This is a genomic window from Streptomyces sp. NPDC107522 (assembly GCF_055657525.1).
The window spans coordinates 1-49,626 of the sequence record NZ_JBVKAU010000031.1 but is presented as its reverse complement, the minus strand read 5'-3'; the positions used below and the strand labels follow the sequence as shown (position 1 = coordinate 49,626).

At 70.5% G+C, this 49,626-nt stretch carries 42 protein-coding genes and 1 pseudogene; 30 read left to right on the top strand and 13 right to left on the bottom strand.

The annotated features are described in order from the left end of the window. Both ACZ7L6_RS42840 and ACZ7L6_RS42835 read left to right on the top strand, forming a co-directional pair. On the top strand, window positions 1-1,095 hold a 1,095-nt coding region (locus ACZ7L6_RS42840; protein WP_471933865.1), incomplete at its 5' end, for a penicillin-binding transpeptidase domain-containing protein. A gap of 179 nt (window positions 1,096-1,274) precedes the next feature. Continuing rightward, window positions 1,275-2,330: a LacI family DNA-binding transcriptional regulator gene (locus tag ACZ7L6_RS42835; protein WP_471933863.1), complete on the top strand. Its 1,056-nt coding sequence runs from the start codon at window positions 1,275-1,277 to the stop codon at window positions 2,328-2,330. A 156-nt stretch (window positions 2,331-2,486) separates the two neighbouring features. On the opposite strand, the gene ACZ7L6_RS42830 is transcribed toward ACZ7L6_RS42835, so the two are convergent. Then, on the bottom strand, window positions 2,487-3,542 hold the full coding sequence (locus ACZ7L6_RS42830) for a glycoside hydrolase family 5 protein (protein WP_471933861.1): 1,056 nt from the start codon (window positions 3,540-3,542) through the stop codon (window positions 2,487-2,489). 339 nt (window positions 3,543-3,881) lie between these two features. Between ACZ7L6_RS42830 and ACZ7L6_RS42825 the strand changes: the two genes are divergently transcribed. Further along, entirely contained in the window at window positions 3,882-4,871 is a 990-nt protein-coding gene (locus tag ACZ7L6_RS42825) for a LacI family DNA-binding transcriptional regulator (RefSeq protein ID WP_471933869.1), read from the top strand. Between the two features lie 87 nt (window positions 4,872-4,958). On the opposite strand, the gene ACZ7L6_RS42820 is transcribed toward ACZ7L6_RS42825, so the two are convergent. From ACZ7L6_RS42820 to ACZ7L6_RS42790, 7 genes are all read right to left on the bottom strand, one after another. Next, a complete protein-coding gene (locus ACZ7L6_RS42820) occupies window positions 4,959-6,539 on the bottom strand; it encodes a carboxylesterase/lipase family protein (protein WP_471933859.1) in 1,581 nt (526 codons plus the stop codon). 130 nt (window positions 6,540-6,669) lie between these two features. Next, on the bottom strand, window positions 6,670-7,920 hold the full coding sequence (locus ACZ7L6_RS42815) for an alginate lyase family protein (protein WP_471933857.1): 1,251 nt from the start codon (window positions 7,918-7,920) through the stop codon (window positions 6,670-6,672). A 28-nt stretch (window positions 7,921-7,948) separates the two neighbouring features. Next, a complete protein-coding gene (locus tag ACZ7L6_RS42810; RefSeq protein ID WP_471933855.1) occupies window positions 7,949-11,272 on the bottom strand; it encodes an alginate lyase family protein in 3,324 nt (1,107 codons plus the stop codon). Between the two features lie 29 nt (window positions 11,273-11,301). Beyond that, window positions 11,302-13,086, bottom strand: a complete 1,785-nt coding sequence (locus tag ACZ7L6_RS42805; RefSeq protein WP_471933853.1) for a glycosyl hydrolase family 28 protein — start codon at window positions 13,084-13,086, stop codon at window positions 11,302-11,304. A 43-nt stretch (window positions 13,087-13,129) separates the two neighbouring features. Beyond that, window positions 13,130-13,987, bottom strand: coding sequence for a carbohydrate ABC transporter permease (locus tag ACZ7L6_RS42800; RefSeq protein WP_471933867.1), 858 nt, complete (start codon window positions 13,985-13,987; stop codon window positions 13,130-13,132). 50 nt (window positions 13,988-14,037) lie between these two features. Beyond that, window positions 14,038-15,036 carry a carbohydrate ABC transporter permease gene (locus ACZ7L6_RS42795; protein WP_471933851.1) on the bottom strand — a complete coding sequence of 333 codons (999 nt, stop codon included), beginning with the start codon at window positions 15,034-15,036 and terminating at the stop codon, window positions 14,038-14,040. Beyond that, complete coding sequence (locus ACZ7L6_RS42790) at window positions 15,033-16,382, bottom strand: extracellular solute-binding protein (RefSeq protein ID WP_471933849.1); 1,350 nt, start codon at window positions 16,380-16,382, stop codon at window positions 15,033-15,035. Before ACZ7L6_RS42790 ends, ACZ7L6_RS42795 begins: the two co-directional genes overlap by 4 nt. A 663-nt stretch (window positions 16,383-17,045) precedes the next feature. Between ACZ7L6_RS42790 and ACZ7L6_RS42785 the strand changes: the two genes are divergently transcribed. From ACZ7L6_RS42785 to ACZ7L6_RS42750, 8 genes are all read left to right on the top strand, one after another. After that, window positions 17,046-18,059 (top strand): hydroxyacid dehydrogenase, encoded by a 1,014-nt coding sequence (locus ACZ7L6_RS42785; protein WP_471933847.1) that lies wholly within the window; start codon window positions 17,046-17,048, stop codon window positions 18,057-18,059. A 543-nt stretch (window positions 18,060-18,602) separates the two neighbouring features. Then, a complete protein-coding gene (locus ACZ7L6_RS42780; protein WP_471933845.1) occupies window positions 18,603-19,691 on the top strand; it encodes a LacI family DNA-binding transcriptional regulator in 1,089 nt (362 codons plus the stop codon). 443 nt (window positions 19,692-20,134) lie between these two features. Then, entirely contained in the window at window positions 20,135-21,478 is a 1,344-nt protein-coding gene (locus ACZ7L6_RS42775; protein ID WP_471933843.1) for an ABC transporter substrate-binding protein, read from the top strand. A gap of 10 nt (window positions 21,479-21,488) precedes the next feature. Next, window positions 21,489-22,373, top strand: a complete 885-nt coding sequence (locus tag ACZ7L6_RS42770; RefSeq protein WP_471933841.1) for a carbohydrate ABC transporter permease — start codon at window positions 21,489-21,491, stop codon at window positions 22,371-22,373. Next, entirely contained in the window at window positions 22,373-23,311 is a 939-nt protein-coding gene (locus tag ACZ7L6_RS42765; protein WP_471933839.1) for a carbohydrate ABC transporter permease, read from the top strand. Before ACZ7L6_RS42770 ends, ACZ7L6_RS42765 begins: the two co-directional genes overlap by 1 nt. Then, entirely contained in the window at window positions 23,308-24,897 is a 1,590-nt protein-coding gene (locus tag ACZ7L6_RS42760) for a glycoside hydrolase family 43 protein (protein ID WP_471933837.1), read from the top strand. The genes ACZ7L6_RS42765 and ACZ7L6_RS42760 overlap by 4 nt, the downstream gene beginning before the upstream one ends. Window positions 24,898-25,062: 165 nt before the next feature. Then, on the top strand, window positions 25,063-26,118 hold the full coding sequence (locus ACZ7L6_RS42755; RefSeq protein ID WP_471933835.1) for a LacI family DNA-binding transcriptional regulator: 1,056 nt from the start codon (window positions 25,063-25,065) through the stop codon (window positions 26,116-26,118). 195 nt (window positions 26,119-26,313) lie between these two features. Beyond that, window positions 26,314-27,465, top strand: a complete 1,152-nt coding sequence (locus tag ACZ7L6_RS42750) for a ferritin-like domain-containing protein (protein ID WP_471933833.1) — start codon at window positions 26,314-26,316, stop codon at window positions 27,463-27,465. A gap of 64 nt (window positions 27,466-27,529) precedes the next feature. Here the strand turns inward: ACZ7L6_RS42750 and ACZ7L6_RS42745 are convergent, their stop codons facing one another. Together ACZ7L6_RS42745 and ACZ7L6_RS42740 are read right to left on the bottom strand one after the other, a co-directional pair. Beyond that, window positions 27,530-28,225, bottom strand: coding sequence for a 2-phosphosulfolactate phosphatase (locus ACZ7L6_RS42745; protein WP_471933831.1), 696 nt, complete (start codon window positions 28,223-28,225; stop codon window positions 27,530-27,532). A gap of 17 nt (window positions 28,226-28,242) precedes the next feature. Further along, window positions 28,243-28,908 carry a ThuA domain-containing protein gene (locus ACZ7L6_RS42740; RefSeq protein WP_471933829.1) on the bottom strand — a complete coding sequence of 222 codons (666 nt, stop codon included), beginning with the start codon at window positions 28,906-28,908 and terminating at the stop codon, window positions 28,243-28,245. Window positions 28,909-29,024: 116 nt separating this feature from the next. Between ACZ7L6_RS42740 and ACZ7L6_RS42735 the strand changes: the two are divergent. From ACZ7L6_RS42735 to ACZ7L6_RS42725, 3 genes and pseudogenes are all read left to right on the top strand, one after another. After that, window positions 29,025-29,181 (top strand): annotated as a pseudogene (locus ACZ7L6_RS42735) (DUF5954 family protein); the annotation flags it as partial. 83 nt (window positions 29,182-29,264) lie between these two features. After that, a complete protein-coding gene (locus ACZ7L6_RS42730) occupies window positions 29,265-29,897 on the top strand; it encodes a VOC family protein (protein WP_471933827.1) in 633 nt (210 codons plus the stop codon). Between the two features lie 69 nt (window positions 29,898-29,966). Continuing rightward, complete coding sequence (locus ACZ7L6_RS42725) at window positions 29,967-30,374, top strand: VOC family protein (RefSeq protein ID WP_471933825.1); 408 nt, start codon at window positions 29,967-29,969, stop codon at window positions 30,372-30,374. Here the strand turns inward: ACZ7L6_RS42725 and ACZ7L6_RS42720 are convergent. Both ACZ7L6_RS42720 and ACZ7L6_RS42715 read right to left on the bottom strand, forming a co-directional pair. Then, the gene (locus tag ACZ7L6_RS42720; protein WP_471933823.1) at window positions 30,351-31,034 is read right to left on the bottom strand and encodes a helix-turn-helix domain-containing protein; all 684 of its coding nucleotides are present in this window, start codon (window positions 31,032-31,034) and stop codon (window positions 30,351-30,353) included. The two genes, ACZ7L6_RS42725 and ACZ7L6_RS42720, sit on opposite strands and share 24 nt — an antisense overlap. A gap of 90 nt (window positions 31,035-31,124) precedes the next feature. Further along, the gene (locus ACZ7L6_RS42715; protein WP_471933821.1) at window positions 31,125-32,063 is read right to left on the bottom strand and encodes an AraC family transcriptional regulator; all 939 of its coding nucleotides are present in this window, start codon (window positions 32,061-32,063) and stop codon (window positions 31,125-31,127) included. Between the two features lie 81 nt (window positions 32,064-32,144). Here ACZ7L6_RS42715 and ACZ7L6_RS42710 point away from each other — a divergent pair, with 81 nt between their 5' ends. Continuing rightward, window positions 32,145-32,984: an NmrA family NAD(P)-binding protein gene (locus ACZ7L6_RS42710; RefSeq protein WP_471933819.1), complete on the top strand. Its 840-nt coding sequence runs from the start codon at window positions 32,145-32,147 to the stop codon at window positions 32,982-32,984. Between the two features lie 150 nt (window positions 32,985-33,134). Here ACZ7L6_RS42710 and ACZ7L6_RS42705 read toward each other — a convergent pair whose 3' ends face one another. Beyond that, entirely contained in the window at window positions 33,135-34,274 is a 1,140-nt protein-coding gene (locus tag ACZ7L6_RS42705; RefSeq protein WP_471933817.1) for a YihY/virulence factor BrkB family protein, read from the bottom strand. Window positions 34,275-34,373: 99 nt separating this feature from the next. On the opposite strand from ACZ7L6_RS42705, the gene ACZ7L6_RS42700 reads away from it, so the two are divergent. From ACZ7L6_RS42700 to ACZ7L6_RS42630, 15 genes are all read left to right on the top strand, one after another. After that, window positions 34,374-36,008 carry an acyl-CoA dehydrogenase family protein gene (locus ACZ7L6_RS42700; RefSeq protein WP_471933815.1) on the top strand — a complete coding sequence of 545 codons (1,635 nt, stop codon included), beginning with the start codon at window positions 34,374-34,376 and terminating at the stop codon, window positions 36,006-36,008. 334 nt (window positions 36,009-36,342) lie between these two features. Beyond that, window positions 36,343-37,632 (top strand): GAF domain-containing protein, encoded by a 1,290-nt coding sequence (locus ACZ7L6_RS42695; protein WP_471933813.1) that lies wholly within the window; start codon window positions 36,343-36,345, stop codon window positions 37,630-37,632. Between the two features lie 266 nt (window positions 37,633-37,898). Continuing rightward, on the top strand, window positions 37,899-39,188 hold the full coding sequence (locus ACZ7L6_RS42690) for a hypothetical protein (RefSeq protein WP_471933811.1): 1,290 nt from the start codon (window positions 37,899-37,901) through the stop codon (window positions 39,186-39,188). A gap of 50 nt (window positions 39,189-39,238) precedes the next feature. Continuing rightward, window positions 39,239-39,811 carry a GNAT family N-acetyltransferase gene (locus ACZ7L6_RS42685; protein ID WP_471933809.1) on the top strand — a complete coding sequence of 191 codons (573 nt, stop codon included), beginning with the start codon at window positions 39,239-39,241 and terminating at the stop codon, window positions 39,809-39,811. A gap of 126 nt (window positions 39,812-39,937) precedes the next feature. Then, window positions 39,938-40,021 carry a putative leader peptide gene (locus tag ACZ7L6_RS42680; protein WP_310591794.1) on the top strand — a complete coding sequence of 28 codons (84 nt, stop codon included), beginning with the start codon at window positions 39,938-39,940 and terminating at the stop codon, window positions 40,019-40,021. A gap of 127 nt (window positions 40,022-40,148) precedes the next feature. Beyond that, entirely contained in the window at window positions 40,149-41,846 is a 1,698-nt protein-coding gene (locus ACZ7L6_RS42675) for a nitrite/sulfite reductase (RefSeq protein WP_471933807.1), read from the top strand. Continuing rightward, on the top strand, window positions 41,843-42,031 hold the full coding sequence (locus ACZ7L6_RS42670) for a hypothetical protein (RefSeq protein ID WP_471933805.1): 189 nt from the start codon (window positions 41,843-41,845) through the stop codon (window positions 42,029-42,031). The genes ACZ7L6_RS42675 and ACZ7L6_RS42670 overlap by 4 nt, the downstream gene beginning before the upstream one ends. Further along, window positions 42,028-42,738 (top strand): phosphoadenylyl-sulfate reductase, encoded by a 711-nt coding sequence (locus ACZ7L6_RS42665; RefSeq protein WP_471933803.1) that lies wholly within the window; start codon window positions 42,028-42,030, stop codon window positions 42,736-42,738. The genes ACZ7L6_RS42670 and ACZ7L6_RS42665 overlap by 4 nt, the downstream gene beginning before the upstream one ends. Further along, window positions 42,735-43,376, top strand: a complete 642-nt coding sequence (cysC, locus tag ACZ7L6_RS42660) for an adenylyl-sulfate kinase (RefSeq protein ID WP_471933801.1) — start codon at window positions 42,735-42,737, stop codon at window positions 43,374-43,376. Before ACZ7L6_RS42665 ends, cysC begins: the two co-directional genes overlap by 4 nt. Beyond that, on the top strand, window positions 43,373-44,311 hold the full coding sequence (gene cysD, locus ACZ7L6_RS42655) for a sulfate adenylyltransferase subunit CysD (RefSeq protein WP_471933799.1): 939 nt from the start codon (window positions 43,373-43,375) through the stop codon (window positions 44,309-44,311). Before cysC ends, cysD begins: the two co-directional genes overlap by 4 nt. Before the next feature lie 2 nt (window positions 44,312-44,313). Then, complete coding sequence (locus tag ACZ7L6_RS42650; RefSeq protein WP_471933797.1) at window positions 44,314-45,648, top strand: sulfate adenylyltransferase subunit 1; 1,335 nt, start codon at window positions 44,314-44,316, stop codon at window positions 45,646-45,648. 208 nt (window positions 45,649-45,856) lie between these two features. Further along, complete coding sequence (locus ACZ7L6_RS42645; RefSeq protein WP_471933795.1) at window positions 45,857-46,957, top strand: aliphatic sulfonate ABC transporter substrate-binding protein; 1,101 nt, start codon at window positions 45,857-45,859, stop codon at window positions 46,955-46,957. A 37-nt stretch (window positions 46,958-46,994) separates the two neighbouring features. Further along, window positions 46,995-47,783, top strand: coding sequence for an ABC transporter ATP-binding protein (locus ACZ7L6_RS42640; RefSeq protein ID WP_471933793.1), 789 nt, complete (start codon window positions 46,995-46,997; stop codon window positions 47,781-47,783). Then, window positions 47,770-48,666, top strand: a complete 897-nt coding sequence (locus ACZ7L6_RS42635; RefSeq protein WP_471933791.1) for an ABC transporter permease — start codon at window positions 47,770-47,772, stop codon at window positions 48,664-48,666. Before ACZ7L6_RS42640 ends, ACZ7L6_RS42635 begins: the two co-directional genes overlap by 14 nt. A 6-nt stretch (window positions 48,667-48,672) precedes the next feature. Further along, complete coding sequence (locus ACZ7L6_RS42630) at window positions 48,673-49,413, top strand: sirohydrochlorin chelatase (protein ID WP_471933789.1); 741 nt, start codon at window positions 48,673-48,675, stop codon at window positions 49,411-49,413. Window positions 49,414-49,626 lie beyond the last annotated feature (213 nt).

Below are 49,626 nucleotides of genomic sequence, written 5' to 3'. Positions count from 1 at the left end.
AAGAAGCTCACCGGCAAGAGCTCCAACTACCCGCTGCTCAACCGTGCGATCCAGGGCCAGTCAGCGCCCGGCTCCATCTTCAAGGTCGTCCCCACCGCCGCCGCGGTCAACGCCGGCTACTCCTTCGACGGCCCCTACGAATGCTCCAGCTCCTACTCGATCGGCGGCCAGGTCTTCACCAACTTCGAATCGGAGGACCACGGCCCGATCAGCCTCGGCCGGGCGCTTGAGGTCTCCTGCGACACGGTCTTCTACCGGCTGGCCCACGAGGAGTGGAAGCGCGACGGCGGCACCAAGCCGAAGAAGAACGCGCACGACTGGTTCTACAAGACGGCCCACCAGTTCGGCCTCGGCGCGGAGACCGGCATCGACCTGCCCAACGAGGTCACCGGCCGCATCCCGGACCGCCAGTGGAAGCAGGCCTACTGGAAGGCCAACAAGGACGCCTGGTGCAAGTACGGCAAGAGGAACGGCAGTTACCCCCAGCGCATCGCGTACGAGAACTGCCTCGAAGGCAACCGCCTGAGGGCCGGCGACGCGGTCAACTACTCCATCGGACAGGGCGACACCCTGGTCACCCCCATCCAGATGGCCACCATCTACGCGGCGATCTCCAACGGCGGCACCCTGTACGACCCCACCGTCGGCAAGGCCGTCGTCAGCGCCGACGGCAAGAACGTCCAGGAGATCAAGCCCAAGTCGCACGGCAAACTGCCGATGACGCGGCAGACCCGGGATGCGATCGACGAAGCCCTCGCAGGGGTCGTCACCCGCGGTTCGGCCGACTGGCGCTTCGTCGGCTGGCCGCAGGACAGGATCCCGCTGCACGCGAAGACGAGTACCGCCGAGGTCTACGGCAAGCAGACGACTTCGTGGTTCGCCACCTACACCGAGGACTACGCCGTCGTCATGACGATCTCCCAGGGCGGTACCGGTTCCGGCGCCTCCGCCCCGGCCGTCCGCAACATCTACAACGCGCTGTACGGCGTGCAGAAGGACGGCTCGATCGACGAGAGCAAGGCACTGCTGCCAAAGCCTCGGACGAGCCTGCCCGAGATCCGGCCGGACGGCACCATCGCCGCACCCAAGGACTGACCGACGGCGGCCTGCCCACCTGCCCGGCTCCTGGGCCCTCCGTGACGACGACCTGCGCACAGGACTCGTCCCCGCCCTTCACCCGCTGCTAGCCTCCCTCTCGGAAACCGGTTGCCATCATGTTGCCGCCGGTTCCCCAGGGGGAGGGCCAGGGTGCCCGGGAGAGGGACGAGGCAGGGATGACCAGGAAGAGCGAGGACGCGGGGCGCAGCACCATCCGGGACGTGGCGGCCCGCGCGGGGGTCTCCGCGTCGACCGTCTCGCGCGTGCTCGGCGGCGTGTACCCGGTGAGCTCGACGACGCGTACGCGCGTGATGCGGGCGGTGCGGGACCTCGACTACGTCGCCGACGCCCGCGCCAAGGCGATCGCGGGGGTCGGCACGCCCACGCTGGCGTTCGTGCTGGAGGACATCACGGGGCCGTCGTTCGCGCACATGGCGCACGGCGTGGAGCGGGAGGCCCGACGGCTCGGGCATCTGTGCCTGGTGTGCACGACGGAGGGCGACGTCCAGCACGAGGTGGAGTTCGTCGAGATGATGCGCGCCCAGCGCGCCGCCGCCGTGATCCTGGTCGGCGGCTCCGCCGACACCCCCGAGTACCGCGAGCGCACCCGCCGTATGGCCGACTCGCTGGCGTCGGCGGGCTCCCGGCTGGTGCTGTGCGGGCGGCCGCCGCTCGGCCCCGGGGCGCCGGTGACCGTCATCGAGTACGACAACGAGGGCGGGGCCTACGCCCTGGTCGCGCACGTCCTCTCCCAGGGTCACCAGCGGGTGCTGTTCCTCGGCGGCAAGCCCGACCACACCACCGCCCAGGGCCGTGAGCGCGGCTATCTCGCCGCCCATCGCGCCCGCGGCCTGGACCCCGACCCGGCGCTGCTCCTGCACGGCGACTTCACCCGCGACGCCGGGCACCGTCTGATGCGCGAGGCCCTGGAGCAGGGGCTGGATTTCACCGCCGTGGTGGCCGCCACCGACATGGTCGCCGCGGGCGCGCTCACCGCCCTGCACGAGGCCGGGCTTGACGTCCCCGGCGACGTCTCGCTGGCCGGCTACGACGACATCCCCTTCGCCCGTGACCTGCACCCGGCCCTGACGACGGTCCATGTCCCCTACGAGGAGCTGGGCCGCCTCGCCGTGCGCACCGCGCTCGGCCGCACCCCGGAGAACCCGGACGAGCATCTGCTGCTGGGCACGCACGTGGTGGTGCGGAACTCGGTCGGGGCACCGAAGAGCTGAAGGGCCGCGCACGTGTCGCGCACGTGGCCGCGCAGGTGGGCGTCGAAACGGCGCGGCCAATCGCGGCGCTCGTGGCACCGCGACCGGCCGCGAGATCGGACCGTCCGGATCCGATCGCCTCACAAGGCCTCGCCCTCGCCTCAGGAGGCCTCGCCGTCAGGGCTGCACGGGCTTGCCGCGCCCCCAGCCCCAGGCGAGCCGGTCGGCGCCGGACTGGTTGGTGGTGGCGAGCCACGGGCGGGCGGGGTCGCCGATCAGGGTCTGCATCGAGTAGGTGTCGTCGGTGCGCAGACCGGGCCAGTAGACGGAGCCCATCTTCAGCTCGCGGAAGGTGTCGGTGACGGCCTGGATGAAGTTGATGTAGTTGTTGGACGGCGCCGGGTGGTTGTAGTCGAGTCCGGTCGTCATCGGGGCGCCGAACTCGTCGGCGACGGTCCGGCTCGCGCAGTCACCGATGCGCTCCTTCAGGTCGGCCACCCACTGGTCGTAGGTGGCGTACTCCTTCCAGAACCCGTAGTGGTGCAGCGACAGGTAGGTGCCCTTCAGCCGCGGGTCGGCGCAGACCGAGGTGACGTGGTCGTTGTAGCCGGCGCCGCTGACGAAGACCCGGTCGCGAGGGACGGACGGGTAGGTGTCCAGCCACTTCGCGGCTATGTCGGCCCACTCGGTGTCGGTGTAGCCGTGCGGCTCGTTCATCGGCTCGAAGTAGACCCGCGAGTTGCCCTTGTAGGCCTTGACCACGGTGTCCCACATGGGCCAGTAGGTGGCGGTGTCGTCGATGAAGCCGTCCCGGCGCTCGCCGGTGCCCTCCCAGTAGGACACGATGACCTTGAAGCCCTTGGCCGTCGCCGCGTCGATCACGCCCCGGTACGACTTCCAGTAGGAGCCGTTCACGGTGTACGGGTTGATGGGCAGCCGGACGGTGTTGGCGCCGAGGTTCGCGCGGAACGCCGAGATGATCCGGCTCGACTTGGCGTAGGTCTGGGCGTAGGTGTCGGAGGTCGACAGGCCGGACAGCTGCAGGGTGTCGTCGGCGAAGTTGTCGCGGGGATCGGCCCAGTTCACGCCCTTGAACTGGGTGGTGTCGCCGCTCGGTGCGGCGGAGGCGGGACTGCCCGCGAGGGTGGTGCCGCTGATCGTGGCGATCGCGACCGCCACGAAGGCGGCACGCAGCCGGGGGGTGAAGCGGTTTCTCGAGGGGGTCTTGCGCATCAGCTGGCCTTTCGGAGATGACGGCACCCGGCATGATGTTTACGTAAACATGGTGGACACGAGGCCGCCTGCATGCCTTGGGCCGGGCAGGCTCGCTGGGGGGATGTTTACGTAAACTTCAGGGCGTCGGAATCGTGGCATCCGCCCCCACGACCGTCAAGGTTTCCCCCGCGTAACATCCCTGGGCGGGCGCGGTGACGCGCACCGGGAACGAGAGGGCGGGGTGAGGGAGCGGTGGAGCTGAGCGAGCACGAGCAGGCGGTCTCGGTGCCCGCGGGCGGGGGTGCCCAGCGAGGGGGCTCCGGTGTGCCCGGCGAGCGCCGCAAGCAGCGGGTCTCCATGGCCGATGTCGCCCGGCTCGCGGGCGTGTCGTCCCAGACGGTGTCGCGGGTGTCCAACGGCCATCCCGGCGTGATCGAGGCGACCCGGGAGCAGGTGCTCGCGGCGATGCGGGAGCTGGGCTACCGGCCCAACAGCGCCGCACGCGCCCTGCGCTACGGCCAGTTCAACACCATCGGCGTGATCCTGTTCAGCCTGTCGTCGACGGGCAACAGCCGCACCGTGGAGGCCATCGCCACGCACGCCGCGGCGGAGGGGTACGCGATCACCCTGATCCCGATCGACGTCCCGACCCAGGACAACGTCCTCGGGGCCTTCACCCGCATGGGAGAACTGGCCGTCGACGCCGTGATCGTGATCATGGAGATCCACCTGCTCGACGCCGGGACGGTGCAACTGCCCCCCGGCGTGCACGTCGTGGTCGTGGACTCCGACGCCGGGGACCGCTACAGCGTGGTCGACACCGACCAGGCCGACGGTGCACGCAAGGCCGTCCGGCATCTGCTCGACCTCGGCCATCGCACCGTTTGGCATGTGGCGGGCCCCTCGACGTCCTACGCCGGCCAGCGCCGGACCGAGGCGTGGCGGGCCGTCCTGGAGGAGGCCGGGCGCCCGGTGCCGCCGCCGCTGCGCGGTGACTGGTCGGCCGAGTCCGGCTATGCGGCCGGCCTCTCGCTGACCGGGGAACCCGACTGCACGGCCGTGTTCGTCGCCAACGACCAGATGGCCCTCGGGCTGCTGCGCGCCCTGCACGAACGCGGCCGCCGCGTCCCGGAGGACATCAGTGTCGTCGGCTTCGACGACCTCCCGGAGGCCGCCTTCTTCGTGCCGCCCCTGACCAGCGTCCACCAGGACTTCGCCGAGGTGGGCCGCCGCTGCGTCCAGAACGTCCTCCGCCAGGTCCGCGCCCAGGCCGGCGCCCGCCCCGGGACCGACCTCGTCCCCACCAGCCTGGCGATCAGACGCAGCACGGCACCACCACGGAGCTGACACGAGGACGGCCGCCCCTACCGACGGCAACCGGTTTCCGAGCTGCTCAGGCCCGGGATGCTCGGTCCGTGCCGGTGGCTGCTGCCGTCAGTGCCGCCGGACCGCGCCGGGAAGGCGCAGACGCCGTACGACCGACCGCACTTCCGTACTCCGCGCGGGCGAACCGTCGGCCAGGGCCGATGCGACGGCGGATTCCTCAGGGGTGACGGCCGCGGCCCACAGGGCGAGCTCGGCGTCGCGCGGGCCGTACGCCGTGTGGGTGGCGCCGTCGCCGAAGACGCGCACCGGGTGCGTGTCGTCCCAGGCCTGCCACCCGGGGTCGCCCTCCGCCGCGAACCGCACCCACGCCCCGTGCATCTCGTCCGCCAGCTCCTGCGGGGCGCCCTCGCCGGCCAGCTTGCGGGACTCGGGAACCTCTCCGGTGTCGAAGACGAAGCCGAGCTCCAGGGCGTGGCAGGCGCCGAGGCCGGGGAGGCCGGAGGGCCAGGCGAACTCGTACACGTACGACGATCCGGGGCGCGCGTCGGCCAGTCGGTGCAGCGGGCGGCGCAGCAGGTGGTCGGTGACCATCTGGCCGACGATCTCGGCGGTGCCTGCCTCGGGGTGCAGGGCGCGGTAGCCGCGGGGCACCTCGGCGCCGACGTGGCAGCGGGCCATGGCCCCGGCCAGGGCGACCGCGCCGAGCCGGTCGACGCGCTCCAGGAGGCCGCCGGGGACCAGCCACAGCCGGTACTCGTCGCGGGTCCAGCCGGTCATCAGGTCGACGCCGGAGGCGGCGTCGCCCTCCGTGAGCGCCTCCAGCGGGTCACGGGGGACGATGTCGCCGTCGACGACGATCCCGAAGGCGGGCCCGCCCACCACGGGGCTGCTGAGCCTGCCCACCTCGGCCTGGGTGCGCAGGAGCAGCTCACGGTCGATGTCGGCGAAGGCGGCGGCGGTGGCGGGGATCTTCAGCCGGTTGGCCATACGGCGCACCATCCGCCGTACCTTGTCCCGCTCGGCGGTCTCGGGCGGCCCGCTCTGCAGGATCGCCCGCCGGACCAGGCCCTGGGCCTGCGGGGCGGCGAGCAGGGCGCCGATGCTGATGGCGCCGGCGGACTGGCCGAAGAGGGTGATGCGGTCGGGGTCGCCGCCGAAGGCCGCGACGGCCTCGTGGACCCATTCCAGGGCGGCGAGCTGGTCGCGCAGGCCGGGGTTGGCGGGGGTGTCCGGGAAGAGGCCGTAGCCCTCCACGCCCAGTCGGTAGTTGACCGAGACGCAGACGACGCCGTCGCGGGCGAAGGTGCGCCCGTCGTACACGGGCACGCCCGAGGAGCCGCGGGTCAGGGCGCCGCCGTGCAGCCACACCATGACCGGGAGCCGGGCACCCGACCCCGGCTCGGGGGTCCAGACGTTGAGGTTGAGGCAGTCGTCGCCGGGCACGACGGGGTCGGACAGGTACTGCGCGAAGGCCTCGGAGTACGGGGGTTTCGGCGGGGTCGGCCCGAAGGCGCCGGCGTCTCGCACGCCGTCCCAGGGTTCCGGCGGCACGGGCGGCCGGAATCTGTTCGGACCGAAGGGGGGCGCCGCGTAGGGGATGCCCCGGAACACCGCGACGCCGTGTTCGTACCGGCCCCGTACGGCCCCGTACGGCGTGCTCACCACGGGATCTGCCTGGACTGCCGTCATACGTCCACCAGCCTCCTCACCGCGCTCGTGCACCGTGAAGATCAGAGCAACTCATTGTGGCCCGATATTCCGGTGCACGAGCGGTGTGGCGGCCATTCGGCGTACGGGGCCGCTTGTGGCGTACGGGCGGCTACTTGGCGTACATCAGCGTGCCGAAGCCCAGCTGGTCGTAGCCGCCGCTGGTGGAGCCGTAGTCGCCGCCGCCGCCCTCGGGGGCGACGAGGTCGTAGTACATCTGCGAGATGTACTTGTCGTCCAGGTACAGACGCCGGTTGTAGTGGAAGTGGAGCATCGCCCACACCGGGCGGATCTGGCCGCGGCTGCCGGATCCGATGACCGTCTGTGACTGCTGGGCGCAGTTCTGTCCGCTGCCCCAGGTGTAGGTGGTGTAGGGCACGTCCATGCCCAGGTTGTACTTGGCGACGTACTGCGCGGCCTTCATGAACCGCCGGTTGTCGTACGAGTACAGGTCGTCACCCTGGTTCCAGGCCATCTCGCAGATCGCGCCCATCTGGCCCATGCCCATGACGGTGTGGCCCTGGTCGCGGCCGGACTCCTGCCACTGGCCGAGGTCGTAGCCGTCGACGTTGCTGTAGAGGAACGGCACGGCGTGCTGGATGGAGCCGTTGCCGGCGCCGGTCTTGAAGTAGTTCACGGCCTGGTCGTACTTGGCGGCGTTGTCGGTGAGGATCCCGATGGCCATGATCGAGGCCATGTTGCACAGGTCCCAGTTGGCCCAGTAGTTGGTGATGCAGGCGTCGTTGTGGCCGGTGAGGAACTGGTTGTTGAGCGGGTAGAAGACCCTGACCATCATGTCCTGGGCCGCCGCGAGGTCGAATCCGCTGTAGCCGCGCATGAGTTCGCAGGCGTTGGCGAACTGCCAGCCGTAGATGCCCGCGGCGAGGAACCGGTCCGCGTTGCCGGTGATCGACGTCAGGGTCCTCGACCAGGCGTTGAGGATGGTGGCCGCGCACCGGGCGTTGGCCTCGGTGCCGCCGACCTGCCAGCGCAGGGCGTTCTGGTAGGCGGCGGCGATGTCGTTGTAGAGCAGGCCGTAGTTCTCGCCGGTGCCGCCGCGGATGACCGTGGCCTGGACGCGGGGCGTCCAGGTGGACTGCGAATGGGAGTTGGCGGTCAGCCGGTTCCAGCCGGACAGCCAGGGGTCGGTGCCCGCGGCGACCCTGACCTTGGCCCGGTTGATGTCACCGGCGTTGTGCAGCATGCCGGGGTGGGTGAAGGTCGCGGGGGCCGCATCCGCCGTGGTGGCGACGGATGCGGTACCCAGGGCGACGGCCGCGGTGAGGCCGCCGGCGGTCTTCAGCAGACCGCGACGGCTCAGCTCACCTGATGGAAGGTGCTGGTGGGGGGATGTGCGGCTCATCGTGGTGCATCTCCAATCCGTGGGGGGATCAGTCGGTGGTGATACTCACCTCGTCGAACTCCGTGGTGCTGCGGGCCAGTTGGTCGCGGGAGCAGACCACGAGGCCCACGTAGTAGGGGGCGTCACCGAACCCGGGGATCTCGCCGGTGGCGAGGGTGGTCCAGGTGGCGCCGTCGTCGGTGGACAGCGCTGCGGTGAAGGCGGTCCCGACGCGCTTCAGCCGCAGCAGGGAGGGAAGGGTGGCCGCCCCGTTCCCGGTGAACGTCGACCGTCCGGCGACGGTCGTGCGCAGCATGAGCTGCGCGCTGGTTCCGCCGCTGACGATCGCCCCGGCGGCCTGGTCGAACGGCGACAGCGACTTGGCCATCAGCAGTCCCACCCGGTCGGCACTCGCGCCCGCGCGGGAGACGAGCCGGGCGGTGATCTCGCAGTCGCCGGTGACCGGCCGTCGTACGAACTGCCCCGTCATTCCCTGGTTGTTGACGGTGAGGTCGACGCCCGCACCGCGCACGGTGAAGGTGCCGTCGGCGTAGGACGTGCTGCCCGGGGTGCGGATCGCGACCACGCCGAGCGTGCCGAAGGCGCGGTCGTCGAGCACCGGGTCGCCGAGGTCGCCGTAGGTCCAGGGGGCGGGCGGGGGTGTGCCGACGGTGAGGGTGAGCGTGCCGGTGCCGTCACCGGCCGCGTTGCCGGCGCCGGTCGTCACCTTGAACTCGCCGCTCTCGGTGGGCGTTCCGGAGACCAGGCCGGTGCGTCTGTCGACGCGCAGGCCGTCCGGCAGGCCGTCCGCACTGAAGCGTACGGGCTCGTGCGAGCCGCGCAGCACGTGGCGGAAGGGGACGCCGTTGTTGGCGAACGCCTCCTTCGCGGACGTGAGTTGGGGCACGCTCGGCGTCGGCATCTGCGCGGAGGCCGGGGCGGACAGCGGTCCGCGGCCGCCGCAGCTCGTCTTCGCCACGGCGTAGTGGTACGTCGTCCCGGGTGTGCCGGTCGCGTCGGCGTACCGTATCCGGGCGCCGAAGCCGACCGGGCCGACGCCGGTCGCGATCGTCTCGTAGGGCCCGTCGGCGCTGGTGGCGCGCAGCACCTTGTAGCGGGCGGAGAGGTCCGGGTCGGTCCAGGCCAGCTCCACGGCGTCGGCGCCGGTGGTCGCGGTCAGGCCGGTGGCGGTGCGGGCCGGGCGCGGCGCGGACCAGACCTCGCCCGCCGTCGCGGAGGTCACGCTGACGTTGTCGAAGGCGCCGGTGCCGGTCTCGGCGTAGGCCTCGTCGACGCCGAGGCAGGAGGTGAGGACCAGGCCCGCGTACGCGGTGCGGCCCAACTCGACCTCGGTGGAGCCGACTTCGGTCCAGCGGATGCCGTCCGGGGAGATGGCTCCGGTGCAGCGGCGGCCCCTGCGCGTCACCCGGACCCAGTAGGGCGCCCGCAGCCGGTAGCCGTCGCCGGCGCCCTCCACGTACGGGGCCTCCAGCGGGGTCGCCGACTCCGGGAGCTTGCCGAGGTCGGAGATCGGGAAGGACGCGTTGACGGTGATCGCCTGCTGCTGGGAGGGCGGCACGGGGGTGCTGCCGGTGGCGGAGATGTCGGCTCCGGTCTCGGGGCGTACGCTCCATACGCCGCTCCAGGTGTGCAGCGGCAGGCCCTGGATCAGCATCGACGCGTGCGCGGCGTCCGCGTCCAGCGAGTCGCGCAGGGTCACGCCGATCTTGGAGTACTGCGAGCTGAGCGGGAACACGATCCGCGCGGTGATCGCGCCGTCGCCGGGCAGCGGGAGGTGGACCGAGCGGTAGGTGTCGGCGGTGCCGGAGGCTTCCAGCACGAACCGTTCGCCGTCGAAGGCGGCGGAGCCGGGGATCCTCACCTCGCCGATGTCGCTGGTGGACCAGGGTTCGGGGAGGGCGGCGCCGGCGGCGACGAGGCTCGATTCGGCGCTGGTGCCCTGGGAGTTGGTGGCGGTGACCCTGTAGTAGTGCGTCCGTCCCCCGCGTACGCCGGTGTCCTTGAACTCCGGCTTGTCGCTGACGCCGATCTCCTCGTACGGCCCCTCCGGCCGGGTGGCCCGGCGGACGGTGTACGTCGTCGCCCACGCGGACGGCAGCCATGCCACGGTGACCGAGGTGCCGTCGCCCACCGCGGTGACACCGGCCGGAGCCGTCGGCGCGGTCGGCTCCGGTGCCCTGGTCCCGGCGTAGGTGAAGGTGCCGAAGCTGGGCAGGTCGTCGTTGCTGCCCTCGACGACCCTCGTGCCGCCGGTGCCGCGGAAGACGGCCGCCTTGGTGTACGGGGTGTCGAGGCCGCGGACGCCGGCGTAGTGGGCGTAGTACATCTCGTAGGTCGGGGGCACGCTGCCGCGGACCTTGTCGGAGACGGTCGTCTTGATGTACTTGCCGGTGCGGTCGAGGTCGGGCGTGAAGGGGACGTCACCGCCGAGGTTGTACTTGGCGACGTACTCGGCGTTGGCGAGGATGCGGTTGTCGTCGAAGCCCCACAGGTCGACGCCCTGGTTCCAGGCGACCTGCGCGGCGTCGCCCATCAGGCCGACGGCGAGCTGCTCGTGGCCCTGGTCGCGGCCGGACTCCTGTCCCTGGCCCGCGTCGGTGACGACGCGGTTGCGGACGCTGCCGTTGCCCGCCCCGGCCGCGGCGAAGCGCAGCGCGTCCTCGAAGAGCGTGGGCTCCTCGCAGAACACGGCGATGGCGAGGATGGACTGGATGGACGTCAGGTCCCAGTTGCCGTTGGCGTAGAGCATGTAGCCGGAGATCGCCGGATACCAGACGTTCAGGAACGACTGCTCGCAGCGGGCGATGTCCTGCGCCGCCCAGCCGTCGTAGTCGCTGTGCCGCAGCAGCTCGGCCGCGTTGACGAACTTGAAGACCTGGAGGCCGGCGCCGAGCGGGCCGTCGGCGCCGGTGACCATCGTCAGGGACGCCGACCAGGCGTTGAGGATGTCCCGGGCCTTGTCCGCGTGGGCGCGGTTGCCGGTGACGCACCACATCAGGGCGTTCTGGTAGGCGGCGGCCGAGTCGGCGACGGCCTGGTTCTGGAAGTTGGTGGGGCCGCGGCCCCAGGAGGTGATCTGACCGGTGTTCTGGACGGTGTACGTGGACTTCGAGCGGGCGTGGGCAGCGAACGCCAGGTAGCCGTCGTAGATCGGCGGCTCCTGGGCGGCGACCGCCGCCTTCATACGCGCGAGGTCGGCGGCGCTGTGCAGCAGCCCGGGGTGGGTGAAGGCCCGCAGCCGGGTCTTGTCGTCCTGGGCCCACGCCGCCGCGGGGGCGGACAGCAGCCCGCCGCCGGCCGCGGCCACCAGGGCGGCCGCGCCGAGGAAGGATCGTCTGCTGAGTGGAAGCACGGGTGACTCCATGGTTCTGTACGGGCGCGTCACGCGTGCTGGACGGTGAGCGTGAGGGACTGGGTGGCGGTGCCCACGCTGTTGGTGGCCGAGACGGTGACCGTGAAGCTGCCGACGTTGTCCTTGGCGGTACCGGAGATCAGACCGGTCGCGGTGTCGATGTCCAGGCCCTTCGGCAGTCCTTCGGCGTCGAACGACGTGGGCAGCTCGGACGCGGTGATGAGGTGGTTGAAGACCTGGTTCTTGGTGGCCGTGGCCTGGTCCGGGCTGGTGATCTCGGGCGCGGACGTGGACGTGGCCTCGGTGGAGTTGAGGAACCGGGTGTTCAGCACATGCTCGTTGGCGTAGCCCGGCATCATGTCGGTGAACTTGTACCAGCCGGGCTTCTTCATCCCGTTGCCGATGAACTTGCCGTTGATGACGAGGTTCTGGAAGGTGACGTTCTTGATCGCGTGGTCGGCGTCGTAGCCGACGAAGACGGACGGGTTGGCGTGCGTGCCGGTGTACGTCAGGTTGCGGATGTACACGCCGTCGATGCCGCGGCCGACCGAGGTGTTGTACGACTTGTTGAACATCACCCGCATGTTGAGCAGCTGGCCCCAGCGGAAGTCCTCCACCCGGATGTCCTGGGCGCGGACGTTGCGCACCAGGTTGCTGTCGCCGGGGTTGAGCGCGATGCAGCCCTGGTAGTCCATCTGCGGTTCGCGGTGGTCGAGGATGTCGATGTTGCTGAAGACGAGGTTCTCGATGGTCTCCGGCTTGTCGGTGTTGCCGTGCGTGCCGACGTTGATGGGGTGGGCGACGTCCGCCCACAGGGTGGAGTTGCGGACGGTGATGTTGCGGCAGTCGCCGTAGTAGTCCCAGCGGTGGGCGTAGATCGCGATGCAGTCGTCGGAGTTGCGCATCCAGACGCCCTCGATGAGGACGTCCTCGCTGGAGAAGACGTCGATGCCGTCGCCCCACTGGCCGTGGCTGTAGGAGTGCAGGTTGCGGATGGTGACCTGCTTCGACTGGCCGACGGTACAGGCGTAGCCGCTGCTCGGGTTGAGCACCATCACGCCGTCGATCTCGATGTTCTTCGAGTACTGCAGCAGGACACCGCTCGGCGAGTTGTACAGCACACCGCGGCCGGTCAGCCGGGCATTCTCGACATTGACGAACTCCACCCGGGAGGTCAGCACTGCGCCGCCCGCCAGGTAGAGCGTCTTGCCGCTGGGCACCTTCACCACGTTGTCGGTGGTCTTGTGCAGGCCGGGCCCGAAGTAGATGACGTCCGGGTCGTCGGGGTCGGGGGCGTTCTCCTCGATCGGGTTGGCGTGCAGCTGCAGGTTGTTGAAGAGCTCGCCGTCGATCTCGACGGAGAGGTTGCGCGGCTCGGTGAGGGTGAAGCTCACCGTGGCGCCGTCCACCGTGAAGTCGATGTCGTACGACAGGGGGCGGATCCGTGCGGAGCCGATGGTGCCCTTGGACGAGGTGACGGCGACCTCGACGGTGCCCTTGAAGTCGAATGTGGCGACGGACGAGTTGAAGACCGGGCCGCTGCCCGTGTTCGCGTCGATCTGCTTCGCCCTGGCCCGGTAGACGGGCACCGTCTGCCAATCGCCGCCCGGCGTCCGGGCTTTGACGGAGAAGCTGGAGTTGGTCGGCACCCCGCTCGGGATGGGGTACACCACCAGCTTGTCGGCCGACGCGGGCGTGTCGTCGGCTCTCGCGGTGCCGGCCGCGGCGCCGATCAGGGAGTACGCGGCGGCGGTGGCGCCCGCGGCCTGGAGGAGAGTGCGCCGGGACAGTCCGGTGCTCTCGGTGTCGTTCATGGTGCGGTCCCTTCGGGAAGGGGGAGATGAGAGATACGGAAGGTCACTTGAGGCCGGAGGTGGACATCCCGGCGACGAAGCCGCGCTGCGCGACGAGGAAGATCAGCAGGACGGGGACGACGTACATCACGGAGGCGGCGGCCTGGAGATGGGGCACGGGTACGCCGCCTTCATTGACGTAGGTGGTCATCACCGCGACGGCGAGCGTGGTGCGGTCGGTGGACAGCAGCAGCTGCGGGGCGATGTAGTCGCCCCAGGTCCAGGTGAAGGCGATGATGAAGCTCGCGGACAGCACGGGCCAGGACTGCGGCAGGAAGATCCGCCAGAAGATCGACGTGTATCCGCAGCCGTCGACGATCGCGGCCTCCTCCAGTTCTCGCGGCATCCCCGCGAAGAACTGCCGGAAGAGGAAGACCAGATACGGCGCCGCGGACAGACCCCACAGCACCCACGGCCAGTACGTGTCGACCATGCCGAGCTTGGCGAAGATCAGGTAGGTCGGCAGCAGGGTGACCATCTGGGGCAGCATCATCGAGCCGAGCAGGACGCCGAACAGCACCTTCTTGCCGGGGGCGTCGAGGCGGGCGAAGCCGAAGCCGACCCAGGCCGAGCTGACGGTGACGAGCGTGGCGTAGAGAAGGGCGATGATCAGGGAGTTGCGGGCGTAGCCGAGGAAGTCGATCTGGGTGAAGGCATCGGCGAAGTTGTGCCACTGGAAGACCTCGGGCAGCCAGTGCACGGGCGAGGCGGCCAGCTCGCCCTGAGTCTTCAGGCCGGAGAGGACCAGCCAGCCGAAGGGGCCGAGAAACAGCCCGGTGACGGAGACCAGGACCGTGTAGAGGACGAGTCGCTTGGCGCGAATCCGCACGCGTACGTCGGCCGCCCGGGACCGGCGAGGCAGACCGGCGGAGGTCGCGGCTGGGGCGGCGGTGGTGGTGGCGGTCGTGGCGGTCACTTCTTCGCCTCCGGGTCGACGTTGTAGAACACCGCGCCGGACGTGAACCTGAAGATGAGTCCGGTGGCGATGAGGATCAGGACGAAGAGCACCCACAGGAGCGCGGAGGCATAGCCGTAGCGGCCGAGCGCGAAGTACTGCGCGAACACGTGCATCATGTAGAGGTAGTTGGACTGCGGGACCGTCGTGATGCCGCTCGTGTCGCCGAGCGGGGCCAGCAGCAGCGGCATGATGGTCTGCACCGAGGCGATCATCCCGGTCACCGTCTGGAAGAGCAGGACGGGTGACAGCAGCGGCACGGTGATGCTGCGGAAGGTGCGCCAGGCGCTCGCCCCGTCGATCCGGGCCGCCTCGTGGAGTTCCCGGGGTACGTCCTGGAGCCCGGCCAGCGAGATGATCATGATGTTTCCGGCGGCCCAGAGGACCGTCATCAGCAGGACGTAGCGGGCGTAGGGGTCGGCGAGCCAAGCCACGGCGTCGATGCCGAAGAAGGTCAGGACGCCGTTGGTGGCACCGGAGTTCTGGTCGAAGAGCAGCTTGAAGGCGAGGCCCGCGCCGACCGGTGGCACCACGGCAGGCAGATAGAGCAGGGTGCGGAACAGGCCACGCGCCTTGAGCGGCCGGTTGACGAGCACGGCGAGACCGAGCCCCGCGATGATCGACAGCGGCACCGAGGTCACCGCGAACAGGCCCGCGCGGCCCAGGGCGTCCCAGGTGACCGGATCGTTCAGCAGCTCGCGGTAGTTGCCGAGCCCTACGTACTTCCAGTTGGGCGAGATGCCGTCGAACGTGGTGAAGCTCAGCCACAGCGCGTACACCATCGGCGTGACGGTCAGCAGCAGGAAGCCGATGATCCACGGCGAGGTGAACATGTAGAACGCCCGGTGCCGGCGGGCGGTCATGGAGATCCGCGGCCGGTCGGTGGCCGGGGCGCGTCGGGCGCTCGCGGCGGCGCCGGGCCGGTCCGCGACGGAGGAGATCTGGTCGACCGTCATCCCACCTGCTCCTTACCGCGCTTCAGCTGTTCGTTGATGGCCGAGTTCAGGCGCCCGGCGAGGGTGTCGACGGAGATCTGGCCGTTCATCGCGGCGGGGGCGATCTGGTTGAAGAGGGCGTCGATCGCGTCCGCCCGGCTGTAGGGGGTGAAGGAGACCACCGAGAAGTGCTTCAGCTCGTTCTCCTGCACCTTCAGCACCCGCTTCTGATAGCTCTCCTGAGCGGGCATCAGCGAACGCAGCGACTTCAGGGTGGGGATGCCCCAGCCCCCGGAGGCGCGCCCCTTGGCCGGCTCCTCGCCGAAGAACCACTCGAAGACCCGCCATGCGGCGTCCTTGTTCTTCGCCCCGCGCGGCATCCACAGGCCGGTGCCGCCCTGGCAGGCGCTGATCCGCTCTCCGCCCGCGAACATCGGGGCGGGCGCCAGCCGGGACACCTGCGCCAGCTTCTTGTCCGGGTAGATCATGCCGCCCAACCAGTAACCGGAGTTCGACATGGCCATCCGCCCGGCCTGGTAGGTGGGACCGTCCCAGCCGTTGGGGTCGGGCTGGATGAGGCTCGGCCCGACCTTGGTCTTGGCGTAGTCCATGTACCAGGTCAGGGTCTTGCGGGCTTCGGGGGTGGTGAAGTCGACCCGGGAGAAGTCGTCGCTGAAGAGGCTGCCGCCGGCGGACGCCGTCATGGTCGCCAGGAGCGTGATCCGGGTCAGCCCGTTGAAACTGCCGCCGAAGACGGTGGTCTGGCCGCTCTTGCGCTGCACGAGACGCTTGGCGTGGTCGAGCCACTCCTCGTACGTGACCGGCTCGGTCTCCGGCGGATAGTCGACACCGCCCTTGTCGAAGGCCACGGTGTTGTACCAGAACATGGAGTCCTGGGAGAAGTCCTTGGCCATGCCGTAGCGCGGGCCCTTGCCCTGGGTGCGGCCGTCGAACCGCCACAGGTCGTTGACGGGGTCCAGGTCGTCGGGTTTGAGGACGCTGCTCCGGGCGAAGTAGGGGTCCAGCTCCTCGGCCACGTCCCGCGCCGCGAAGAACGGCAGGTCCACCGCGCCGACGCCGCGCACCAGGTCGGGCGGGTTGCCGCTGGTGAGCATCGCGATCAGCTTGGTGATGTCGTACTTCACCAGTTTGATCTTGATACCGAGGGCCTTCTTCGCCTGCTGGACCTGCTCCGGGAGGATGTCCCCGGAATTGACCATCACCGTGACGGTCTCGCCCGATCCACTGACCCCGGTCGACACCTGCAGCGCGCAGCCGCTCAACGCCGCCGCACCGGCCACGGCGCCGCCCGCCGAGAGGCCGAGGAATCGACGGCGGCTCAGCGAGGCACCGGCATGTGGGCGCATGCGCGCACCACCTCCTGCTCTGTTCGTTCGACATTTCGGCCGAGGGTCGAGTCGACGACCATGGCCCAACCGCTGGCCCAAGCGCTGGCAACCGGTTGTTGTGCAGTGGGGCAGAGCTTCTTCCTGTCCGGAAACCGCGTCAAGAGCGTTGACGAACTTTCGAAAAGAAATGGGTGGCGTGGACGATGCGCGCGATGGGGGCGGTTGAGGTGGGACCGGATCCGGCGAGGGTGGGGAAACCGCAGGCCATAGGGGCGTTGGCGGGTTGACGGCACTTATCGGAGCCAGGGCGGAGTGTCGGCCCGGAGGGGCTCGAGCGTCGGCCGCCAGGGCCGGCAGAGGGCAGAGTGGCGGCTGGAAACCGGTTGCCCAGCTCATCGGAGGTGTCGATCAAGCCTTCAGCGGCGAGGAAAACGCAGTAACCGATTTCACCACTGAGTGGGTCAAGACCCCGTTGTCAGAGCCCTGCGGCGGGGAGACAGTTGCGACTCGATGCCCTCAGTGCCGCCGTTCGCCTCACATCACAGGCGTGTACGCGGCGGAAACGGCTCTGCAGCAAGTGCCCGTACGCAACCCGCTCAACCGATTGACCGGCCGTTCGCAGCAGATCTACGGTAGAAGGCGCTTTCTGAAAATGTTTCCACCCAGTCCGTCAGGAGAGTCATGCCCAGCCCCCTGCCACCCAGGGCCGTGTTCGCCATGGATCCGGTGCACCTCCCCCTGCTCTTCCCCCCGCCGCTCATGGCCCGGCTGAGGAAGGCCGCCGACCTCGACCCCGCGCTCGTGGTGCGGGACTTCGCCGACCCGGCGTCCGCGGCCGCCCTGTCCCAGGCCGAGGTGCTGATCACCGGCTGGGGCTGCCCCCACCTGGACGCCGACGCCCTCGCCGCGGCACCCGGGCTGCGCGCCGTCCTGCACGCCGCCGGCTCGGTCCGCTCGCTGGTCGGAGAGACCCTGTGGCAGCGGGGCGTCACGGTCTCCAGCGCGGTCACCGGCAACGCGCTGCCGGTCGCGGAGTACACGCTGGCCATGATCCTGCTCACCGGAAAAGACACCTTCACCCACCGGGAACGCTTCCGCGCCACGCACGCCTACCCGACCCACGCCGAGACCGCCGCCACGGGCAACGTCGGCCGCCGGGTCGGTGTCATCGGGGCTTCGCGGGTAGGGAGACGGCTGCTGGAGCTGCTCCGGCCGTTCGACTTCACGGTGCTGCTGCACGACCCGTACGTCAGCCCCGCCGAGGCCGCCGAACTCGGGGCCGAGCTTTTGTCGTTGGAGGATCTGCTGCGGCACAGCGACATCGTCAGCCTGCACGCGCCGGACATCCCCGAGACGTACCGCATGCTCGACGGTGACCGGCTTGCCCTCATCCGGGACGGGGGTGTGCTGATCAACACGTCGCGGGGGGCGTTGGTCGATCCCGAGGCGCTGACTGATGAGCTGGTGTCGGGGCGGCTGCACGCGGTGCTTGACGTGACCGAGCCTGAGCCGCTGCCTGCCGGGTCGCCTCTGTATCACCTGCCCAATGTTTTTCTCACGCCTCATATCGCGGGGTCGCTGGGGAATGAGCTGGAGCGGCTGGGGCGGATTGTGGTGGAGGAGTTGGAGCGGCTGGTCGCGGGGGTGCCGTTGGTGCATGAGGTGCGGCGGGCTGATCTGGCTCGGGTTGCGTGAGCGGGGTGGCTTGTCCGGGTTGCGTGAGCGCTTTGTGGCTGCGAGGGCTTGTAGCTGGGGTGCTGAATGTTTGGCTCGGTCGCCTACGGGGCGCCACATGCCGGTGTCGAGAGGGCGATCGTGCTCGGCGCTTCGCGCCTCCGCGCGTTCGCCCTCTCGACACCGGCGCGCCCCTTCGGCTCCCTCGCGGCCGGTGTCGTCGGACCGGTGCGGGTCGGTGGGCACTTGCCCGGCGTCGGGCGGGCACAGTGCACGTCGTGAGTGCCGCCCCGCAGCGTGCGAGGACGGTGCATGTGGGTGCGCGCCGCCCCGCTCGCGCGGAGACCGTGCACGTGTGTGCGCACGGCCCCGCCTCGCGCGCGGACCGTCCGGATGGGTGGGCACCGTCCTCGTCGCGCGGGCACAGTGGGCCGGAGACAGCATGGGATACGGTTTCCGTATCAGTGGGGGCGTGTTTTCCGGCCGTGTGGCTCGGTACGAGTCCCCCGCCGGATGCTCCCGCTCGTGCGGTGAGGCAGGCGCGACGGTGAAGGAGCCGCAAGGGTGAGTCAGCGCAAGGCGTCCGGCGACGCCGGTCGGGCCACCATCCGGGATGTCGCGGAGCGCGCGGGTGTTTCCGTGGCCAGCGTGTCCCGCGTGCTGTCGGGCAACTACCCGGTGTCGGAGGACCTGCGGCGCAAGGTGATGAAGGTCGTCCGGGACCTGGACTACGTCACCAACGCCCACGCCCGCTCCCTGGCCGGCGGCGGTACACCGACCGTGGCCATCCTCATCAACAACATCACCGGCGCCGCGTTCGCCCACGTGGCGAAGGGCGTCGAGGGCGCCGCCACCCTGCGCGGCTGGCTGTCGCTGGTGGGGACCACCGGTGACGACCCCGAGCGGGAACTCGCCCTGGTCAACCTCATGCGGCAGCAGGGTGTCGCCGCTGTCGTGCTGCTCGGTGGGGCTTACGACTACGACGAGTACCAGCTGCGCATGGCCCGGTTCGCCCGGTCGCTGGACGCGGCGGGATCCCATCTGGTGCTGGTCGGCAGGCCGCCGCTGGAGGGTGATGTACCCGCGACGACGGTCGACTACGACAACGAGGGCGGCGCCTATGCCATGGCCAGCCATCTGCTGTCCGCCGGGCATCGCAGGGTGCTCGTACTGCCGGGGCATGCCGAACTGACCACCGCGCAAGGGCGGTTGGAGGGCGCCCGGCGGGCCTTCGAGGCGTACGGCGTGCCGTTCGAACCCGGCATGGTGCGGCACGGGCCGTACGACTACGAGCACGGGTACGAGGCCGTCGAGGAGAGCCTGCGCGAAGGGCTCGACTTCACGGCCGTGCTCGCCGGGACGGACGTGGTCGCCGCCGGCGCCATGCAGGCGTTGCGCGCTGCGGGTCTTCGGGTGCCGGAGGACGTGTCCATCGTCGGGTACGACGACATCCCGCTCGCCTCCCAGCTCACGCCCCAACTCACCACCGTGCACGTGCCGTACGAGGAGATGGGCCGGGTCGCGCTGCGCGCGGTCGCCGACCGGCGCGAGGGCAACGGGAGTCGCCGCAAGGGCAGCGACGGCGAGCATCTCGTGCTGGGCACCCATGTCGTCGTACGCAACTCCGTTCAGCCTCCCGCCAGGCGGACGTAGCACGCAGAGTGCAGGGCCCGGCCCGCAGAGCGCAGTGCCACGTCTCGTCCGTCTGCGGCAGGATCCCAGCCCCTGTTGCTGCTGTGTTTTCGTAATCGGTTTCCGAGTGATTTACCGGCCCGCCCGCCAGCCCTCAGGGTGTTCCCCCAAGCCTCCCCGGCGTCCGATCGAGCACCCTTGACCTGCGGAAACCTTCCACGGATCGACCGCGGCCCACGCCCGTCCGGCGATAGCCCTCCGGGCAACCCGCCGTAACAAATTTCCGCGCACCTCTTGCTATGAGCCGAGCCGTCGGCCTACCGTCCCTGCAACCGCTTACTACAGCTTCCGCTTGGCCGACCCCCCGCAACGCGAGCCGACGGTTTCCGGCCGCCGTTCCTGGCCAGCACCACCGAGCCGCCGCCGTTCTCATGAACGCTCTCATTCCGAAGGATCACGGTCAGATGAACTTCACCAGCCCCCGGAGAAGGTTCGCCTCCGCCGCCGTCGCGGGAATCGCTCTGACAGGTCTGCTCGCCGCCTGCGGCGGAAACGACTCCCAGGACTCGGGGTCGGGGTCCAAGGGCTCCGGCCCGGTCACCCTCGACTTCTGGGGCTGGGCCAACGGGCAGGAGGCCGTCGTCAAGGCGTTCAACGCCTCGCACAAGGACGTCCAGCTCAAGTACACGAAGGTCACCGACCAGCTGACCATGCAGAAGCAGCTGACCAACGCCGTCAAGGCGGGCAACGCGCCCTGTCTGCTGCAGAACACCGGTGAGTACGTGACCAGTTGGGTCTCGCAGGGTGCGCTCGCCGACATCACGCAGTACGTCGAGGCCGACAAGGACAAGTTCAACGCGGGCTCGTGGGCGACCGGGCAGGTCCAGGGGAAGGTGTACGGCGTGCCGACCGCCTCGGCGCCCGCCTTCACCATCTACCGCACCGACATCTTCAAGAAGTACGGGCTCAAGGCCCCGGCGACCTGGGACGACTTCATCGCCGCCGGCAAGGAACTGAAGAAGCACGACATCAAGATCACCAACTACGCCGGTGAGGACCCGAGCACCCTGGAGGTGCTGGCCATGCAGGCCGGGGCGCACTGGTACAGCATCGACGGCGACTCCTGGAAGGTGAACTTCCAGGACGAGGGCACCCTCAAGGCCGCCAAGGTGATCCAGGAGATCATCGACAATGATCTGAACTCGAAGCTGTCGTTCGCCGATTACGCCGCCGTGCAGCGCAACTACGACAACGGCGGCACCGCGACCCGGCAGATCTCCACCTGGCAGATGTCCGGCATGGTGCAGAACTTCACCAAGTCCTTCGGCGACTGGGCGCTGTCGCCCTGGCCGACCTTCAAGGGCGAGGCGGCCAAGACGCCGGCCGGGACCAACCAGAGCGGCAACCTGACGCTGGTCAGCGAGCAGTGCAAGGACAAGGAGCAGGCCGCTCAGGCGGCGCTGTGGATGTCCACCGACCCGGAGCCGGTCAAGATCATGGCGAGCCCGGAGACCGGCAGCGGTGTGATGCCGGCGCTGGCCGACAGTGACTCGTACGTCTCCGAGGCGATCTCAGAGAAGCTGCTCGGGAAGAACTACGAGCCGGCGAAGAAGATCGTGACGGACAGCCTGGGCACCGTCACCACCGACTGGACCTTCGGGCCGAACTGGACGGCGATGTTCACCGAGATGCAGGACCAGTGGGCCCAGGTCGTCAGCAAGAAGCAGAAGGTCACCGATCTGCTCGCGCACATGCAGGAGTGGACGGTCAAGGACCTGAAGTCCCGCGGTATCAGCGTCAAGGGCTGAGGCACACTCCATGATTCGCTCGCAGCGCTGGAAGGGTGCCGCCTTCACGGTGCCCTTCCAGCTCGGCTTCGTCTTCCTGTATCTGCTCCCGATCGGCTACGCCGTCTACCAGTCGCTGTTTCTGCAGAAGCAGTCCGGGCTGGGGCTGGGTGGCGCGACCACGGAGTTCGTCGGTCTGGAGAACTACCGGAACGGGCTCACCGACTCGGCGTTCATGACCTCCATCCTGCGGGTCGTTCTTTTCGCCTGTGTGCAGATTCCGTTCATGCTGCTCGTCAGCCTGGTCCTGGCGCTGTTCCTGGACGCGGTCAGCGGCAAGGTGGCCGGGCGGTTCCGGATACTGCTGCTGGTGCCGTACATGATTCCCGGCGTGGTCGCGGCCATCGTGTGGATCAACCTGTACAGCCCCGAGGTGGGTCCGCTGACCCCGATCGGTGAGCTGTTCGGGTTCGACTGGAACTTCTTCGCGCCGTCCATGGTGTGGCCCGCCATCGGCAATCTGCTCACCTGGCACGGCATCGGCTACAACATGGTGATCATCTACGCGGCGCTGCAAGGTGTGCCCCGCGAGCTGTTCGAGGCCGCGCGGCTCGACGGTGCTTCCGAGCCGCGGATCGCGCTGAGCATCAAGATTCCGTTCGTGCGTGGGGCGCTCGTCCTGACCGCGCTGCTGTCGATCATCCAGATGCTGCAGATCTTCAATGAGCCCGCGCTGTTCCGGAACGTGACCCCGCAGACCGTCAGCGACAGCTTCACCCCGATCATGATCATCTACAACCAGGCGTTCAACGCCGGCAACTACCACTACGCCGCGGCCCTTTCGGTGCTGCTCGCCCTGATCCTCGGTGTGGCGTCCTTCCTCTTCTACCGGCTGACCTCGAGGGAGGCGGACTGATGGCGCTGACGGAAAACCGTAAGGAGAAGGGTGCGGAGACGGCCGCGGTGCCTCCTCGCGGGCGCACCGTGCGACGGCTCACGAGCCCGGACGCGGCCTCGCGTTCCAGGGGCGGCCAGCGCTTCCTGCTGCTCGGTCTGGTCCTGGCCGGCGTGTACAGCCTCTTCCCCGTGTACTGGCTGATGATCGCGGCGACCAAGGACCGTGTGGGCCTGTACCAGAGCAACGGGCTGTGGTTCTCGGGCTGGCATCTATGGGACAACCTGCAGCAGGTCTTCACCTACGAGGACGGCATCTTCCTGCGCTGGACCGCCAACTCGTTCCTGTACGCCGGTGTCGGCTCCCTCGGCGGCACACTCATCGCGCTCGCCACGGGCTACGGCCTCGCCCGCTTCGACTTCCCCGGGCGGGGCGCGGTGTTCGCGTGCGTGGTCGGCTCCTTCCTGATCCCGATCGCGCTGCTCACCCTGCCGCTGTACCTGCTGTTCTCGGCGATCGGCATGGTCGACACCCCCTGGGCGATGCTGATCCCCTGTCTGATCAACCCGTTCAGCGTCTACCTCGCCAAGGTCTACACCGAGGCCACCGTCCCCTTCGAGCTGCTGGAGGCGGCCCGTCTCGACGGCGCCGGTGAGGTGCGGATCTTCTTCAGCATCGTGCTGCGGATGATGACGACGGGCGGTGCGACCGTGTTCCTGCTGGCCTTCGTCAACACCTGGAACGCGTTCTTCCTCCCCCTCACCGTGCTGCGCGGCGAGGAGAACTGGACCCTCAACCTGGGTCTGTACAACTGGTCCGGCAAGCGCCTGGAATCGGGGATCGACGTCACCAGCCTCGTCCTGACCGGCGCCCTGCTGTCGATCATCCCGATGGCGATCATGATGGTGGCGATGCGGCGCTACTGGCGGACCGGCGTCACGCTGGGGGCCCTCAAGTGACCCGGCTGCACAACCCGGTGATCCGCGGCTTCGCCCCGGATCCCTCCCTGCTCCGCGTCGGCGAGTGGTACTACGTGGCGACCAGCTCCTTCGAGTGGTTCCCGACGATCCCGGTCCACCGCTCCCGCGATCTGGCGCACTGGGAGTACGCGGGCCACGTCCGGGGCGCGGTCCCCGGCGACTCGCTGGCCGGGGTCCCCGACTCGGGCGGCGTCTGGGCGCCGTCGCTGAGCTGGGACGGTGAGCGGTTCTGGGTGGTGTACTCCGTCGTGCGGTCGGTCGGGACGCCGTACTTCGACCTGGACACCTATGTCTGCACGGCCTCCGAGGTGGATGGCAGGTGGAGCACCCCGCGGCGCATCGCCAGTCACGGTTTCGACCCCGCGCTCTTCCACGACGAGGGCCGGCTGTGGCTGCTCAACATGCAGAGCGACCACCGGCCGGGGGGCAGGCGCTTCGCGGGGATCGTCCTCACCGAGCTGGACCGTGAGACGCTCGCCCCGATCGGTGACACGCACTTGTTGCTCCAGCATGAGCGGCTCGTCGAGGGGCCGAAGCTGCTGAAGCGCGACGGTTGGTACCACCTTGTGCTGGCGGAGGGTGGCACGGGGGTGGAGCACGGCGTGCTGGTGGCCCGCAGTCGTGCGATCACCGGGCCGTACGAGCTGGACAGCCGGCCTCTGCTGACGACGCGGGACGACCCGTCGGTGCCGTTGCAGAAGGCCGGTCATGCGGAGCTGGTGCAGACGCCGGACGGCGAGTGGGTCCTCAGCCATCTGACGGCCCGTCCGCTCCGGACGCCGGACGGCCCTCGCTGCCCTCTCGGCCGGGAGACCGCGATCCAGGCGGTGACCTGGGACAAGGCGGGCTGGCCCAGGCTGCGGCACGGGGGCTGGCATCCGCAGGTCGAGGTCGACGTACCGACGCGGCCCGCCGGGCCGGGGCTCGAACACGCCAACGCCGACGGCCCGTTGGGCTGGCCCTGGAGCACCCTGCGCGGATACTCCGACCCGAGCTGGGCCGACACCGCCACCCGCCCCGGCTGGATCCGGCTGCGCGGTCGGCACGGTCCCGAGTCGCGGTGGGCGCACAGTCTGCTCGCCCAGCGGATCACCGAGCACCGCGCGGAGGCCGAGGTCACGGTGGAGGCGCGGCCGCGTACGTTCACGCAGGCCGCGGGGCTGGTGCTCCGGTACAACGCGGAGGCGTACCTGAGCCTCGACCTCACCTGGGCGGAGCCCGAGGGCGAGCAGCAGCGCGGGCAGCAGTGGCGAGGAGGCGGCCGTACGGTGCTCAGCCTCGTGGAGCGGGAGGAGTCCGGCACCCGGCAGGCGGCCGTCGTCGACGTCGATGCGGACGGGCCGCTGACGCTCGGCGTGACGGTCGACGGCGGCGAGGCGCGGTTCTGGTACGTCCTCGGCGGCGCCCGCGTGCCCGTCGGGCCGCCGCTGGACTTCACCAGGCTCTCCGACGACTACGGCTCCAAGTTGCGCTTCACCGGGGCGATGGCCGGCATCCATGCCGTGGACCTGGTCGACTCGGCGTTGACGGCCGACTTCACGGGATTCCGCCTGACCTGCCGGTAGCCCCGGGCCTGTTCGAGGTTTCGAAAGCCAGAGCCCGTGCAGACCTTGCGAACTCCGTCCTCTTCCGGACTCCTTGCGGTGAACCTAGGGTAGGAAGCGCTTACTGCTTCCGCGCTGGTCGAAAACTTTTCATGGCCCTCGGGCGGGCCGGAGAGGTGGTTCCCGATGGTCCGTACGGGCAGTGCGAGCGTGGCGGCCGGACCGACACTGGCGGTCGTGGCCCGCGAGGCCGGGGTGTCCGTGCCGACCGCATCGAAGGTGGTCAACGGCCGGGAGGACGTGGCCCCCGAGACCCGCCGCCGGGTCACCGAGGCGCTGGACCGGCTCGGCTACGTCCGCAGACCCCGCTTCGACGCGGCGAAGACGCCGGGTCTGGTCGACCTCGTGGTGCACTCGCTGGACACCTCCTGGTCGGGCGCGGTGCTGCACGGGGTGGAGGCGGCGGCCCACGACGCGGGACTGGAGGTCGTGGTCTCCGCCGGTCTGACCCGCACCCGGGGCGGCCGGCCGGAGCGGGGGTGGCTGGACAAGCTCACCGCGCGCGGCTCGTCCGGGGTGCTGTTCAACCTGGCCGAACTGACGGCGTCGCAGTACGCGTGGCTGGAGCAGCACCGCATCCCGTTCGTGATGATCGACCCGGTACTGGAGCCTCCGCCGGGTGTGGTGTCGGTGGGCGCGGCGAACTGGCACGGCGGGGTGACGGCGACCGAGCACCTCCTGGCGCTCGGCCACGAACGCATCGCCGTCGTCGCCGGTCACCAGCGCAAGATGTGCAGCAACGCCCGGGTGGCCGGCTACCGCTCCGCGCTCGCCTCGGCCGGGATACGGCACCGCCCCGAGTACGTCCGCCACGCGGGCTTCGACGAGAGTGTCGCCCACCGCCGCATGCTGGACCTCCTCGACCTGCCCGAACCGCCGACGGCCGTCTTCGTCTGCTCGGACCGGATGGCCCTCGGTGTCTACCAGGCGCTGGCGGAGCGGGGGTTGAGCGTGCCGGACGACATGAGCGTCGTGGGCTTCGACGACCTGCCGGAGGCCCGCTGGATCAGCCCGGCCCTCACCACGGTCCGCCAGCCGCTGTCGGAGATGGCGGCGACGGCGCTGCGCCTGCTGGTGCGGATGATGGACGGGGACCGGCCGGAGAGCACGCGGACGGAGTTGTCGACGCGGTTGGTGGAGCGGTCGAGCACGGCCGGTCCGCGTGACCGGTCGTCCTGCTGAGCCGTCCTGCCGACTCCGGGAGTTCGGTCCGCGGCCTCACCTCGCGTTCGACCGAGAGGGTGGTCGATGCGACGTTCGTCCTGTACGCCCTCGTAGTGATCGTTTTGCCTGCTAGCTTCCCGATCTGTCAGGGGGACCCGGGTATCGAGCCGAGGCACCGGGTCTGGGCTGTGAGGTGAGGCGAGGGTGACGGGTATGAGCGAAGAGCCGGACAGGCCGGTGGTGGCTCCGTTCAGGCGCAGGACGTTCCTGGCATCGGCTGCGGTGGCGGCGGGAGCGCCGGCCGCGAGCGCCGGTGACGCGCAGGCTGCCGCGCTGCCGGCGGAAGGGCCGGTTGCCGCGCCCCGAGCCGGGGCCGTGGCGCGTCTGCTGGCCGTTCCCGAGCAGGACCGCGGAGTCCAGTGGATCAGGTCGGCTCTTCAGGTCGCCGTAGGACTCGAACTCGCCACCATCCCGCCGTACTTGTGCGGCTGGTGGTCCGTCAGGGACCGGCGCAGCGAGGTCGCGCGGATGATCCGGCGCATCGTCGGCGACGAGATGTACCACCTGAGCATCGTCTGCAACCTGCTCGTGGCCGTGGGCGGACGGCCGCAGATCAAGGCGGCCGCGCCCGCCTTCCCCGGCCCGCTGCCCGGCGGTGTGCGGGCCGGCGTGACCGTCTATCTGTCGGGCCTCACCAAGCCCTTCGTGCGCGACGTGATGATGGCGATCGAGGCCCCGGAGGAGCCGCTCACCCGGAGCGAGCAGGCCTCCCCCACCGGCGTCGGCGAGTTCTACAACGGCGTGCTGCAGGCGTTCCGGACGGTGGAGCCGGACCTGGTGGTGCGGGGACAGCTGTCCGAGTACGTCGGCGGCGACGACCTGCGGCCGGTCGAGACCCTCGACGACGTCGAGCGCGCCATCGAGATCATCAAGGAACAGGGCGAGGGCACCGACAGCTCCCCGGCCGACCCCTTCGAGGACGACCACCCGGCGCACTACTACGCCTTCGGCGAGATCTACCACGGCCGGGAGCTGCGCGAGACCGACGACGGCTGGCGGTACGTCGGCGCCCCCGTGCCCTTCCCCGACGTGCGCCCGATGGCCCCGGTCCCGGTCGGCGGCTGGCCCAACCCGCCGGTCCACGTCCAGCGGCTCCTGTTCCGCTTCGACGCCAACTACAGCACCGTGCTGGACCGCCTCGACGACGCCTGGGCTGGCGGCGGCCACCGCACCCTGAAGGCGGCTGTCCACGCCATGCACGGCCTGGAACGCCCCGCCGTGGAACTGATGGAGACCAGGATCCCCTACGCCCCGGGCCACACCTACGGCCCGCAGTTCCGCGCCCTGCCCAGGCCGCGCCACTGAACGTGCCCGGGTGACAGGCCGACCCTACGGTGTGAACCCCGGCGCGGGAGGAACGCGCCGGGGTTCACACCGGCCGCGGCACAGTCACCGGACGCAACACCATGCCTGGGTCCTCCCGGGTCGCCGTCATGGCGAACGGAAACCTGTCGGCATCGAGGCAAAGCTGCACGTCTTGCGGATGGATCCCGCGATAGCCACGCCGCACCCCCTCGGCGAGGTCCGCGGCAGCAGCGGAGTTCCTCGCACGGCCGAGGAAAGGTGCGGGCTCCACAGCCGGCGCCGTGACCTTCGCGGCGATGTACTGCGCACACGCCAGGTCCTCTTCGGCCCGCCCGTCCTGCCCGGTGATGACGAACGTCACCTCGTCCGGCTGCCGTTGCCGCAAAAAGCTCGCGGTGGATTCCGCCACGACGAAGCTCGCGCAGAGCAGCACGTGCGCGCCGGCGACCGCGAGCGCCCCCACGGTGCCCGCGGTGGTCTTCTGCACCACCGTGCGGCCTTGTACGTCGAGAGACCTGAGCATGGCCGGGGAGTTCGCGAGATCGAACCCCGGCACGGGCGGGCCGTCCTGGAACGCCAGCCAGCCCGGGTGGCGTGCCTTCAGGTCGATAGCCTCATCCAGCGAGTCGACGAAGACGATCTTCTCCGCCCCGCGGGCGAACGCCCAGGCCGCCACGGTGAAGGCACGCATCACGTCGATCACCACCGCGACGGCAGGGACCTCGGTGAACTCTGCGGTGCCGGCGAAGATCGGGCGCATTTCCCCATCATGCCGTCTCAGTGCGCGGCTGAGCTCAGGCCCGCTTTCGCCGCCCAGGTGATCCCGCCCAGCAGATGCGCCCGGAAGTCCGGGTCGTCGTACGCCTCGGCGGCATGGCCCAGAGCCGTGTAGAAGACGCGTCCCCAGCCCTGCTCGCGGCACCACACCAGCGGATGGTCCTCGCCCATGCCGCCTCCGTCGTACGACGACTCGTCGGCGGAGGCCAACACCCGTACCGCACCGCGCGGGTTGGTTCGGAAGTCGTACCACTCGTCGACGAAGTCCCATACGGCGGGAAGGTGCCGGGTGGCCGGATGGTCATGGTCCTCGACGACCGCCTTGCCGGGCTGGTACTCGGGGTGCCGGTCGAACCACGCGCCCAACAGCTCGCCGTAGTACGGCCAGTCGTACTCGGTGCAGGCCGCCGCGTGCACGCCCACGAAGCCGCCGCCCGACTCGACGTACGCGGCGAACCGCTCGCGCCCGGTGGGGGTGAGCACCTCGCCGCTGGTGGAGAGGAACACCACGGCCGCGTAGCCGTCGAGGGGCTGCTCGAAGGCCGCGGGATCCTCGGTGTGGTCCACCTCGAAGTCGCCGAGCGTGCGGAGGGCTTCGACGCCGGCCGGGATGGATGCGTGCCGGTAGGCGGTGGTGCGGGTGTAGACGAGGAGTCGTGAGGGCATGGGGCCGAGCCTAGGCGAGCCGGGGTCGGGTCCTACGGCTGCCGGTGATCCGAAACTTTCGGACCACCGGGGGGCGGGTGTGCCGCCGGATCACTTCCCTGAAGTTGTCCAACGCAGGGCGGACGTTCCGGATCTGCCGCGTCGAGCGCATGGTCCGTATGGGCCCCGACGGCCCGGAGACCCCGCGCCCCTCGGACGTCGAACGACGAGTACGGCCCCATGCAGATCCATCCGACGCTGCTGGAGGACGGAACCGTCGTCTTCGACGTGTGACCAGGGATGGATGACGGGTCGTCACCCCGCTCCTGGCGCACAGGTGTTCCATAACACGGCCGCTCTGCTTAGCCTCGGCAGCAATGAACGCCATCCCCCCGCTCCTTGACCACCTCGTCCTCGCGACCCCCGACCTGGCCGCCACGGTCGCCGACTTCGCCCGGCGCACCGGCACGATCCCGGCCCCGGGCGGCGTGCACGTCGGGCTCGGCACCCGCAACTACCTCGTGTCGCTGGGCGGTACCAGCTACCTGGAAATCATCGGCCCGGACCCCGAGCAGTCCGCGCCCGGGCAGCCCCGCCCCTTCGACGTCGACGGGCTGACCTCCCCGCGCACGCTCACCTGGGCCATCAGCCCGCCCGACCTGGACGCGGCCATCGCGGCCGCCCGGGCCCAGGGCTACGATCCCGGGCCCGCGCAGGCGATGAGCCGCCGCAGACCCGACGGCACCCTGCTGCAGTGGCGGCTCACGGACGGCGACGACGCCCATCCCTCCGGCCTCGTCCCCTTCCTCATCGACTGGGGAACCTCGCTCCACCCCACCGCCTCGGGCCTGCCCACCACACCCCTGCTGTCCCTCTCGGCGACCGCCCCCGAGCCGGACGAGATCCGGCCCCTGCTTGCGGCCCTCGGCACGGACCTCGACCTCACGACGGGCCCGGTGGGGATGTCCTTCACCGTGGACACGCTGCGTGGCCCGGTGACCTTCCACTAGCCCTCCGATCCCTTCCGGGTGTCCGATTCCTTCAAGACCGGCCGTTCTCCCGCTGCCTACGGTGGCCGCATGACTCCACGATTCGATGCCATCGGCCTCGTCGTCTCCGACATGGCCGCCGCCGTCACCTTCTACCGCCGCCTCGGCTTCGCCTTCCCCGAGGGCGCCGAGAACGAGCCGCACACCGAGGCTCAACTACCGGGCGGACTACGGCTGATGCTCGACACCGAGGAGACCGTGCGGTCCTTCCTCCCCGAGTGGCAGCCACCCACGGGCGGCGGCCGCCACTCGCTGGCGCTGCGCTGCGCGGACCCGGCGGAGGTCGACGCGGTGTACGAGGAGCTGGTGAGCGCCGGCTGCCACGGCGAACTCAAACCGTGGGACGCCTTCTGGGGCCAGCGGTACGCCACCGTGCACGACCCGGACGGAAACGGCGTCGACCTGTTCGCGCCGCTAGCCGCCCCGCCGGCCGAGTAGCTCGCGGAGCGGCATGCCCGCCAACTCCTTGACGTCCCGGGCGAGATGAGCCTGGTCGGCGAACCCGGTGCGGGCCGCCGTCTCGGCGAAGGGAACGCCGCCCCGCGCCAGGGCGAGCGCGCGTTGCAGGCGCAGGATCCGGGCCAGCGTCTTGGGGCCGTAGCCAAAGGCGGCGAGCGACCTGCGGTGCAGCTGGCGTGCGCCGAGCCCGAGCTCATCGGCGGTGGCGGCGACCGGACGGCCGGCGTGGAGGGCGTCGACCAGCCTGATCAGCAGGGGTTCCGGCGGGGCCGCGCGTTCCAGTACGACCTCTTCGAGCGCCGTCGCCGGGTCGGCGGCCGTTGCGACGCGTCCTTGCAGCCGCCGCGCCTCCGCAGCGGGCCACAGCTCGGCCAACTCCACCCGCCGGTCGCGCAGTTCGTACGCCGGCACCCCGAGGAACGCGGGCGCGGCCCCCGGATGAAAACGCAGCCCCACCCAGACCCCCGGCTCGCCCCCGATGACGTACGCACGCGTGTCGGGCCCGGCGACCAGCAGCCGCCCGTCGTTCCAGAGCAGATCCATGCACCCGTCGGGCAGGACGCGACCCTCACCAGGTCCACCAGGCGTGTTCATCCACACCACGGCACCGGTCAGCCGGGACGCCCGTTCCGCGTACATATGGGCCAGGCTACGCTGCAACCCCTAGGGGCGCGGGGAACTGCGCGAACAACCACCACCGCACCCGCAGCCCGCAAAGCACGTGTACTCCTACGGCGAAACCCGCTCCCGATGCTCCTGCGGACTCACCCCATAAACCCGCTTGAACGCACTGGACAACGCAAACGCACTCCCATAACCAACCCTCCGCGCAATCGCATCCAACGTGTCGTCGGTATCCCGCAACGCATCCGCAGCAAGCGCCAACCGCCACCCCGTGAGATACGTCATCGGCGGCTCCCCCACCAGCTCGGTGAAGCGCCGGCCCAGCGCGGCCCGCGACACTCCCGCCTTGGCCGCCAGTGAGGCGACCGTCCAGGGATGGGCCGGGTCGTCCTGGACGAGACGCAGCACGCGCCCGACGACCGGGTCCGCCAGCGCCCGGTACCAGGCGGGAGCCTCCGCCTCCGGACGGGAGAACCAGGCCCTGAGCGCGGCGATGACCAGCAGGTCGAGCAGGCGGTCGAGGACGACCTCCTGTCCGGGTTCGTCGCGGACGATCTCCTCCATGAGGTACGGCGTGAGCGGGCAGTCCCACACGTCGGCGGTGAGCGACAGCAACGGCGGCAGCGCGTTCAGCAGCCGCCCGCTGATCTCGCCCTCCCACAGATACGTACCGATCAGCATCACGGCCGAGCCGTCCAGCCGGTCGCCCCAGGTCCGCACGCCCAGGTCCATCGAGCCGTTGAGGGAGCGCCCGTCGGGGTAGCGGCACTCGGCGCCCGGCAGGACGAGGGCCTGGGGCGGGGTCGCCGGGTCGTCCGCGCAGAGGTACGGGTCCGGGCCGCGCGCGATGGCGAGGTCACCGGCCCGCAGCCGCACCCGCTCCCCCGTGTCCGGGGCGATCCAGGCGTCGCCGCGGACCATGACCATGATGGTGAGCGGGGCACGGTCCTCGATGCGTACGCACCACGGCGGTTCGAAACACGCGCGGATCATGAAGGCGCCACGCGCGCGTGGCCCCTCCAGCAGGCCGGTAAGGGCATCCATGGGCGTCAGCGTAGACGTCCGCGCATGGGAATGAGCCGTTCAGCGATGGGCTGCCGGAGCGCGCGACCGTTGACTGGAGGCATGACGCAGAACACGACACAGACGCAGATGACCGTGGTGGTGACGGGGGCCTCGGGGCGTACCGGGAGCCGGGTGGCGCAGGCGGCGCGCGCCGCGGGGCTCACGGTACGGGCCGCCTCCCGGGCGCAGGATTTCGACTGGGAGGACCCGACGACCTGGGCGCCGGCCCTGCGGGGCGCGGACGCGGCGTACCTGATGTACCCCTCCGAGGTCGGCTCCCCGGCGGCGGCCAAGGCCGTCGGCGCGCTCGCCCGGGAGGCGGTGGGACTCGGGGTACGGCGGCTGGTGCTGCTGTCGGCGCGCGGCGAGGACCAGGCGTTGCCGACCGAGGAGGCGCTGAAGGCGTCCGGCGCGCAGTGGACGGTCGTACGGGGCACGTGGTTCGCGCAGAACTTCAGCGAGGGGCCGCTGGTGGAGGGCATGGCCAACGGCGAGCTGGTCTTCCCGGCGGGCGAGGTGAAGGAGCCGTTCGTCGACGTCCGGGACATCGCGGACGTGGTGGTGGCCGTGCTGACGTCCGGGGACAGGTACGTGGGGCGGACGCTGGAGCTGACCGGGCCGCGGCTGCTGTCCTGGCGGGAGGCGGTCGCGGAGATCTCCGAGGCGGCGGGGCGCACGATCGCGTACACGCCGGTTCCGACGCGGGCCTACGGTGAAGCGCTGGCCGGCTTCGGCCTCCCGCCCGAGGAGGTCGAGCTGCTGATCGAGGTCTTCGAGACCCTGATGGACGGCCGCAACGCCCATGTCACGGATGACGTCCGCGAGGTGCTCGGCCGCGAGCCGCGGGACTTCGCCGACTTCGCGCGGGAGGCCGCGGCGGCAGGGACTTGGAAGGCTTGAGCGGTCGGTTGCTGTTCGGTCGATAGCCGGCACAGCCTGCGGGCAGTCGTGCCGCTGGGGCGGCACGGGTGGGCGCAGGCTGCACCCCGTAGCGCCGGGCTGCGCGACCCCCCGGCCTCAAGCCCTACGCACGTGCCGTGAACGCCGGTATCACGAGCCCTCCGGCTTGTGCGGAGGGTGGTGCGTGCTCTTCACGTGGGTGCGCAGGCGCGACGACACGTCCTCCGGTGGCAGGAACCGTGTCCAGCGCTCGGGGAACTCCGACGGCATGTCCGGGTCGTCGGGATCGTGCTCGTGGGCGGCGGCCGTGCGGGCCACGTACTCGGCGACCTGGGCCTCGCGCAGCCGTTCGTTCGCGGCGCGGGCCGCGGCCGTGGCGGCGGCCGGCCAGACGCGGTCGATCGCTGCGTTGACGGCGGCCCCGACGAGCACGGCGAACGCGGACACGCCGATCCACAGCAGCACGGCGACGGCGGCGGCGAGGGAGCCGTAGATCGTCGCGCCCTCGATCGTGTTGGTGAGGTAGATGCGGAGCAGGAAGCTGCCCAGCACCCACATGCCGAGGGCGACCAGCGCGCCGGGCACGTCCTCGATCCACGGGGAGCGGACCGGCACGGACACGTGGTACAGCGTCGTCAGGAAGGCGATCGACAGGACGATCACGACCGGCCAGTACAGGACCTGCACCACGGTCTCCGACCAGGGCACGATCCGCACCACCGCGTCCGGCCCGGCCACCATCAGCGGCAGCGCCACCGAGCCGATCAGCAGGGCCGCGAGGAACAGCAGGAAGGCGACGATCCGGGTCTTGACGATGCCCCGGACGCCGTCGAGGCCGTACATCACGGTGATGGTGTCGATGAAGACGTTCACCGCGCGCGACCCCGACCACAGGGCGAACAGGAAGCCGACGGAGATGACGTCGGGGCGGCCGCCCTTCATCACGTCGTCCAGGATCGGCTGGGCGATCTGGCGCACGCCCTTGTCGGACAGGACGGTGCGGGAGGCCTCCAGCAGGTTGGACTCCAGGCTGGAGATCGTGTCGGTGCCGGTCCAGTCGTCCACGTAGCCGAGGAGGCCGATCATGCTGAGCAGCAGGGGCGGCACGGACAGCAGCGTGAAGAACGCGGCCTCGGCCGCGAGACCCAGGATGCGGTACTCGATGCAGGAGTTGACGGTGTCCTTGAGCAACAGCCAGGCGGTCCTGCGCTTCGACACGTTCCGGTAGAGGACACGTGCCCGGTGGAGGCGGCCGGAGGTCGGCTGGGGGGATTCACTTGCTGGCTGCACGACCTAAAGGTATCCGTCGGGCCAAGTCGGACTCACCCCATGGGGCGCAGGGGGCGGTCCTGTGGTGGCCCGCGGCGCCGCGCGGGTAGGTTCGCAGGCATGGCAGGCAGCACCCACAGCGTGACCAACCAGCCCCCGCCCCTCGTCGGATACGACGTCTTCACCGCCGACCGTGCCCTGCTGGCGGCGGTGGAACGGCATGTCGCCCCCGAGCTGCTGGACGAGGTCCACGGCGAGCTGGCGGCGCTCGGGCGGACCTGCGGCTCGGCTCAGGTGCAGGAGTGGGGGGCGCTGGCCAACGAGAACCCGCCGCGGCTGCGCACCCACGACCGCTACGGCCGTCGTATCGACGAGGTCGAGTTCCATCCGTCCTGGCACCGGCTGCTCGGCAAGGGCGTCGCGGCGGGGATGACCGCGGCCTGGACCCGGCCGGGCGGGCATGTGCGGCGGGCGGCCGCCTTCCTGCTGTGGACGCAGGTCGAGGCGGGCAACGGCTGCCCGCTGTCCATGACCCACGCGGCCGTCCCCGCCCTGCGCACGGACCCCGCTCTGGCCGCCGAGTGGGAGCCGCGGCTGACGTCCATGATCTACGACCGCGAGCTGCGGCCGGCCGGGCAGAAGGCCGGGGCGCTGTTCGGGATGGGCATGACGGAGAAGCAGGGCGGCAGCGACGTCCGCGCGAACACGACGGCCGCCGCTCCGCTCGCGGAGGAGGGAACGTACGCGCTGACCGGGCACAAGTGGTTCTGCTCGGCGCCGATGTCCGACGGCTTCCTGGTGCTGGCGCAGGCCCCGGACGGGCTGACCTGCTTCCTGGTGCCGCGGGTGCTGGAGGACGGCAGCCGCAACGTGTTCCTGATCCAGCGCCTCAAGGACAAGCTGGGCAACCGCTCGAACGCGTCCTGCGAGGTCGAGTTCGACGGGACGTGGGCACGCCGGGTCGGCGAGGAGGGGCGCGGGGTACGCACCATCATCGAGATGGTGGCGGCGACCCGGCTCGACTGCGTCCTGGGGTCGGCGGGACTGATGCGGCAGGCCGTGGCCCAGGCGATCCACCACTGCACATACCGCGAGGCGTTCGGCGGCAAGCTCCTCGACAAGCCGCTCATGCGCAACGTCCTGGCCGACCTGGCCGTCGAGTCCGAGGCGGCGACCACCCTCGCGCTGCGCCTCGCGGCCGCCTACGACGACGGCGGCGAGCAGGAGCGGGCACTGCTGCGGATCGCGGTGCCGGCCGCCAAGTACTGGGTGACCAAGCGGTGCACACCGGTGACGGTCGAGGCGTCCGAGTGCCTCGGCGGCAACGGCTACGTCGAGGAGTCCGGCATGCCCCGCCTGGTCCGCGAGTCCCCCCTGAACTCCATCTGGGAGGGCGCGGGCAACGTCCAGGCCCTGGACGTACTGCGAGCGCTGCAACGAGAGCCGACGGCACTCAATGCCTACCTCCAGGAGGTCGGCAAGGCCCGCGGCGCCGACCACCGCCTGGACACGGCGATCAAGTCCCTACTGACCGAACTGGCCGACCTGGAGGGCATCGAGGCCCGGGCCCGGAGGCTCACCGAGCGGCTGGCACTGGTACTCCAGGGCTCGCTCCTGGTCCGCTTCGCCCCACCAGAGGTGGCCGACGCATTCTGCGCGTCCCGCCTGGGCAACGACGGTGGCATGGCCTTCGGCACACTGCCGTCGACCCTGGACCTGAGGACGGTGGTGGATCGGTCAAGGCCGCAGGCCTGACCGAGGGGCGCGGGGAACTGCGCGACAAGCCACAACGAACCCGCAGCCGCCCACGGCGATCACGCGGCACCCCCTACTGCGCAACGCTGCCGAACCGCCGGAGGTAGGGGGTGGTGCTGCGCCGACACGGCACCACCCCCACTGGCCCGTTCGAGGCCACGAACGCCGCTCGGGACGGCGTTGCTCAAGTTTCAACCAGCCCAGAGCGGTTCACCAGGGTTGCAAGGGGTTGCAACTTGTGGCCGTCTGTGGGCGGACTGGGCCCCTCCGCCCGAGCTGGGCGGCACTATGAGACACACAGTCAGGATGAGACTCCTTCTCCCCGGAGGGACCCTTGGCGCTCTCGCCGACGGACGTGACGCAGCTGGCCGCAGTGGACTCGGCGCGGGCGGCGCGCGTACTCAGCGACGTCCGCGCCGCCAAGCTCTCCGGACAGCGCGCGCCCGTCGCGCCGCGGCCGGTGATCGAACAGTCCTGGGAACGCATGCTGCGCAGCGGAGTCGATCCGGACCACGACGTCCGGTCCGGGCTGCTCTCCCGCGAGGAGGTGCAGCGGCGCCGGGAGTCCACCGCGCTCAGACATGTGCTGCCGGTGCTGCGCGAGGGGCTGCTGTCGGTCGCGGACGTCGCCCACCACATCATGGTGGTCGCCGACGACGAGGGCCGGGTGCTGTGGCGGGAGGGCAACTCCGCCGTGCTGCGCAAGGCCGACGGCCTCGGCTTCGAACTCGGCGCCGACTGGCGGGAGAGCGTCGTCGGCACGAACGGCGTCGGCACCCCGGCGGTGGTGCGCAGGCCCGTGCAGGTCTTCGCCTCCGAGCACTTCCAGCGCTCGCAGACCTCCTGGACCTGCACCGGCGCCCCCATCACGGATCCGCGGGACGGCCGGCTGATCGGCGTGGTCGACGTCAGCGGGCCGCTGGAGACCATGCACCCGGCCACGCTCGCCTGGGTCGACTCGGTGGCCAAGCTCGCCGAGGCCCGGCTGCGCGAACTGCATCTGACCTCGCTGGAGCGGCTGCGCGCGGTGGCGGCGCCGGTGCTGGCCCGGCTGCCCGGGCGGGCCCTGGTGGTGGACCGGGACGGCTGGACCGCCGCGGTGACCGGGATGCCGTACCCGAACCGGATCGCGCTGCCCAAGTCCCTGGCGCCGGGCCGCCGGTGGCTGCCGCCGCTCGGCCCGTGCTCGGTGGAGCCGCTGGCCGGCGGCTGGCTGCTGCGGCCCGCCGACGAGCCGGTGCCGGCCGGGGCGACGCGGATCGTGCTGGATCTGACACAGCCGCGCCGCTGGTCGGTGACGGTGTCCGGCGGCGCGGGCTCCTGGAGCCATGAACTGAGCCCTCGGCACGCCGAGTTGCTCTACCTCCTGGCCCTGCACCGCACCGGACGCAGTGCGGCGGGGCTGGCCGAGGACATGTTCGGCGACGCGGGCCGTACGGTGACGGTGCGGGCCGAGATGTCCCGGGTACGGCGCTATCTCGGCGCGTTCCTGGAGCACCGGCCGTACCGGTTCCGCGAGGACGCGGAGGTCGATGTGCTGCTGCCGTCCGACCCACGCGAGCTGCTGCCGCAGTCGACGGCGCCTGGTGTGGTGCGGGGGCGTTTGTCTGCCGAGGTGCCTTGAGGCTGGGGCAAATCGCCTATGCGCCGTTGAAGGGGAACGCCGTCGGGCGGCTGCGGGTCCCATGTGGCTGGTCGCGCAGTTCCCCGCGCCCCTAAGGGGGCGCTGCACCTGACCGGCGTTTGAAGGAACCGTCTTCCGCATATTTGCGGGGTCTTCGTCCGCAAGGCCGCCTGCCTGCCGTAGCATCCCTCTACGGGCCACCCCACCTGCTCCTTTGGTCAACGCTCAGACCAATGGCGGCAGTTGGCTCGCCTCGGGAGGTTGTGATGAAGCACCGCGGCAGACACCGTCGACGTAAGCAGGGCCGTGCGGCACGCGCGTTCCTGGCCGGAACCGCCCTCGCGCTCACCGCCGCCGCCACGATGATCAGCGCCTCGCAGGCCACGGTCGGTGACAACCCCGGGGCGCTGGAGCCTCTCACCAGGGCCGCCGAGATCCGGGCGCTCGGACTCGAGGAGCAGATGGTCCCGCAGGCCACGCTCGACGAACTCGCCTCCGGGATGGGCAAGCCGGTCGGTGTCCGTGCCGTCCTCGAGAGCGCCGACCGCGGCCTGCGCGCCGCGTCCGGCTGTACGGCCGACGAGCGCACGGCGCTGCCGGTCGCGCCGACCGCCACGCGCGCGTACTGCTGGGACGCCGCCGACACCCGGGGCTGGCGGGCGGGCGCGGTCACCACGTCGGGGGACGCCGACGACGACGGCTGGTGGAACGACAACCGGGTGCTGCTGTCCGGCTGGAGCCAGGGCAGCGCCGAGCGGGGCCTCGCCCGGGTCGCCTTCGTCGACGCGAACGACCTGAACCACCTCCGGTACGCCTCCGCCCTCCTCGTCGTCCCGGTGGACGGCGGACGTGACTACCGCGCCCTGCCGTCCCGCCTCTCCGGGATGGTCTGGTACCAGGACAAACTGCTGGTGACCGCCGCCGACGGGCTGTACGTGTACGACATGAACCGCGTCCAGCGCACCTCGGTCGACAGCCCCGCGGTCGGCCGCGTCGCGGGCGGCTGGTCGGCGCACGGCCAGCGCTTCGTCCTGCCGGCCGTCGCCTCGTACCGCCTGACCGGCCAGGCCGCCGCTCCGCACCTCGGCACCGTCTCCCTCGACCGCAGCACGGCGCCCGACAGCCTGGTCGCGGGCGAGTGGACACCGGCGGACAGCGACGGGCACGCCCGCCTGTGGCGCTACGACTTCAGCAAGGACCCGGCCCGCCCCGGCCTCCTGGCCACCGACGCCACCGGATCCGTACCGGCGATCGAGGCGTACGAGACGGAGGCGTCCGGCATCCAGGGCCTCCTGTCGCACCGGGCGGCCGGGACGGACCGCGCCGACTGGTACCTGGCCCGCACCCCGGGCAGCACCGACCGGCAGGGCAGCCTGTGGCGCCAGGACCCCGAGGGCGCCGAGGCGACCCGCTGCGGCTCGGAGAACGCCCCGCGCTGCTGGGGCGTCCAGGCGGGCCCCCTGTCGTACTGGGAGGCGACCGGCGAGGTCTGGTCCCAGTCGGGCCGGACGCTGTTCGCACTACCGCTGACGTCGATCGACCGGGCGCTGGGGTAACGCCGGACACCGATCGACAGATCGGCCACCCGGATGATTCCCTGACCGACATGCCCAACATCGCCGTGACCACCTGGTCCCTGGAACAGACCGCACCCACCGACCTCCTCCCGGCCCAAGCCCCGCAGGGTGACGTACGGGTCGTCCGGGCCGAGGTGCCCTCGCCCGAGTTCAGCCGGTTCCTGTACGCCTCCGTCGGCGGGGACATCCAGTGGACCGACCGGCTCGGCTGGACGTACGCGCGGTGGCAGGAGCATCTGGAGCGGCCCGGGGTGGAGACGTGGGTCGCCTACGACCGGGGAACGCCGGCCGGATACGTGGAGCTGGAGCCGCAGGACGACGGGGTCGTGGAGATCGTCTACTTCGGCCTGATTCCGGCCTTCCGCGGCCGGCGGATCGGCGGGCATCTGTTGTCGTACGGCGTCGCCCGCGCCTGGGACCTCACGGACCGCTGGCCGGGGCTGGCGCAGACGAAGCGGGTGTGGCTGCATACGTGCAGCAAGGACGGGGAGCACGCCATGGACAACTATCTGCGGCGGGGCTTCAGGCTCTTCGACACCAAGGTCGAGGAGGAGACCGAGGCGGCCACGCCCGGTCCGTGGCCGGGGGCTTACCCTGGCTGACCAGGGCAGAAACGGCCGATTCGGGCCATGTGACCGACGACACCCTTGTCTCGAACTCCGGGACAAGGGTGTCCGCATGATGGACAAAGCTGGACTGTGTCCAGATCGCCATGACACGCTTCCGTCATGTCTGGAACTGGAATTGCCTTGGTGAGTCGGCGGCACGTCGACCTCGGCCGCATGTCCAGCGCCATCTGTCCGGCGCGCTGAGTGCATCCCCTCTGCGCCCGACACTCCCCTTTTATCTGATCCCGCGCAATGACGCGCATGTCTGCCCATGCGCCCGTACACGCAGGTCAGAGCCGCATTCCCGCCTGTCCCGAAGGACGTAACAACCATGGCCGCCACCCCGCAGAAGCCTGCCGCCGCGACTCCCCGCCGCAAGGTGAGCCGTCACCGCGGCGAGGGCCAGTGGGCCGCGGGGCACCACACCCCGCTCAACGGCAACGAGCAGTTCAAGAAGGACGATGACGGTCTCAATGTGCGGACACGCATTGAGACGATCTACTCCAAGCGCGGGTTCGACTCCATCGACCCCAATGACCTGCGCGGCCGTATGCGCTGGTGGGGCCTGTACACCCAGCGCAAGCCCGGGATCGACGGCGGCAAGACCGCGATCCTGGAGCCGGAGGAGCTGGACGACAAGTACTTCATGCTGCGGGTGCGGATCGACGGCGGTCGCCTCACCACCCAGCAGCTGCGGGTGATCGGTGAGATCTCGCAGGAGTTCGCGCGCGGCAGCGCGGACGTCACCGACCGGCAGAACATCCAGCTGCACTGGATCCGCATCGAGGACGTGCCGGAGATCTGGAACCGGCTCGAGGCCGTCGGGCTGTCCACGACCGAGGCCTGCGGCGACTGCCCGCGTGTGGTCATCGGCTCGCCGGTCGCCGGGATCGCCGAGGACGAGATCATCGACGGCACGTGGGCGATCGACGAGATCCACGAGCGCTACATCGGCAGCAAGGAGTTCTCCAACCTGCCGCGCAAGTTCAAGACGGCGATCTCCGGCTCCCCGCTCCTCGACGTCGTGCACGAGATCAACGACATCGCCTTCGTCGGCGTCGAGCACCCCGAGCACGGCCCCGGCTTCGACCTGTGGGTCGGCGGCGGGCTGTCCACCAACCCGAAGCTCGGCGTCCGGCTCGGCGCCTGGGTGCCGCTGGCGGAGGTCCCGGAGGTGTGGGCCGGCGTGGTCGGCATCTTCCGTGACTGGGGTTACCGGCGGCTGCGTACGCGCGCCCGTCTGAAGTTCCTCGTCGCCGACTGGGGCCCGGAGAAGTTCCGCCAGGTCCTGGAGGACGACTACCTGAAGCGCAAGCTGGTCGACGGCCCCGCGCCCGCCGAGCCCGCGGGCCGCTGGCGCGACCACGTCGGTGTGCACCGGCAGAAGGACGGCCGTTTCTACGTCGGCTTCGCCCCGCGCGTCGGCCGCGTCGACGGCGCCACCCTGACGAAGATCGCCGAGGTGGCCGAGGCACACGGCTCGGGCCGGGTCCGGACCACCGTCGAGCAGAAGATGATCATCCTCGATGTCGAGGAGGCGCAGGTCGAGCCCCTGGTCGAGGCCCTGGAGGCACTCGACCTCACGGCCAAGCCCTCCCCCTTCCGGCGCGGCACCATGGCGTGCACCGGCATCGAGTACTGCAAGCTCGCCATCGTCGAGACCAAGGCGCGCGGCTCCTCCCTGATCGACGAGCTGGAGCGCCGTATCCCGGACTTCGACGAGCCGATCACCATCAACCTCAACGGCTGCCCGAACGCCTGCGCCCGTATCCAGGTGGCGGACATCGGTCTCAAGGGGCAGCTGGTCCTGAACGACCAGGGTGAGCAGGTCGAGGGCTACCAGGTGCACCTCGGCGGTGCGCTGGGCCTGGAGGCCGGGTTCGGTCGCAAGGTGCGTGGTCTGAAGGTCACCTCCGAGCAACTGCCCGACTACGTCGAGCGGGTGCTGAAGCGGTTCCAGGCGGAGCGCGAGGACGGCGAGCGGTTCGCCACGTGGGCCGCGCGTGCCTCCGAGGAGGCCCTCTCATGAGCGAGCGGGCCGCCCCCTTCTACTGCCCCTACTGCGGCGACGAGGACCTACGGCCGAGCGAAGCCCCGGAGGGCGGTCACGGCGCGTGGGAATGCGCGGCGTGCAACCGGGCCTTTCAGCTGAAGTTCCTCGGGCTGCTCGCCCGGGGCCTTCGGCGCAGCGACGCAGGGGGTAACGAGATATGACGACGGCACAGGAAGAGCGCACGACGGCCGATCTCAAGGCGCTCGCCGAGCAGGCGGGCCGTGACCTGGAGGACGCATCCGCGCTGGAGATCCTCCAGTGGGCGGCGGACACCTTCGGCAAGCGCTTCTGCGTGACGTCCTCCATGGAGGACGCGGTGGTCGCCCACCTCGCCTCCCGTGCGATGCCCGGTGTGGACGTCGTGTTCCTCGACACCGGCTACCACTTCGAGGAGACCATCGGCACCCGCGACGCGGTCGAGGCCGTGATGGACGTCAACGTCATCACGCTCACCCCGCTGCAGACGGTCGCCGAGCAGGATGCGCAGTACGGCCCCAAGCTGCACGACCGCGACCCCGACCTGTGCTGCAGGCTGCGCAAGGTCGAGCCGCTGGAGCGCGGGCTCAAGGGCTATGTGGCCTGGGCGACGGGTCTGCGCCGCGACGAGTCCCCGACCCGGGCGAACACCCCGGTCGTCGGCTGGGACGAGAAGCGGCAGAAGGTGAAGATCTCCCCGATCGCCCGCTGGACCCAGGACGACGTGGACGCGTACGTCGCCGAGCACGGCGTCCTGACCAACCCGCTCCTGATGGACGGCTACGCGTCCGTCGGCTGCGCCCCCTGCACCCGCCGTGTCCTGGAGGGCGAGGACGCGCGCGCCGGCCGCTGGGCGGGACGCGGCAAGACCGAGTGCGGGCTGCACGGATGACCGCGCACGCCTTCGAGGCGAACACCGGACTTCACACGGCGTCCACAGCTCCCGCTGCTACTGCTGTGACGGAAGCGACCACTGCGACCCAGGAGAACCACGTGACGAGCGGAGCCACCGTCTGGCTCACGGGTCTGCCGAGCGCCGGCAAGACCACCATCGCCTACGAGCTGGCCGGCCGGCTGCGCGAGGAGGGCCACCGCGTCGAGGTGCTCGACGGCGACGAGATCCGCGAGTTCATCTCGGCGGGCCTCGGCTTCAGCCGCGAGGACCGGCACACCAACGTGCAGCGCATCGGCTTCGTCGCCGAACTGCTCGCCCGCAACGGCGTGCTCGCCCTCGTCCCCGTCATCGCGCCGTACACGGACAGCCGCGACGCGGTGCGCAAGCGGCACCAGCAGCACGGCACGCCGTACGTGGAGATCCATGTGGCGACGCCCGTCGACGTGTGCTCCGTACGCGATGTGAAGGGTCTGTACGCCAAGCAGGCCGCGGGCGAGCTCAAGGGGCTCACCGGGGTCGACGACCCGTACGAGGAGCCCGAGTCGCCCGATCTGCGCATCGAGTCCCAGAACCAGACCGTGCAGGAGTCCGCGGCGTCCGTGTACGCCCTGCTCAGCGAAAGGGGTTTGGCATGACGACCACCGTCGCCACGGTGGAGGAGGGTACGGACTCCCCGTACGCCCTCTCGCACCTGGACGCGCTCGAGTCCGAGGCGGTGCACATCTTCCGCGAGGTCGCGGGCGAGTTCGAGCGGCCGGTGATCCTGTTCTCCGGCGGCAAGGACTCCATCGTCATGCTGCACCTGGCGCTGAAGGCGTTCGCTCCCGCGGCGATCCCCTTCTCGCTGCTGCACGTCGACACCGGGCACAACTTCCCCGAGGTCATCGAGTACCGCGACCGCGTGGTGGCCCGGCACGGCCTGCGGCTGCATGTCGCGTCGGTGCAGGACTACATCGACCGCGGGGTGCTCAAGGAGCGCCCGGACGGCACCCGCAACCCGCTGCAGACGCTGCCGCTGACCGAGAAGATCCAGAGCGAGAAGTTCGACGCGGTCTTCGGCGGCGGACGGCGCGACGAGGAGAAGGCCCGGGCCAAGGAGCGTGTGTTCTCGCTGCGCGACGAGTTCTCGCAGTGGGACCCGCGCCGGCAGCGGCCCGAGCTGTGGAACCTGTACAACGGCCGCCACGCGCCCGGCGAGCACGTCCGGGTCTTCCCGCTGTCCAACTGGACCGAGCTGGACGTGTGGCAGTACATCGCCCGCGAGGGCATCGAGCTGCCGGAGATCTACTTCGCGCACGAGCGTGAGGTCTTCAAGCGCGCCGGCATGTGGCTGACCGCCGGCGAGTGGGGCGGGCCGAAGGACGGCGAGACCGTCGAGAAGCGGCTCGTGCGCTACCGGACCGTGGGCGACATGTCCTGCACCGGTGCCGTCGACTCGGACGCGGTGACGCTGGAGCAGGTCATCACCGAGATCGCCGCGTCCCGGCTCACCGAGCGCGGCGCCACCCGCGCCGACGACAAGCTCTCCGAGGCCGCGATGGAAGACCGTAAGCGCGAGGGGTACTTCTAAGCATGAGCACGACGACGACCGAGGAGCTCTCGGCCACCACCCTGCTGCGGTTCGCCACCGCCGGCTCCGTCGACGACGGCAAGTCCACCCTGGTCGGCCGGCTGCTGCACGACTCCAAGTCGATCCTCACCGACCAGCTGGAGGCCGTCGAGCGCGCCTCGGCCAGCCGCGGCCAGGACGCCCCGGACCTCGCGCTGCTGACGGACGGTCTGCGCGCCGAGCGGGAGCAGGGCATCACGATCGACGTGGCGTACCGTTACTTCGCCACGCCCCGGCGCCGGTTCATCCTCGCCGACACCCCCGGCCATGTGCAGTACACCCGCAACATGGTCACGGGCGCTTCGACGGCCGAGCTGACGGTGATCCTGGTCGACGCCCGCAACGGCGTCGTCGAGCAGACCCGCCGGCACGCGGCCATCGCGGCCCTGCTGCGGGTCCCGCACGTGGTGCTGGCCGTGAACAAGATGGACCTGGTCGACTACCAGGAGTCCGTGTTCGCCGCCATCGCCGAGGAGTTCACGGCCTACGCGCTCGAGCTGGGTGTCCCGGAGATCACCGCGATCCCGATCTCGGCACTGGCCGGCGACAACGTGGTGGACCCGTCCGCGAACATGGACTGGTACGGCGGGCCGACCTTCCTGGAGCACCTGGAGACGGTCCCGGTCACCCACGACCTGAGCCACTGCCACGCGCGCCTGCCCGTGCAGTACGTGATCCGGCCGCAGACCGCCGAGCACCCGGACTACCGGGGTTACGCCGGTCAGATCGCCGCCGGTTCCTTCCGCGTCGGCGAGTCGGTGACCGTGCTGCCGTCGGGCCGTACGTCGAAGATCTCCGGCATCGACCTGCTGGGCGAGCCGGTCGACATCGCCTGGACCACCCAGTCGGTGACCGTCCTGCTGGAGGACGACATCGACATCTCGCGCGGCGACCTGATCGTGCCGACCAAGGACGCGCCCGCGACCACGCAGGACATCGAGGCGACCGTGTGCCATGTCGCCGACGCCCCGCTGACCGTCGGCCATCGCGTACTGCTCAAGCACGGCACGCGCACGGTCAAGGCGATCGTCAAGGACATCCCGTCCCGGCTCACGCTCGACGACCTGTCCCTGCACCCGCACCCGGGACAGCTCGTCGCCAACGACATCGGCCGGGTGAAGATCCGCACCGCCGAGCCGCTGCCGGTCGACTCCTACGCCGACTCCCGCCGCACCGGCTCGTTCATCCTGATCGACCCGAACGACGGCACCACGCTCACCGCGGGCATGGTCGGCGAGTCGTTCGCCTCGCCGGAGCCGGTCAAGGACGAGGCCGAGGACGACGGGTGGGACTTCTGACATGACGTCCCACGACTACTTCTCCACGTTCGCGAAGGAGGGCGGCCGCGTCGGCAGCGGCGCCCTCGGGAGCGGGCAGGGCGGAGTGCCGCGATGTGTGCGCTGACCCGCGCGCACCGCATGCGCGCCGCTCCGCACCGACCTGCCGACTCCCCGGCCACGACCTGACACGGGCGTGAGAGCCGGGCCACCGAGAGGAACACCTCCCGTGCCTGCCACCCCCGCCGTGCGACGGCTCCTCGCCGCCGCGGTCTCGCTCCCGCTGCTCGCCCTCGCGGCGTGCGGCTACGGCTCCCAGGCCAAGGAGAACACCGAGCAGGCCATCGCCGGGGCACCCAAGGTCGACGGGCTGGACTCGGTGAAGATCGGCTACTTCGGGAACCTCACCCACGCCACGGCGCTGGTCGGCCGGCACGAGGGGCTGTTCCAGGAGGAGCTGGGCGGCACGACGGCGCAGTACGCGACGTTCAACGCCGGTCCCTCGGAGATCGAGGCGCTGAACTCCGGTTCCATCGACATCGGCTGGATCGGGCCCTCGCCCGCCATCAACGGCTACATCAAGTCGAACGGGAAGAACCTGCGCATCATCTCCGGTTCGGCGTCGGGCGGGGTGAAGCTCGTCGTCAACCCGGCGAAGATCAAGTCCCTTAAGGACGTCAAGGGCAAGAAGATCGCCACGCCGCAGCTCGGCAACACGCAGGACGTGGCGTTCCTCAACTGGATCTCGGAGCAGGGCTGGAACGTCGACGCGGAGAGCGGCAAGGGTGACGTGTCCGTGGTCCGTACCGACAACAAGATCACGCCGGACGCCTACAGGTCCGGCTCGATCGACGGTGCCTGGGTGCCGGAGCCGACCGCGTCCAAGCTGGTCGCCGAGGGCGGCAAGGTGCTCTTGGACGAGGCCGACCTGTGGCCCGACAAGAAGTTCGTGATCACGAACGTCATCGTGTCGCAGAGCTTCCTGAAGGACCACCCGAAGGCCGTGGAGGCCGTGCTCCGCGCCTCGGTGAAGACCAACAAGTGGATCGCCGGGCACCCGGAGCAGGCGAAGGCCGCGGCCAACGCGCAGCTGAAGGCCGACACGGGCAAGCCGCTGCCGGCCGATGTCATCGATCCGGCGTGGCAGTCGATCCAGGTCACCGACGACCCGCTGGCGGCCACGCTCAGCACCGAGGCGGAGCACGCGGTCAAGGCCGGTCTGCTGCAGAAGCCGGACCTGACCGGCATCTACGACCTGGCACCGCTGAACAAGGTCCTCAAGGCCGAGGGCGAACCCGAGGTCGACGACGCCGGTCTCGGCGCGAAGTAAGGCACCGATTCCGATGAGTTCCCAGGAGGTGACGACCATGGCAACCGCCCTCGCCAAGGCTGCCGACACGGATGCGTCCGTGGAGCACGCCGCGCGCATCGAGCATGTCTCGAAGTCCTTCGCCGGCCCCACCGGGCAGCAGCTCGTCCTCGACGACATCACGCTCGATGTCGCGCCCGGCGAGTTCGTCACCCTCCTCGGGGCGTCCGGCTGCGGCAAGTCGACCCTGCTGAACCTGGTGGCCGGTCTCGACCGGCCCAGCGCGGGCAGCATCACCACCGACGGCCGACCGGCGCTGATGTTCCAGGAGCACGCCCTCTTCCCGTGGCTGACCGCGGGCAAGAACATCGAACTCGCCCTCAAGCTCAGGGGCGTACCCAAGGCCGAGCGGCGCGGCCGGGCCGAGCAGCTGCTGGAACTCGTCCGGCTGAAGGGCGCGTACGGCAAGCGGGTGCACGAGCTGTCCGGCGGTATGCGCCAGCGCGTCGCCATGGCGCGGGCTCTCGCCCAGGACAGCAAGCTGCTGCTGATGGACGAGCCGTTCGCCGCGCTGGACGCGATCACGCGGGACGTGCTGCACGACGAGCTGACCCGTATCTGGCGGGAGACGCAGCTGTCCGTCCTGTTCGTCACGCACAACGTGCGTGAGGCGGTGCGGCTCGCGCAGCGCGTCGTGCTGCTGTCCTCCCGTCCGGGCCGGGTCGCGCGCGAGTGGACGGTCGGCATCCCGCAGCCGCGCCGCATCGAGGACGCCGCGGTGGCGGAGCTGTCCCGGGAGATCACCGAAGAACTGCGTGGGGAGATCCGCCGTCATGGCCAGCACTGAGACGAACGCCGCCCCGAAGGACGGCAACGATCTCGCCGGGCTCGAAGCGGGTCTGGACGCACTGGAGACGGTGCAGACGAGCCGTACGCCGTTCCGGCGGACCCTGACCCAGAAGATCCTGCCGCCGGTCGTCGCCATCGCCCTGGTGCTGGCCGTCTGGCAGTTCCTGGTGTCGTCCGGGGTCGCCGACGACCCGACCAAGCTGCCCGCGCCGGGCGACGTGTGGGGCGAGCTGCGCGCGTCGTGGCTCCAGGGCACGCTCCACGAGTACGTCTGGACGTCCGTCTCGCGCGGTCTGCTCGGCTTCCTGTTCGCGCTTGCCATCGGTACGCCGCTGGGGCTGCTGGTGGCGCGCGTCCGGTTCGTGCGGGCGGCCATCGGGCCGATCCTGTCCGGTCTGCAGTCGCTGCCGTCCGTCGCGTGGGTGCCGCCGGCCGTGATCTGGCTGGGCCTGAACGACCGGATGATGTTCGCGGTGATCCTGCTCGGGGCGGTGCCCTCGATCGCCAACGGTCTGGTGTCGGGCGTGGACCAGGTTCCGCCGCTGTTCCTGCGGGCGGGCCGCACGCTGGGTGCGACCGGGCTGAAGGGCACCTGGCACATCGTGATGCCGGCCGCGCTGCCCGGCTATCTGGCCGGTCTGAAGCAGGGCTGGGCGTTCTCCTGGCGGTCGCTGATGGCCGCGGAGATCATCGCCTCCTCCCCCGACCTGGGCGTGGGCCTCGGCCAGCTCCTCGAGAACGGCCGCAACACCAGTTCCATGTCCATGGTCTTCTTCGCCATCCTGCTCATCCTGATCGTCGGCATCGCCATCGACCTGCTGATCTTCAGCCCGCTGGAGCGGTGGGTGCTGCGCAGCCGCGGTCTGCTGGCAAGGAGCTGAAGCCCTGTGTCCACGAAGCCGGTTCTTCTCGTCATCGCCCACGGCAGCCGCGACCCGCGGCATGCCGCGACGGTGCACGCCCTGGTACGCCGGGTGCGCTCCCTGCGCCCGGACGTGCGGGTGGAGACCGGCTTCCTGGACTTCAACATCCCCTCGGTGCAGGGGGTGCTGGAGTCACTGGCGGCGGAGGGGGTCCGGGACGTCGTCGCTCTCCCCCTGCTGCTGACGCGCGCGTTCCACGCGAAGGCCGACATCCCGGCGGTCCTGCGAGCGGCACCGCCGCAGCTGCGCATCCGGCAGGCGGAGGTGCTGGGCCCGTCACCGCTGCTGCTGTCGGCGTTGGAGCGGCGGCTGTACGAGGCGGGGTTGACGCCCGCCGACAAGTCCTCGACCGGGGTCGTACTGGCCTCGGCGGGGTCCACCGACCCGGAGGCGATCGCAGTGATCGCAGAAATCGCGCGGGAGTGGCGGCACACCGGTTGGTGCGCCGTGCGACCTGCGTTCGCCTCCGCATCCCTTCCCCGCACCGAGGACGCGGTACGTTCGCTCCGCGAACTCGGCTGCGAGCGGGTGGCTGTGGCGCCGTACGTCCTGGCGCCCGGCTTCCTGCCGGACCGCATCGCGCGGGGCGCGGCCGAGGCGGATGTGCTGGCGGATGTGCTGGGGGCGGCGCCTGAGGTGGCGCGCGTGTTGCTGGAGCGGTACGACTCGGCGGGGGTGCCGGTGTTGGCGGCGGTCGGGGCGTGATGCCTCCGGCGGTTGGGCCGGGGTGCCTGCGGCGGCCTGTGCGGGATGGGTGGGGGTGCGCGTTGATGCCTGCGGCGCCTGTGCGGCCTCGGTGGGGGTGCGCGTAGCGCCTGCGGTGGGTTTGTGGGTCGGGGCCGTGCCGGGGGGTGTCCGTCCTCGGACCGGCGGCCGGGGTCGGGCAGGGAGGTGCCGTTTCTTGACGCCGGCCACTGC

Coding starts and splice junctions, on each gene's coding strand:
- ACZ7L6_RS42835 (WP_471933863.1), top strand. CDS start 1,275: ATGACCAGGAAGAGCGAGGACGCGGGGCGCAGCACCATCCGGGACGTG.
- ACZ7L6_RS42830 (WP_471933861.1), bottom strand. CDS start 3,542: ATGCGCAAGACCCCCTCGAGAAACCGCTTCACCCCCCGGCTGCGTGCC.
- ACZ7L6_RS42825 (WP_471933869.1), top strand. CDS start 3,882: ATGGCCGATGTCGCCCGGCTCGCGGGCGTGTCGTCCCAGACGGTGTCG.
- ACZ7L6_RS42820 (WP_471933859.1), bottom strand. CDS start 6,539: ATGACGGCAGTCCAGGCAGATCCCGTGGTGAGCACGCCGTACGGGGCC.
- ACZ7L6_RS42815 (WP_471933857.1), bottom strand. CDS start 7,920: ATGAGCCGCACATCCCCCCACCAGCACCTTCCATCAGGTGAGCTGAGC.
- ACZ7L6_RS42805 (WP_471933853.1), bottom strand. CDS start 13,086: ATGAACGACACCGAGAGCACCGGACTGTCCCGGCGCACTCTCCTCCAG.
- ACZ7L6_RS42795 (WP_471933851.1), bottom strand. CDS start 15,036: ATGACGGTCGACCAGATCTCCTCCGTCGCGGACCGGCCCGGCGCCGCC.
- ACZ7L6_RS42790 (WP_471933849.1), bottom strand. CDS start 16,382: ATGCGCCCACATGCCGGTGCCTCGCTGAGCCGCCGTCGATTCCTCGGC.
- ACZ7L6_RS42785 (WP_471933847.1), top strand. CDS start 17,046: ATGCCCAGCCCCCTGCCACCCAGGGCCGTGTTCGCCATGGATCCGGTG.
- ACZ7L6_RS42775 (WP_471933843.1), top strand. CDS start 20,135: ATGAACTTCACCAGCCCCCGGAGAAGGTTCGCCTCCGCCGCCGTCGCG.
- ACZ7L6_RS42770 (WP_471933841.1), top strand. CDS start 21,489: ATGATTCGCTCGCAGCGCTGGAAGGGTGCCGCCTTCACGGTGCCCTTC.
- ACZ7L6_RS42765 (WP_471933839.1), top strand. CDS start 22,373: ATGGCGCTGACGGAAAACCGTAAGGAGAAGGGTGCGGAGACGGCCGCG.
- ACZ7L6_RS42755 (WP_471933835.1), top strand. CDS start 25,063: ATGGTCCGTACGGGCAGTGCGAGCGTGGCGGCCGGACCGACACTGGCG.
- ACZ7L6_RS42750 (WP_471933833.1), top strand. CDS start 26,314: ATGAGCGAAGAGCCGGACAGGCCGGTGGTGGCTCCGTTCAGGCGCAGG.
- ACZ7L6_RS42745 (WP_471933831.1), bottom strand. CDS start 28,225: ATGCGCCCGATCTTCGCCGGCACCGCAGAGTTCACCGAGGTCCCTGCC.
- ACZ7L6_RS42740 (WP_471933829.1), bottom strand. CDS start 28,908: ATGCCCTCACGACTCCTCGTCTACACCCGCACCACCGCCTACCGGCAC.
- ACZ7L6_RS42730 (WP_471933827.1), top strand. CDS start 29,265: ATGAACGCCATCCCCCCGCTCCTTGACCACCTCGTCCTCGCGACCCCC.
- ACZ7L6_RS42725 (WP_471933825.1), top strand. CDS start 29,967: ATGACTCCACGATTCGATGCCATCGGCCTCGTCGTCTCCGACATGGCC.
- ACZ7L6_RS42720 (WP_471933823.1), bottom strand. CDS start 31,034: ATGTACGCGGAACGGGCGTCCCGGCTGACCGGTGCCGTGGTGTGGATG.
- ACZ7L6_RS42715 (WP_471933821.1), bottom strand. CDS start 32,063: ATGGATGCCCTTACCGGCCTGCTGGAGGGGCCACGCGCGCGTGGCGCC.
- ACZ7L6_RS42710 (WP_471933819.1), top strand. CDS start 32,145: ATGACGCAGAACACGACACAGACGCAGATGACCGTGGTGGTGACGGGG.
- ACZ7L6_RS42700 (WP_471933815.1), top strand. CDS start 34,374: ATGGCAGGCAGCACCCACAGCGTGACCAACCAGCCCCCGCCCCTCGTC.
- ACZ7L6_RS42690 (WP_471933811.1), top strand. CDS start 37,899: ATGAAGCACCGCGGCAGACACCGTCGACGTAAGCAGGGCCGTGCGGCA.
- ACZ7L6_RS42685 (WP_471933809.1), top strand. CDS start 39,239: ATGCCCAACATCGCCGTGACCACCTGGTCCCTGGAACAGACCGCACCC.
- ACZ7L6_RS42680 (WP_310591794.1), top strand. CDS start 39,938: ATGTCTGGAACTGGAATTGCCTTGGTGAGTCGGCGGCACGTCGACCTC.
- ACZ7L6_RS42675 (WP_471933807.1), top strand. CDS start 40,149: ATGGCCGCCACCCCGCAGAAGCCTGCCGCCGCGACTCCCCGCCGCAAG.
- ACZ7L6_RS42670 (WP_471933805.1), top strand. CDS start 41,843: ATGAGCGAGCGGGCCGCCCCCTTCTACTGCCCCTACTGCGGCGACGAG.
- ACZ7L6_RS42665 (WP_471933803.1), top strand. CDS start 42,028: ATGACGACGGCACAGGAAGAGCGCACGACGGCCGATCTCAAGGCGCTC.
- cysC (WP_471933801.1), top strand. CDS start 42,735: ATGACCGCGCACGCCTTCGAGGCGAACACCGGACTTCACACGGCGTCC.
- cysD (WP_471933799.1), top strand. CDS start 43,373: ATGACGACCACCGTCGCCACGGTGGAGGAGGGTACGGACTCCCCGTAC.
- ACZ7L6_RS42650 (WP_471933797.1), top strand. CDS start 44,314: ATGAGCACGACGACGACCGAGGAGCTCTCGGCCACCACCCTGCTGCGG.
- ACZ7L6_RS42640 (WP_471933793.1), top strand. CDS start 46,995: ATGGCAACCGCCCTCGCCAAGGCTGCCGACACGGATGCGTCCGTGGAG.
- ACZ7L6_RS42635 (WP_471933791.1), top strand. CDS start 47,770: ATGGCCAGCACTGAGACGAACGCCGCCCCGAAGGACGGCAACGATCTC.